Consider the following 57,671-nt stretch of genomic DNA (forward strand, 5'->3'; position numbering starts at 1 on the left):
CAATCCAGGTATTGGGGCTGTCTTGAGTAGCCCAAAAACGGAATGGCTTATGTTGCTGATGCGCCTTTTCGATAACAGTGCTAAGCTTTGCAAGGTCCGGAGCTGTTGGATTTCCTTTTCCATTCCAGGGCGTATAGTTTTTGATGTCATCGCTGATCATGGCCACCCGCTTCAGCTGATCCTCCGTATAAGTGGTATACGGACGGCCATCAAAAGAAATGTAATCCGGATAATTCTTAAAGTCGGCTGGTACAGGAACATCACCACTAATGACAATCCTGATCGCTTTTGAATTTTTACTGCTGTTGAATACATCCTGATAACCTTCCAGGTCTTTGATCAACTGACTAAGCACCTTTGCGTAATCTTTTTTTATGTCGACCACCAATTGCAACCTGCCCGTAGAATCGGCGTAAGGCCTGTTTCCATTCTGACGGTAAAAGCCAGCCAGCGGCTCCAGGTATAGCTTTTTCAAGGTGATGCCTGCTTTTATTTCTGAAGGATCATGCGCCACGTATAATGCGCCGTCTTTTAAAAAAACATCCGCTTCAATCGAGCCCATTCCCGCATAGTAGGCCGTCAGCAAGGGAATATTCTGGTGATAGTCGTTATGACTATGACCAGAATTAACATTTAAAGGCCGTTGTGCCTTTGTTTCCCCTACCCATAAAGCGGCGACAAACAACGCACAACGAATCATATTTTTCATTTCAATTCTCATTACCAGCCTGGATTTTGAGTGATCACTCCACCACTATTGTCAATTTCTCTTTGTGGAACTGCCCATACATCATGAACCTCCGGGTTGAATGCTCTGGAAGCCCAGATTTCTTTTCCCTGCGAGTCATGTAATGGCAAAGCATAGGTTGCCTTTGCATCTCCCCATCTTACTAAATCACGATGACGATCGGCCCACTCTCCTGCCAGTTCATTGCGACGTTCACGTTTCAGGTCTGTCATGCTCATTCCGCTTTTGCTCAGTAATCCTGCACGAACCCTGATTCTGTTTAACTCAGTATCGCCTGCTCCTGCACCATTTAACTGGATTGCCGCTTCTGCCTTGATGAGCAACACTTCTGCAAAACGCATCAATGGCACATTAAGATCCGTAGTACCGTTATCCCCATTAGGGTTCACATGCGTAGGGATAGGATTTGCATAAGAGAAGGGCTCCATGTATTTCTTAAACTGGTAATCTGAAGTTGCTCCTCCATCTTTGGTAAAGCTGCGTTCCTGTCCGAAAAACATAAACTTGTCTCCTGGCTTCAGTATCGTTGCTTCACGACGTTTATCGCCAGTTTCGTAAGAATCATATAGTTCTTTGGTTGGCAGGTAATATCCCCAGCCGTTGTATAATGTCCAGCCTTTATTGGTCAGCATTACTCCCGGCAACTTACTTCCCCAACCGGTACCACCTCCATCTGGTGTACATACTACAGACCAGATGTATTCCTTAGACCAATTATTCGATGCTTTGAAAACATCTGAAAAGCCCGTTAAAACCAAATCATGTTTACCCGAGTTGATCACCATATCTGCATATTTAACCGCATTGGCATAGTCTTTTTTATAAAGATAGACTTTTGACAAATAAGCCCATGCAGCTGTTTTATGTGCTTTTCCATAATCTTCGGGTTTCATATCAGTAAAGAAAGGCAATTGATCCGCTGCTTTCAGAAACAGTTGAATGATGGCCTCATAATTTTCATTTACATTTTTTGCTCTTGGAACTGCTTTCGAAGGATCACTATCCGGGCTTACGATAGGAACACCGGCTTTTTCATTTCCATAATTTGCAGCCAGCTGAAAGTATACCAATCCGGCATTAAAATAGGCATCGCCAATCATTGCCTTTTTCACTTGCTCGTCCATCGGAATTCCAGGTACATTTTTAATGATGTCGTTGGCACGTTTGATAATGGCATAACGCATAGACCACTGGCTTTCCGTGTATCCACCTCCTAAATAAGTTTTATTGAAATTTTTAATGTTATCCGCCTCAGGCTTATTTCTTCCGGTCACCATATCATCGCTGGCATTGATAAACCAAAACATTCCCCTGCCATAGAAATTCTCATCATTATATTTTTCATACAATCCGTTCTGAGCTTTTGCGGCATCTTCTTTCGTCTTCCAAAAGTTTTGCGCCGATGGAGCTCCTTCAGGAATGATATCGAGTTGTTTGGTACATGAACTTAAAAAGGCCAGGGCTGCGATGGCGATATATTTTATATTTTGTTTCATTTTTGTTGTTTTTAAAAATTATAAACTCAGACTAAGACCTAAGAGGAAGCTCCTTGCCTGTGGGTATCTGCCCACATCTAATCCATTATTATCCATTCCGATTTCAGGATCGAAACCAGAGTAATTGGTAATCGTGAACAAGTTGTTTGAAGTTGCATACACACGCAGGCCAGCTATTTTCATTTTACTGGTCAATGATTTAGGTAAGCTATATCCCAATGTCAGGTTTCGCAGACGCAGGTAAGACCCGTTTTCTATATAAAAATCTGAAGCATTAAAGTTTCCATTGGCATCAGAGGTGGAAATGATCGGAACTTTTCCATTTGGATTCTCCGGAGACCAGGCATCTAATATGCCAGTCAGCTTATTGTAAGAAGGACCACTTGCACTATAAGTTGTTCTTTTTACGGCATTAAAAAGCTTATTTCCGTATACCCCCTGAGCAAAAATGTTCAGGTCGAAGTTTTTATAAGTCGCATTGAAACTCAAGCCGTAACTAAAATCCGGATAGGCACTGCCGGCGAAGTAACGGTCTTTGGCATCAATAGATCCGTTGTTGTCCAGATCGGCAAATTTAAAATCACCCGCTTTAGCCTTAGGCTGTATTTTCTCTCCTTTTTCGTTGGTATATTGATCTACTTCTGCCTGGCTTTTAAAGATCCCCTGAGTTTTCAGCACATAATAACTGTACAATGGCTGTCCTGCTTTGATGATCAAAGGGGTCAGCTCATTTCTGAAATTTGTACCTACCGGAATGATTTCCTGACCAGCGGCTAAACTGATGACCTTATTATTTACTTTGGTTAAAGTAAGGCCAACGGAATAGGTAAAACCACGGTCCTTATTGCTGTTGTAATTGATTCCGAGTTCAAATCCGCGATCTCTCACCAAACCGGCATTGATCGTTTGTGTATTCAAACCAGCAGTTCCCGGCAATGGTTTCTGCAGGATCATTTTATCTGTATTTTTGACAAAATAATCTGCGGTAAGGGTCAGTGTATTTTTCAAGACACCCAGATCCAGTCCGAAGTTAGTTTGCTTTGATTCTGCCCATTTCAAATCCGGGTTCTCGAGAATATTGGAAACATAACCTGCGCCTAATGCCGGAGTCCGTCCGAAGTAAGAATTGGTCCGGTCAAGCAAAGGACTCACATCCGTTAACGATAAACTGCCGAGATTACCCAATAAGCCATAACTTGCTCTCAGTTTCAATTCATTTAGCCAGGTACTTTCCGACAAAAAGTTCTCTTTGGTCAAGACCCATCCTGCAGAAGCAGAATAGTAGTTGCTAAATTTATTCTCCTTTTTTGGGATCAATGAAGAACCGTCACGACGACCAATCAGAGAGAGTAAATATTTGTCTGCATAGTTGTAATTGGCCCTTAAAAAGAAAGAAGATAAAGCAATCGCCTGAAATCTGGTGATTGCCGGCTCAAATACCGAGGCATTCACCAGGTATCTTTTTGAAGGGGCTTCATCGTCAAAACCATTTCCTTTTACATAGTAATCATTGTATTTTGCCTTCTGATAAGAGAATCCGGCGGTAAAATCAAGATGATGCTGTTCCAGATCTGTTTTATAGTTCAGGATTTGTTCGGCAAGGATATCACTTCTTCTGTTCTGTCCTACTTCCAGAGCGTTGGTTAGCACGGGTTTTCCCACTTCCGGACGCTTAGGTGTAAAAATCGTAGAGTTAAAGAAGTCTTTGGTCAGGTTAAAGTTAGATTTAAAAGACAGGCCTTTTGCCAGGTCCACTACAAGGTAGGGGTTGATCACGAAAATATTCTGTGGCATGTTGACATCCAGTCGTTTCAATTCCGCTACCGGATTAACGATATCACCGTAATCTCCCGCAAATTCTCCACCAGGTAAACCGGCAAATGAGCCATCAGGATTATATGGTGTTCCATTTGAAGGGTAATAAATGGCAGAAAGCAGCGCTCCTGTATAATCGCTTCTGGTGTTTGCGCCCTGTCCGTTTGAACTGCTAAAGGAAAGGTTTTCTCCTATTTTCAACCATGAATTGAGTTTATAGTCAGAATTAATTCTGAAATTATACCTTTCAGCAGATGTATTCAGAACGATTCCTTCCGCTTTGCGGTAATTAAAGCTCATGTAGATGCTGGATTTTTCAGTTCCTCCGGAAAGCCCAACATTATAATCCTGAGTTGTCCCTCTGCGGAAAACTTCGTCCATCCAATTGGTACGGGTTACCCTTCCGTCCGCGTATTTTGCCGGATCAAAAGCAGGAAGCAAAGTGCTATTTCCATTTTTCGCAGCTGTTTCTGCCACAAATGCTCTTTGTTCTGCATTTAAAGGAGTTAATTTTTTCCAGGCCGCCTGCGTACCGACCTTTGCATCAAAGTTGATTTGCATTGCGCCGTTTTTTCCTTTTTTAGTCGTAATCAGGACTACTCCTCCTGATGCGCGAGCTCCGTATATCGCAGCAGCACCATCTTTCAGTACCGAGATAGATTCAATATCATTGGGGTTTAGGATTGGCGCTCCGGAAGTACCTCCATTAGCGGTTAATGATCCCGGAAAGATGGTTCCATCGATTACATACAAGACGTTTTCACCGTTAATACCTCCGGAACCACGGATATTGATGCGCGGTGATGAGGTTGGATCTCCACCTTCATTGGTAACAATTACACCGGGAGCTTTTCCGGCCAGCACCTCGCCAACACTGTTTAAAGATCTTGAAGATACTTTATCCAAAGAAACGACACTCACGGCACCCGAAAGGGTCGCTTTTTTCTGTGTGCCATAACCTACGACAACGATTTCAGATAAAAGGGCTTTGTCTTCCATCAGTACCACATTAATTTCCTGGTTGTCCAGGACCTTAACTTGTTTAGTTTTAAAACCAACCATAGAGAAAGACAATACTGCATTTTCGGGAACCGGGATGCTATAACTTCCGTCGCCGGCCGTGGTCGTTGCTTTTCCACCGATCACGTTGACAGATACCCCTGGCATCGCCATTCCCGTAGAGTCTGTCACCTTTCCTTTAAGGATACGATCCGGTTTTGGCGGAGCAACCGGAATATTTCTAAGGATCACATGACCGCCCTTTTCCTGAAAGTCGAAACCCAGAATTTTAAGCAATAAAGAAACCTTTTCATTTTTAAAAGATTGTGTCGACAGGTTCTGGTTTCCGCGAACGGATTCCGGATTGTACACAAAATGAAGTCCTGTACCGGCTTCAATTTCTTTGAGAATGGAACTGGTGGCACGGTTCGCAGTAATTTTAATGCTGATCCTGCTTTTTTCCAAGGTCTGTGCCATAGTCAGGGAGGCAAAGAGCGTTCCGCAGAAAGTGCATAGAATGGAAAAAGTTAACACTGAATATTTCATGGCTTTATAAAGAGCTGGTAACCTCTTGTATGAGGATTTTTTCATATTTTTATTTGTTTTATACCCTGTATGGTGTTTTAAAATAAGTCTGGCTGTGTAATTGTCGTTAGGCGGCCGACTTCAAATTTCCCGGTGCTGATCTGATCAGTACCGGTTTATAGATCATTCTTATATTTTCATCGGAATACATTTATTTTCATTTTCTATATACATTAAAGGTTTTATGATCTTCAGCTGTCCTGAGCCGGAGATGATGGAGACTACAGATAATGTCCAGGATCTCTTCAGGGCTTTGTTTGGTGTTAAAGGTGGCGTTGCACTTCAGTTTTTTAATGGAAGGGCTGTTTAAAGAAATGCGAATGCTGTAAGCATATTCCAGTTGGCGGGCTACCTCTTGCAACGTGGTATTCTCAAATCTAAGGTTCACATATGTTTTTACAGGAGTATAGCTGATCTCTGCACGCTGATCAATTTTATCGTAGGCAATCTGCTGTCCCTTGATCAGCGTTCCGAATACCTGGCTGGAATTTCCAACAGCCACTTTTCCACTGACCACGGCAACAGAAATGCGGCGGCTTTTGTGATAAGATTTAATACTGAAAGAAGTTCCAAGTACTTTCGTATACAGGTCTTCCCTGGTTTTCACCATAAAAGGCCGATCTTCTTCATGAGCGATGTTGAAGAACGCCTCCCCTTCAGAAAGTGAAACCGTTCTATCTCTGGACTTAAATTTTGCAGGGTACAGCAAACGGGAAGAAGGTTCCAGGATAATTTCGGAACCCTCTGCAAAAACAATTTTCTTCTTTTCTCCGGCCCTGGTTGTCAGTGAAAGCAATTGCTCATTGACCACCTGCTTTTTGTTGAGTAACCAGCCAGCGAGGCACGCAGAAGAAATCAACAGCACCGTGGCAGCTACTTTTCGCATTTGATACCAGGCAGGAAAGCGAAGCGTTTTTATCTCCTCTTTTTCCATTTCCCCGCGGAGTTTCCGCAACATATTTTCCGCAATTGCTTGTTTTCTCTCCTTTTCCAGAGGAGGAAGCGCGTCCCGGGAGGACGTCGCATACCAGCTTTCTACCTGCGCTATTTCCGCAGGACTGGCTTCCTTATCGATATATTTTCTCAGCAGCTCTCGTGCCTGTTCTTCCTTTGTCATCTAACTACATGTCAAAGCAAAAGAAGAATGGTACTAACCAAAGTTGTTAAGCTTAGGTTAAGTTTGTATGAATACGATACAAATGATTAAAAACAGTAAATAAGAAAGTCTTTTTCTCATCACTTTAAGCGCCGCACTAAGCTGATTTTTAACGGTTTGAGCAGAAAGACCCAGCTCATCGGAAATTTCTACAATACTTTTTTCCTGTTTTCTGCTCATGGAAAAAATCATCCTCATTTTTTCAGGCAGATCCAGCATGGCTTCCTCTACTTCCTGATGAAGGTCTTTGAGCATCAGCCTGTTTTCCGCGGAATGTTCCAGATCATCCCGGAGCAGGAGCGACAGATCTTCTTGATGTTTTTCTTTAATTGCTGAGGAACGGAAATAATTGATCACGCGATATTTTACTGCTCCTTCAAAGTAAGCACGCAAGGTCCCTGTCAGCTGGATTTTCTCCCTGTTCTCCCATAAAGAGATGAAAATCTCCTGGGTAATGTCCTGGGCAACCTCTTCATCACGGAGTCTTTTATAGGCACTATCGAGCACATCTTCCCAATAGAGACTGTAAATATCTTCCATTGCCTTGTGGTTCCCCTTCTTTAGAAAAGAGATCAGTTGGCTGCCGGAAATCAATTGATTTGTTTCGATCGGATTTTTTTGACAAATCTACTCCTGCTATATTCCCTTAATATTAAGAAATCCTTTATTTAACACTTCCTCCTGACGGGAATATAGCTGCTTGCAAAATCCCTTGTTTTAACCACGATTTTTACGCGTTGCTAACCCGCCTTTAACACGCTTCTGACCGAGTTAGCACCGAGTATAGACCGAGCTTAGACCGAGGTCAGAGCCTGTATAGCTGGGAGCAGGTATTTCGCTGTTCCGAAGCTGAATTTTACACCGTCCAGATGACATCCAGACGCTATCCAGACCGTTGTTCCGGCACAAGATTTTCAAGCCTAATCTGCCTATGGTTATACATGCTGTTGCATTAATTTTAAATTGACTATACAGCTTATCCCATCCTGAAAAGATTTACAGTTACCTAAAAAATCGTTTGATTTTGTGATATTCCTATTGAGGTTTTGCAGGAAGTTTTGGTCTTGATCCAGGAATACCCATGCTAAAAAAGCGTATAAAAAGAAAACGGAGTCCCTCTTCTAGCGATTTGGTTCTCCGTTTCCACCTTTTCATTGCCGTAGCACCGAAAAAGCATCAAACTTTCCATATTTTAACCTTCTTTGGTCCTCTTAGTATGTTTCAACTTTGATCCCTCCGAACTTCTCCTTTTCACATTCTTCCGTAGAATCATGGATAGGTTTTAATGTCTGTCCCGAATTTAGTGAATATACCCTTACTTAACAGTTCTGGCATTTTAAGTATCATTTCCTCTGTCTCCTTTGAATCTGATCTTTTACTAATTCTTTGAAATCTCCAGAACTTTTTGCCCTGAGGCTATTGTTCTTTTTGGAGTGTTTCTTTCAGACGGTCAAATTACTTCCGTTTTGATAGATCTAATTTACAAATTATAACTATCTAATGCAAAGATAAATGCATTTTATTTTTAACATGTTACCAACAGGTTTTCAACAGCTTTTGCACAGGGTTATCCACATTAACGGAGGTGATTTGAAGCACTATCGATATAATTGGCGTCTTTATCGGCTCCCGCCGTTATTTGCTTCAATACCTCATCCCCTAAATCTGAAAAAACTTCCTTCATATATTCCCTTTTTGTCAGCAGTTTTCCATAATATAGATCGGCTGCCAGTGGCTCCCGCGCAGTAATTTTGTGTTTCAGCAGAACACGTTCATATTTTTCTCCCTGAAGCCAGATCAGCACATTTCCTTTATTCGCCACTCCAATAAGAAAATTGAGCCCCATCACATCATTCCCTGTTTTATAAATAGATTGCCTGATCCCCGCCTTTTCACTGCGCTTAAAAATAGAATCGATCAATTGAGCAGGAAGGTCAATGGTATCTTTGTAAAAACGCTGCTCTCTGTAAGAAACATAGTTCAGCACAAGTTTCACCGGCAACTGTTCCCGTTCCCTCGTTTCCGGAAAATCACCCCAGCCCCAACGCTGTGCTTTATCGTTCACGCCTTCGGTTTTCACATTCCCATCGCTCCCATCCGAAAGTATAAAACCAGCCTCAAGAACATGTATTGGATACGTTGTTGGTGCAGTTACCGAAGCACTGTAGTAATAACGGGATCCGCCCCCATAGCGCCAAAGTTTTATTGCCGTAGCCAGTATCAATAAAACCAGAATGATCAGGTATACTTTATTTAAAAGGTTAAGTTTTTTCATATTAGTTCTTAAAAGCACCAGCCAAAGCGACCAAATACATGAAACCCGCTATAATGAGCAAACTCAGCACCAGGAAAATGATAAAAATCACCCTGGCAGTCCGGCTCTCCCTGCCCCGGTAAACAAAAAGGTAGGGAACCAATAAGATCGTCACGATTGGTGCAATAAGAACGATTTGCAGGATGGCCCCATCTTCATTCACCGGGGTACTCCGCATAAAGGCCACCGACATGATCACAATTCCGCAAATCAGGCCCAGGCTCCAATCCTTCTGAAAGGATTTATTTTCAGCTGTTTTCGCTTCTTCTACCATTTTGCTTCTATTGCAGCGATCTTTGCGAGGCGTTTCACATGCCGTTCCTCATTGGAGAACTCCGCTTTCAAAAAAGCAAAAACAATGTCTTTAGCCAGCGCTATGCCAATTACCCTTTCCCCGATGCATAAAATATTCACATCGTCGTGCTCCACCGATTGATGTGCCGAATAGGTATCATGACAAACACCTGCACGGATCCCTCTGAATTTATTGGCGGCAATACTCACCCCCACTGAACTTCCGCAGATCAGTATCCCCCGCTCTCCCTGTTTATTGATCAGGGCCTGCGCCACATCAGCAGCGTGATCCGGATAATCACTTGGCAATTCGGTCTGGGTGCCGAGGTCAATAACTTCGTAGCCCTGCTCTTTTAAAGCAGCGACGATAATGGTTTTATAGCGGAAGCCCGCATGATCTGAACCTACAATAACTTTCATGATGATTTCTATTCTTTATCCTTATTAAGCTTGTTTAAATATTATTCCTAATGTACAAAATTAGCGCAGCCCCAGTTCATGGATGACAAATTTCATTCCTTTTTCGGGTTGATCTGTAGCGTTTCGCGCTGGTGTCCCGTTTTACCGTCAGTAACATTCAAAACCCCCAAGCCCCATCAATATGAAAATTTTTACACAAAACAAGCGCAAAAACCTGTACACATTAGCGGCGGTATCTTTATTTAGCATAGGAACATTGTTATCATCCTGCTCCACAAAAGAAACACCGGTTCCGGAATCCGCTTCTTTAATGGTCGTAAATACCTCTCCAAGCCCTGCCACTTTCAATGCATACATTAACGGAGGTAAAATAACCTCCTCAGGCGCTTTAGCTTTCGGCGGCTCCCTTGCCTATTTGAGGCTCAATACCGGAGAAAATACCATCAAATTTACCACCGCGAGCAGCACGGAAAGCCTGATCACTAAAAAGATCACTTTAGAGAATAAAAAGATCTATTCACTTTTCCTTATTGAGAAAGACGCAAAGCTGGATTTTCTGGTTATCAATGATGAGGTCGCAGCTGCACCTACGACTAAAGCTTTGATTCGCTTCATTAACCTTTCTCCTGATGCACCGGCATTGGACCTGACGATAAAAGATGGCGCTGCACTGATTACAGATAAAACTTATAAAGCCAGTAGCAGTTTCATTGAAATAGAACCTAAGAAATATATTTTCCAGATCAAAGACAAGACCGCGGCGCCTTTGCAAGCAGAGTTAGCGGAGACAGAAATCAAGGCAGGTGGCGTTTATACGTTGCTAAGCATCGGCCTGGTGAATCCTACCGGATTAGATCCTAAAATTACCGCAAAGCTGATTGCCAACAAATGAGCATTAGCGAATAAAAAACGGGCCTTCCATTTTAATGGAGGCCCGTTTTAGGTTTATGTGTGTGCGTGTTAATCTCTGCCTTTTCCACGGCCTTTATCATGACCGTTGTTGTGCTTGTCTTTTCCTTTATTGTCTTTACCGTAGTATTTTTTTGCTTGTCCGGGAGGTATTCCATGAGGATGCCCCTTTACCACATAATACCTGGAATCATTACTGTATTTGATCACCTTTTGTGTGCGGACTTTTTTGTACTTGGCATACCTTACCCGATCCGAATTAAAGTTATCATAGGAATTGACGACCACTTTATAACCGTTATACAAGTTATAACTGCGATATCTTGAAGGCAATGACGCCGAAAAGATCCATCGTCCATTGTCCATGTAAATAAATTGCTGTCTGGGCACGGAATAATAGCTTTCAATATCAGGCAGATAATAATAATCTACATGATCGTAGCCTACCGGCCCCCATAAAGGCTGTGAACCAATATTTACGTTAACGCTGATTTGTGCTGCTGCAGGCCGTGAAATCATTCCGATTATCCCCAACAGACCTATTACGATTAATTTTTTCATGGTTGATTTTTTTTATACTTAAATATACCCAATAATTAGCGGTTAATCTCTACCCCTACCGTGGCCTCTGCCATGATCTCTGTCACCGCCTCTGCCATGGTCTCTGTCGCCACGTCCATGACCTCTATCATCATCTCTGTCTCTTCCATGACCTCTGTCGTCATCTCTATCGCGTCCTCTCCAGTTTCCATTTCCCCTGTCATCTCTGTCTCTTCCATAAGATCCTCCATGCGGATGCCCTTTAACTACATAATACCTGGAATCACGGCTATATCTGATCACCTGCTGACTTCTTACATTTCTATACCTTGAATAACTAATCCGGTCGCGATCGAAATTACGGTAAGGATCTCTGGAATTTACCACCACTTTATACCCGTTATAAAGGTCATACCCCCTATACCTTGAAGGTAGGGAAGAAGAATAAATCCACCTGCTATTGTCCAGATAAATGAACTGACGTCTGGGTACATTATAATAGCATTCGATATCAGGCAAATAATAATTGTCTACATAATCGTATCCTACCGGTCCCCATAAAGGCTGCGAGCCAATATTTAAGCTGATGCTAACTTGTGCTGCGGCACGGTATGGCATCCATCCTATTACACCGAGCAGTCCTAATACTATTAACTTTTTCATAACCCTGTTATTTAATGTTTCATTTGTGTGTTGTTGAATCAAATCTCCATACCGAAGATGAAATCAACATGAAATTTTGGAATTATTTAATTTAATTTTCTTTTTCATCTTAATTTCATGTTCAGCCCTCATCTTCGTATCATTCAATTAGAGTGGCGCAGATAATAAAACACACAAATGTTTTAAGTGAGGGAGCGTTAGTTTGCCTCGGAAGAGGCAAACTTTCCATATATTTACATGATGAGCAATACTATTTTCTTCCGTTCATTTATCGCAGCCATACTTTTCATCTGGCTTCCCCCTGGCACATTTGCCAGAGACACGACCACTACATCCCTGATTTCCAATCACAATTTATACCAGGACAAAAGGGATAAAAAACAGGAACGTGGCAAAGAAAATAAGAAACCTGATGTGAAAGAAGTACCTCAATCCAGACGACAGGAGAAACCAGGAGAGGTAAAACCTGAGAAAAGAGAAGCACCATCAAAAGAAAATAAACGAAGAAACGATTAAGCCAGCGGTATGAAAGTTCTGATTGTTGAAGATGAAAAAACCCTGGCCTATGAAATGGAAGATTTCCTGAAAAAGGCCTTCTATATCTGTGACCTTGCCCATAACATTAAAGACGGTCTGGAAAAGATAGAACTGAACAGCTATGATTTCATTCTGCTTGATCTCGGATTGCCTGATGGGGATGGGCTCAGCTTGCTTCCCAAAGCAAAAAAATACAATCCGGATGCCGCCTATATTATCCTTACCGCCCGGGGAAACCTGGAAGACCGCATTGCAGGGCTCGATTTGGGTGCAGATGATTACCTGCCCAAACCCTTTTCTCTATTAGAACTTCAATCCAGAATGCAGGCCATTGCCCGCCGTAAGTTCAATGTCAAAGAAGAATTATTAGTCCTTGGCGATTTCAACGTAGACCTTCAGAAAAGATTAATCCTTTTTCAGGACAATCAGATTGAATTGTCAAGAAAAGAGTTCGATTTGCTGAGTTACCTTTTCCTCCACAATAACCGGGTATTGACGAGAATGCAACTCAGTGAACACATCTGGGGAACTTTTGCAGATGACGACTACGATTCCAATTATATTGATGCACACATTAAGAACATCAGAAAGAAATTAAATGTATGGGCGCCAACAGACTTCCTGGAGACTGTACGGGGTGTTGGCTACAGAATAAAGAAGTAAATGAAATTATCATCGAAATTAATCCTGTTCATCACCAGCTCCAAACTGGCAGTGGTGTTACTCTTTATCGTATCTCTTCCTTTTCTGGTTGACAGCATTGTTTCCGAGTATACCAATTATTCCCTGCGCCGCCAACAGGCAAAAGTGATCAATGTGGTCCATAAAAATGGAATCGATCATTATCTGCAGGGCGATGACAGCTATGGCAGCTATACCATGCTTAAAGAAGAATATATTGCGCTGGAGCCTGCCGCAGCGAAAACCCTGATTGACACCATAAAAACAGCACAGCGGATCGTAGAAAGGGATACCCTCAGTTACCGGATCCTGATGCATACCTTTAGCTTCGAAAATAAAAATTACCTGCTGGAGATTGGAAAAACAACCGCCAGCATCAACCAATATAACAAGCCCCTGCAAAGGATCGCTTTATATGTACTCATGGGCCTCATCGCCCTGACGCTGCTTTTCGACCTTATCTTTACCCGTGTACTCATCAGGCCTTTGGGCAAAATCATTAAAAGTAAACTGATCAACAGAAAATTTCCTTTTAAAGATTACTCCCCGCCTGTCCCCACTTCTACGCAGGACTTCAAATACCTCGATGAATCTTTAATCCTGTTAATGGACCAGATCAATGAAGCTTTTGAAAAAGAACGTGAATTTACGGCGAATGCTTCCCATGAACTCATGACGCCCATCAGCATCCTCCAGAATAAGATGGAAAACCTTTTGGGAGATGAGCAGCTTCCGGAAAGTGTCGTGCTGCGCATTGTAGAAATGATGAAAACGCTCAGCAGGCTGAAGAAAATCTCCAACTCCCTGTTGCTGATCTCCAGAATTGAGAATCAACAGTTCGTGAAATCTGCCAGTATACAACCTTCCAAAATCATCCATGAAGTGATGGAAGAGATCAGTCATAGGTTAACAGAGAAGGAGCTGAAAATCAGCATCAGCTTAAAAGAAGACCGCCTGCTTAAAAATGTAAACCAGGATCTTTTGTTTCAACTGTTCTATAACCTGATCAATAACGCCATCAAGTACAATGTAAATCAGGGCAGTATCCTGATTACAGATGAATTCCGGGAAGGAAAAAACTATACGATCACCATTCAGGATACGGGTATTGGCATTGCAGCCGAAGATCTTGATTTCATCTTTGACCGGTTCAGAAAGGCCAACCTGACAGAAAATGTGGGTTATGGACTTGGATTGTCCATCGTAAAAAGTATTACCTTATACCACGGGATTGAAATTCTGGTAAAATCTAAAGTTGATGAAGGCACAACCTTCAGTCTGATCTTCCCTCCTTCGTCCTAAAAAAGCACAGTTGTATTTCCGGATACCGGTCCTTGCTGATATTTCTTTTCCAGTTTTTCTGGTCCTGCCTTTTCCTGGAATTAAAAATCAAAATCAATAAACCTATATCATCTATCAAAAAAAACCTCCTCTAAAAGCCGGTAAACAGATATCCTGAAGTAAACTACAAAAATAGTTTGCAAACTATAAAAATAGTAGTATCTTTAATTAACGTTAGATATTAAGTGCAAAAAATGAGAGAACTTACAAAAGCAGAAGAACAGGTGATGTTGATTTTATGGGAAATAAAAGAAGGGTTGACAAAGGATGTCATTGAAAAGATGGCTCCTCCAAAACCTGCCTATAATACCGTCTCCACCGTAATCCGTGTCCTGGAAGGAAAGGGATTTATTGACCATAAAGCAGTTGGAAATACACACATTTATTTCCCGCTGATTACGGAAGCTCAATACAAACACTTTGCTTTTGACAAGGTCATGAACAATTACTTTGAAAACTCTTACCAGAGCCTGGTGTCCTTTTTGGTCAAAGAGAAAAACATGGACCTCGAGGAACTGGACGAATTGATTCAACTGGCGGAAAAACTTAAAAACAAGAAATGATGAATTGGTTATATTATCTGCTGGAAGCTAATTTATACCTGGCCTTATTTTATGGCTGTTATCATTTGCTATTCCACAAAGAAACGTTTTACAGCATAAACCGGTATTTTCTGATCGGTGCGACCCTGCTGGCCTTCGCTTTACCCCTACTGCAAATTGGCTACCTGAATCGCTTTTTTCAACCTGAATATGATTCCCTGCCAACCGGGGCAATCAACTCCATTGCAGATGAGGGCAGCGATCTGATTAAACTTGGCATCAGTAGTCTCTACTGGCTTGTTGCGATATTTTTCTCTTTAAAATTACTGAGAGACCTCTACCAGATTATTGCGCTTTCCAGAACAACAAAAAGACATCACGATGGCCAGGTCATTCACATTGAGCTGGAGAAAGGCAAATCTGCATTCTCTTTTTTTAACCTCTTGTTTATCCCCGCAAATGTAGCCGGCAAAGAAACCATTCTAAAACATGAAATGGTGCATATCCGCCAAAGACATAGCCTGGACATCTTATTTTTTGAAATTATTCAAATTCTGAACTGGTTTAATCCGGTGAGTTACCTGATCAAGAAAGACATCAAACTCTTACATGAATATATTGCCGATGAACTGACCACAAATGAAGAGATCCAAAAGCACGATTATGCACTTTTTCTGATCCGGAATTCCTTTGGTGCAGAAACGAAACAACTGAGCAATCAAATTTTCAATCCATCCATACTTAAACAGAGAATCAACATGTTAAACAAAGAAAAATCAACAGGGCGAGCGAGGTTCAAGCTGTTGCTGACACTACCACTCGTTGGGGGAATGCTTTGCACATCCACAATGGCATTTACTAAAGATTATGCGTTACTGGATTTTTATCCGAACACGATCAGCAGTATTAATTCCAAGGACAATAGTCAGGACACCATTAAAAAAAAGCCGGCAAAAAAGAGCCAGCTCAGCCCGGCGGAAATACGGGAAAATAACACTAAATTTCCTCCTCCAATAGTAAAACCTGACCGCCCGGCTCCCAGAGCAAAACATACAAGTAAGGTCAAATTTCCTCCTCCGATAGTAAAACCCGACCGTCCGCTTTCACCAGTAAAGCAGTCAAAGGCAGTACCACCACCGCCGCCGGTTGATCCCAAAGTTGTACCAGTTGGTTCAGCCCCCCCACCGCCGCCAGTTGAACCTGCGAATGCTGTAGACGGCCCACCGCCGCCACCACCACTTGAACCAGATACAAAGCTCCGTTCTATAGAGCTAAAGGGGAAGATCAAGGGGAAGCTTGTTACAAAAATAACGTCGGGAGAAATTAAACCAATTGAAGTCAGAAGACTGAAAGGCATAAACACTCAAAAGAAAGCAACTACGAATTTAGAAACAAAAAATACAGTAAACCCTTCTAAACCATAAACACCAATACGTCATCATGAATATTTTCAAGATGACGTATTGGTGTAATTGGAATTTTGCTGCTCCTTAAATATCTATTCTTAAAAAATCACCGGTCTTACTAAATTTCAATTCCATTCCGGTCGACAACTGAACTTCCTGATCATTCAGATCCAATTCCCATTCTGTAATAAATTCCGCTGGATAATTCGCCTTTACATACGCTAATACTTTTACAGGAATTACACTATCAGGCAACTGCTTCAAGCTTTTGATACTTTCCACCTCTCCCTTTGTATTGAATTCCAGTTTCACGCCATTGTTAAGGATCACTTCATATTCATGGCTCATTCCTTCTTTATCCTTGATCACCTGAGCAATCGAAGCGCCATTAAAATGTGTATTCACATAGGCCTTGGCTTCTGCAGAAAGCGCTGTTTCCGGAATCACGACATCATCATCTTTATCACAGCTGGACAAGGTTACCGTAAGGGCCAACGCAAGGCTCAGGGTGGTTAATGTTCTTTTAAATGTGTTCATATTATTGTTGTTTTGGGGGGATTATAAAATTCTGTTGCTGATTTTTCCTTGTGCATCAAAAACTACTTTTTTCTCTTCAGAAAGAGTTTTCAATTCCACCTTGTAAAAAAATTGTTTTTCTTCTTCGTACTTATCTACGTCGTCAATTCTAAATCCTTTGAAATTCTTTTTGATGCTGTTGGCAACTACCGAAGGCAATTCCCGGCTACGAAGCTCTTTTTTATATTTTACGATTGCTCCTTTATGATTTAACCACACTTCATGGTCTCTTCTGCCGATATCGAAATCTGCATTGAACAAATCTCCTTTTTTCTCCCAGTCTACTTTCACTGCTTGTGGAAATGCTTTGCTAAAAGAATTAAGTACTACGGAAGGCACTTCTTTTACAGGAATGTCCTGTGCATAAGTAAGGCCCGAAAAAAGCAGACCGGCTGCTAATATAATGCTCTGTTTCATGGTCATGTTTTTTATATACCACAAAGAAAGAGGTCAAATCTGAAAAGAAACTGGAAAGGAATACCCGAATGAATAAAAAACCAGTTATCTGAAATTTAATTTTAGATGATGCTGATCTGTATAGGAATATTGAATACCGAAACCATAGAGGTCTATGATCGCTTTCACTATGGCAAGTCCAAGACCGGTACTGCTTTGCGCCTGACTGTCTTTTTTAAAGCGCTTAAAGACCTTTTCCGGATCCAGCGCAACAGAACGGCCGGTATTGCTGATGACTAAACCATTAGGGCCAATCGATACGTTAACCGTCCCTCCTGCAATATTATGAGTGATGGCATTTTTAAGTAAATTAGAAATTAATATCGCCGCCAGGTCTTTGTTCATTGCAACTTCCAGCGGGCCTTCTTCCTTCAAATGAACCTGAACAGATTTTAGCGCTGCAAAGTCTTCGTACTCTGAAATCAATGTTTTTGTCAGCGTGGTGATGGAGAGCAGGGCCACTTCTCCATATTGTTTATTTTCAATTTTCGAGAGTAGCAACAGAGATTTATTCAATCTGGTAAGCCTTTGCAAAGTGCCGATTACCTGTCCGATGGCCTCCAGATGCTGATCCGAAAGGTCTTCATTTTCTGCCAGCAGTTCCAGCCTGTTCAGGCTGATGGCCAGAGGTGTTTGTAATTCATGTGCCGCATTTTCTATAAACTGCTTCTGACTTCCGTAAGTGCCGACAGATTGTGCAACCAAACTCTCTACTGCTGCATTCAGCTCTTTAAATTCTTTCACTTCGGTCCTGCCAGTTTCTATTCCCTGGTCTTTATCCAGCCGGAACGCTTTCAATCTTTTGAGCAACAGATAAAATGGGGTCCATATTCTTCGAAGCAGGAGGTGATTGATCACAAAGAAGCTGACTAATATAGCCGTATAGAGCCAGATCAGACTATACAACAGGCTTCTCACGAGGTCGTCCTCCTCCACTGTAGAAGATACCACCTTCATTTCGTAATACTTATTGTCCTTGTTAAACACGGTGGTCAGCATCCGAAAAGGCTCCATATCTTCCTCATTAAGGGTGTACATGAGCGTGTCCTGATACTTATCTTTAAATTTCAGTCCTGATTTTTCGGTCACCTCTTTGATCTCATAATTGTGCTCAGAAAATCCCGATCGCTGAATGATTCCGCTGTCTTTCTCCACCCGCTGTATGACCAGCATTTTATTATTTTCGAGTCCGTCATCAAGGCTGTCCTGCACTTCATCAATCATATTGAAATAAAAGAGGACCGCCCAGATGCTGATCACCAGCAATAAAGCTATAGAAAGGTATTTAAGTGTGTAATTCAGCAGGTTCATGCGACCACCAGTTTATAACCGATTCCATATACGGCCTGAACCTCTATGCCAGCCAGTTTTTCTTTAAGTTTCTTACGGAGGTTCTTAATTTGGGAATAGATAAACTCATAGTCATCTGCTCCGTCCATATAATCACCCCAAACCTGTTCTGCCAATGCGGTTTTATTGACCAGGCGGTTTTTATTTACAGCGAGGTAGCTTAGAATGTCGAATTCTTTACGGTTCAGTACCAGTTCATCCCCGTCGATCCAGACCTGGCGTTCATCAAGGTCAATTTTAACATTCGCATGTTCAATGGTATTTTTACCGTTCAGTGATTTTCTTCTCAGCACAGATTTGATGCGTGCATTGAGCTCCGCAATATGAAAAGGTTTCACGAGATAATCATCCGCGCCCATCTCCAGGCCTTTGATCTTATCTTCCAGGGAATCTTTCGCAGAAATGATAATCACGTTATCAGATTTGTTCATTTGTTTTAGCTCGGCCAACAGATCCAGACCAGTTCCATCTGGCAACATAATGTCGAGCAGGATACAATCGTATTCATAGGAAACGATCTTTTCTAAAGCAAGGACATAACTGCCGGCAGTTTCTACCAGATAGTTTTCTTTTTCCAGTGACTGGCGGATTACTTCCAGCAGATCGATCTCATCTTCTACAACCAATAGCTTCATGAATACAAAATTGGGTAACAAAACCGGAAAGATCCGGGATTAACTATAGCTGGCATTTGCAAGCTTCCTTCTTGAGAAGGAATCGATCATGATCAGCAGCATGCCCAACATAATGGAAAGGTCCGCAGCATTGAAAACACCGGTTTGAAAAACAACAAAGTCTATGTGAAGAAAATCCGTTACAGAGCCATAAATAATGCGGTCATATAGGTTTCCTGCCCCGCCACCGATGACACAGCAAATCCCAAAAGTCAGTAAGGGCGACAGGTTTTTTCGGGTCATCACAAAATAAACGCCCATCAGCAGGACGGCTAAAGGCAGCAATAAAAGCAGGACGAACTTAATGCCGGAATGAAGCGAATCGCCGACGCTTAAAAAAGCACCTGAATTTTCTACATTGGTCAGGGTAATCTTATCGCTGATGATCTTGATATTTGCATTGGACTGCACATGTTCTCTTACGATAGATTTTGTAATCTGATCACAACCGATATTGAACATAACAATCACCAGGATCAAAACTTTCCCCGCCAAACCGCTCCACTTCATTTTTTTCATTGTCTTTCGTATTGTCTGTTAATAAGGACTCAACTGATAAATGCCATAATAATTTCCCATTGGCAGCTCAGCTGATAAATATAGGAATTGTAATTTTGAATTCAAATGATACAAGTAATGCTTTAGAATCAGATATTAGCATTTATTAACCTATAAAACATCCCAGATGAAACAAATTTTCTTTTCATTTCTTATCACTGCATTTTCACTAAGCGCATTTTCACAGGGACTCCCTGCCGGCTCGGTTATTCCTAAAGCTACTTTTTACAAGGCAGATGGGACCAGCTTTACGACAGATCAGATTCCTAAGGGGAAGAAATCCCTGATCATGTTTTTTGATGCGACTTGCGGTCATTGTCAGACTGTGGCGACCGACCTTTCAAAAAGCAGCAAGGAATTGTCTGGCGCGAACCTGTATCTCGTTTCACAGGATGTTTTTCGATCCATCAATTATTTCATGGATACCTATGCAAAACCCCTAAAATCAATGAAGAATGTAACGAACCTTCAAGACAAGGACTATGTTTTCATTCCGTTGTTTCATCCGAAACAATACCCTTCATTATACCTTTTTGGCGCAGACAAGAAATTGATCCTTTTCACCGGAAATGAAAAAGATGTGCCTAAGCTCCTTAAATTGGTTAAATAAGGTTCTTAAACACATCTTTTAATTGTTGGTATTACCGGGTATTATTTTTTATAAGTAATACCCATATTGTAAAACAAGAATGCCCAGCGATCGGCAATCTCTTCTATCGCCTTATCTGTAGGTTTACCGGCGCCATGTCCGGCATTGGTCTGAATGCTGATCAGAACCGGGGCATCACCTGCCTGGTCTTTCTGTAAATTTGCTGCAAATTTGAAGGAATGCGCCGGAACAACACGATCGTCATGATCTGCGGTAGTTACCAATGTTGCAGGGTATTTAGTTCCAGCCTTCAGCGCATGTACAGGCGAGTATTTATACAAATAATCGAACATCTCTTTAGAATCTTCAGAAGTTCCGTAATCATAACTCCAACCTGCTCCGGCGGTAAATTTATGGTAACGCAACATATCCATGACCCCTACTGCCGGAAAGGCTACTTTAAAAAGATCCGGACGCTGCGCCAATGTCGCACCAACCAATAATCCGCCATTCGAACCGCCCATACTGGCCAGGTAATCTTTCGACGTGTATTTATTCGCAATCAGGTATTCTCCCGCAGCGATGAAATCATCAAATACATTTTGTTTTTGCATTTTTGTTCCTGCAAGGTGCCATTTTTCGCCATACTCACCACCACCACGAAGGTTAGCTACCGCATAAATGCCCCCCTGGTCCATCAGAATGATATTTGCTGTACTGAATGAGGGTGTCAGACTAACATCAAAACCTCCATATCCGTACAATACCGTTGGATTCTTCCCATTCAGGACAATCCCTTTCTTATAAGTAATGATCATCGGAACCTTCGTTCCATCCTTAGAAGCATAAAAAACCTGCTTAGACTCATAGTTTGCGGGATCAAAATCTACGCCTGATTTTTTATAAACTTCAGACTTACCGCTGGCTATGGTATACTTAAAAATAGTAGAGGGATAGACATAGGAAGTAAAAGTATAATACAACTCTTTATCCTTTTCTTTACTGCCAAATCCACCTGCAGATCCAATTCCGGGTAATTTAATCTCATGTTCCAGTTTACCGTTCCTGTCGTATTGCAATACCATAGATACCGCATCCCTGATGTAATTGGCAAATAGCTTACCTCCTCCGCTGGAAGGGCTCAGTACATTCTCCGTTTCTTTGATCAGATCTTTCCAGTTTTCAACTCCGGGACTACCCGCATCAACAGTTACCACACGCCCGTTAGGCGCATTAAGATTGGTATAGATGAACAACTTACTTCCAACATTATCAATGATGTTATGGTTCTTATCGAAATTATTCACCACAGGAACAATCGCACCATCTTTTGTTTTCAGGTCTTTGAGGTAAAGCTCATTTCCGGAAGTTGAATTTGCGGCAGAAATGACGAGATAGCGTTCATCTTCCGTTAATCCTGCACCAATATAACGTCTTGGAGTTTTGTCCCCTCCAAAAATCAGCTGATCCTCTTTTTGCGCTGTTCCCAGTTTGTGGTAAAATAATTTATGGTATTGCGTCAAACCGGAAAGCTGGCTTCCTTCTGCCGGCTTATCATAGCTGCTATAATAAAAACCATCGTTTCCCTGCCAGGAGATCCCTGAGAATTTAACATCGGTTAAGGTTTCTCCTACGACCGTTTTATCTGCCGATTTCATGACGATGACTTTCGTCCAGTCGGAACCACCTTCAGACAACTGATAGGCCAGCATACTTCCATCTTTTGAAAAGTTTATTCCGGCAAGCGAAGTGGTCGCATCTTTAGAAAAAGTATTTGGGTCCAGGAAAATCTCCGGCTCCCCTCCTTCTTTCTGGCGGTACAATACACTTTGGTTCTGCAGTCCGGTATTTTTATAATAATAAGTATAGCCGCCTTCTTTGAATGGCTGAGAGTACTTCTCATAATTCATCAAATGTTTCAAACGTTCTTTAATGTCGTTGCGGTAAGGAATTTGCGACATGTATCTCTGGGTCACCACATTCTGTGCTTCTACCCATTGTTTGGTATCGGCAGAACGGTCATCCTCCAACCACCGGTAAGGATCGTCTACATTCGTTCCAAAATAGCTGTCTTTTACGTTTTCTTTTTTCGTTTCCGGATAATTCATAGTCTTCTTTTCTGTATTACTGAGCTGTGCCTCCGCAAAAACCGGAAGCATAGTTGCCAGAAATATCAATGCGTTTTTTGAGTTTTTCATCAGTATATAATTGTTTTTTTAATGGGTATGAAGCGATCATGCGCCTATTCATTACTGTTTGTAAGCGGTATGCTTATGATGGTTTCATCAGTATATAATTGTTTTTTATTGATTGATGAGCATCAAGCCCGGTTCATAATATCGCCTTAACCGCAAGATCATGCTCCGCGTTCAGCTGTTCCCTTGAAATCCGAATTTAAGTAATACTTTCTCAATCTTCAATTTCTAAACTTAAAATTACACGGAAATAGAAATCTTAATAAATAATTCCGATTATCAGTTTCCTTGCATTATTATTGCACAGAGAGGATAAGAAACGATTTCAATTTTTAATGGCGCACAGAATATACTTATACAACTTAAACCAGGGACTTCTTCCGGAAAAGGTCGCAGCTACCATAGAAAGCCCGGACTTTTTAACAAACATCCTGGCAGGAATAGGTGGCAATACAGAAAACAATCTGCTGATGACAGAGTGGAACTATGAGTTCCCTATTTTTCTACATCCTTTATTTGCACATGAGCCCATAATTTCAACACCTGTATTCAATGGGACGGATGGTGGAATCTATTCACCGGCCGCTTTGGGAATTCAGCGCATCAAAGCATTTTATGAGTTCATAGACCAACATAAAGCACAACTCATTGACGATGAAAAGGCCTTTGATCTGGCAAAAAAACGCATCTTTAAATTTCTTGAAGAAAAGGTTATACATGATTTTTTTCATCTTGATGCCTGGGATGTCTTTAATATGGATGAGGTCCCGCATAAAATACAGGCCATCAAACTTCTGAATGACATCAATACCACCAATGCCATCCTAAAAGAAGCGATGGCACAGGACGATCCTTCCTTACTGGACAACTGTCCTGAATTTAACCAGGGGCCACTTCAATTTCAAAGCTTCAAACCCTACCTGAACCACTCCGGCTATGATTATGGCTGGGAAGTGATCAGTTCTGGTGTTTATGATGACGACGAAGAGGAAGAGAACGATCACCCTAACCAGGTTTTTTATACAGAAAATGGTTGTAAAGGGATCAAAAACGATACAGGGGAAATCCTGATCCCGGCAAAGTACGATGAAGTTTATTATTTCCCGGAGGGAGAAGAACTCGCTGTCGTTCAAAAGAACGGCAAATATGGTTATGTCAACCGTCAGGGAGAAGAGCTCCTGCCTTTACAGTTTGATGATGCTTACGATCTGAGCAAAGGCATCTCCACCGTAAAATTAAATGACAAATATGGATTCTTCCAGCCTTTTAAAAACCTGGATGTCGCCTTTCTCTATGATGACATCACAGACCTCAGCCTGGAACCTTATTATTTTAACGTATGCAGGGAGGACAGCTGGGCAGTGGTCAACGCAGACAACGATATCTTACTCCCTTTCGAATACCTGAAAGAACTCGATTGTCACCAATATGACGGCTATAACCTATATTCAGGAATACTGAAATCCGGTAAACAGAAATGTTTCTTCCTTCAGGATCTTCAAAAAATAGGAACAAATAAAGTCACAGATGTACAATGGGCCGGTTTTGAAAAAGAACAGCATTTTTTCGTTCCGACAGAAATCGTACCTGCAGGAAATAAAAACAAACTAAAACTCCGGTCTTTGATCAGACAAGATGGCGAAACCATCCTACCCGCTGAATATGAAGAGATCAATTATTGTAGCGGAAGCCAGGTGTACATCCTGAAACAGAAAGGGAAATTCGGACTTTTTCGTATTGCAGAAGGTACCTTGCTCCCCTGTATCTACAACCGTATAGATGAGCTCAATGAAGCTTGTTTCCGTATATTTCAATCCGGAAAAGTCGGCCTTTTTGATGCGATTGATGGAAGAAACACATTCATCAGTCCGCAATTTGATTCCATGCGGGACTATATCCGCAGAGATAAAGATGGCAGCTGGGAGATTCTGGGCTTTCTTGAAAGCAGTGTATTTCTGGTCTATAGCGATCAAACGATGAGGGCCGTAGACCATGAAATCGCCGCCAGACAGCTCTCCGCAGGTTACCATCCGGAAAGTCTGGCTGAGGAACAAAGAAAAATCCTGGCTGATCTGGCAGGAACAAATGCGCCGGCACTTGACCTTTACCACAAGGGATCAAAAGCCCTAAATGAGGGAGATATCGACAAGGCTTTAAAATACCATCTGCTTGCAGCTGAAAAAGGGGATGCTGACTCCATGAACGACCTGGGCTTTATTTACAGCAGCAATGGCCCTCATTACGATGCCAACAAAGCTTATTTTTGGTATCGAAGCGGACAAAAAGCAGGCTCTGTAGATGCAATGAATGGATTTGCCATCTGTCACCTCAATGGAATAGGTGTAAAACAAAATATTGACCAGGCCATCCGCTGGTACGAAAGAGCTGCAGAATATGGAAATGGCAGGGCACATGCAAATCTTGCCGACCTTTACCTGGATGGCATATGGGTTGAGCAAAATCTGGACAAAGCATTAAAACATTATCAACAGGCGGAGCAGCTTAATTTTCCCAGTTACGGCCGGCATGCCTATGTACTTTTTCTAAAAGAAGACTATGAGCCAGCGATCAGTTACTATAAAGCAAGTGCAAAAGAAGGTGATGGGCAATCTGCTTATAACCTCGCCACCATGTACGAACTGGGCCAGGGCTGCAGGCCGGATAGCCGTAAAGCGTTAGCCTTTTATCATCAGGCACTGGAACTTGGTCAGACCGACACTTATCTGGAGCTGATCAGACTGTACCGCTACGACAACGAAGTAAAAGACGAAGGAAAAGCGCTGGAGATGGTCACTTTAGCCAGAGCCGCAGGAATTAATCCCCCGGATGAGGATCCTCCAAAAAAGCGTGGATGGTTCAGTTAATTCCTAAAGAATCCAGGTAATCATTAACAATGGGAATATCCGCAGCTGCCCAATCGCAACCCCGCAATGCGGATGTTTCCATCCAGCTATAGGAAGCATGCTCTTTTAATACCACATCACCGGCAATAATCCGGCAGACAAAGGGAATCAGCCGGATAGAAAATTCCGGATATATGTGTTGATGGGCTGCTCTTCCGGACAAAATCTGAATATCGACATTCAGTTCTTCTTTTATTTCCCTGATCAGACAATCCTCAGCACTTTCTCCCAGCTCGATCTTTCCACCCGGGAATTCCATCTTCAGCGGCAATAACATGCGGGTACTCCGCTGAGCAACCAATACTTTTCCTGCTTCATCTATAATAATTGCACAACAAACATCAATCATAGCCGAAGATAATTTTTTATCCCTATATTCACTTCATATTACTTCTTAATACATATCTAAACAGGATTTCTAAAAATCCGGCCTTGTAGACAGGAAAGCTACTGAGTCAGTCAAAAAACTGGCAGTAAATTACTATACCCTTTTTTTTCCTGTCTTAAATGTTCAACAATTAATCGTATGTCATCAATTTTGTCATTAAGAACAATATGAATGTTCCTATAAAAGTCGCCCTGATCGGCGCAACCGGTAAGGTAGGAAAACCCCTGCTTAAACAATTATTAGACCAGGGATATCAGGTAAAATCCCTGATCAGAAAACCACAGTCTTATTCCATTACACACCCTTCCATGGAAATTGTGGCTGGAGATATTAAAGACCTGGAAACTGTCACCGAACTCGTTAAAGGTTGTGATGCAGTGATCAGTGTGATCGGGCAACTCAAAGATGAGCCCCTGATTTCGAGCCTTGCCGCATCAAACCTGATCCATGCAATGAACAAGGAGCAGATCAGCCGTTACATCTTCTTAACCGGATTAACCCTGGATATGCCGGGAGATCAAAAAAGTGCAGCCAACCAGCAAGGCTCAGCATGGATGAAACAAACCTTCCCCGTCGTAGTCGCCGACAAAGAAAAAGCTGTTGAACTGTTACAGCAGAGTAATATCGACTGGACGATTGTCAGGCTTCCCTGGATCGAAGAAACGGAAGAAAAGAAGCAGTTAGTGGTTGATCTTCAGGATTGCCTGGGAGAGAAAGTAAGTACCGCCGGACTTGCGGCCTTCCTGATTGAACAGCTCAGTGATCCCAGGTTTATCAGAAAAGCGCCTTTTGTAGCGAGTATCTAAAACAAAAGGAGTCTGTTGAAAAACAGGCTCCTTTTTACATCAGGTGTATTTTTTAACTCATCACAATTTCACCCCGGTGATGGGTAACCTCTCCTACGGTGTGCTGGATCATTTCATACCTCGACATGTGAAAGTCGCCATGCCCGGGAATGTCAAATGTGACTTTTTCTTTTAAGGTCTCTTCTGATAATTCAGAGACATAATCGAGCAGGTTTTTAGATTGAATGACCAGGTCTTTCAGCAAGGCATCAATGGCACCTTCAAATACCTTTTCTTCGGGAGAACGGTCTTCCCGGCATTGTATTTTTTCCATCCATTGTGCTTCTGCAGATAAGAGCTTCGATAATTTTTGATTGATATGGGGTAGTTCAGGAGAAACAGCTGCAGTTCCTTCATTTTTTTCTGTCAGCCGGCTTACCAGCTCATTATTTGCCCATAAATTATAGGCGCACAAGTCTTTAGTCAGGGTTTGCAAATTCACTTTCATTTCTTTAAATGTTTATGAATCAAATTTCAGCACCGACACTGACAACCCTATGGCAGCCCGAAAAATTATAATATTATCTTTGTAAAAAAGACAGATATGCAGATTACTTTCAGAACCATCCAGGCTGGCGATAATGAACAACTTGCTAAAATCATCCGTACTTCTTTAGAAGATTTTAATGTCCCTAAAATAGGAACAGCACATTCTGATCCAACAACAGATGATTTATTTAAGCTATTCCAAACCACAGGAAGTTTTTATTTTGTGGCTGAGGAAAATGGTCAGCTTCTTGGAGGGAGCGGCATATATCCTACAGCAGGATTGCCGGAAGGTTGTGCTGAGCTGGTAAAGCTATACTTATCAAAAGATGCGCGGGGGAAAGGAATAGGCAAACAACTTTTAGAAAAGTGTTTTGAATCGGCCAGACAGCTGGGCTATCATCAGCTGTATCTGGAAACCTTGCCGCAGTTGGCACAAGCGGTGAGTATGTATGAAAAGGCCGGATTCAAAGCTTTGGATGCTGCGCTGGGAAACTCCGGCCATTTTGCCTGTAATATCTGGATGCTTAAAACGCTGGATTAGTCCAAAGAAACGAACAACTCCGACTGTGTCAGCCAGACGCCGTTAATTTTTCGCCACATGGCGGAGTAATTTCCTCTGAAAGTCTCGGTCTTATAACTCCAGCTGCCACTTTCCCAGGCCAGAATCCCACTGTCGCCGATCACAATTGAGCTAGGTAAGCGTTCAAATGAAGGTGATTTTTTCGAAAACATGTCTTTCCATACTTTCAGCAATTTTGCTTTCCCGGAATACTGACCTCCTTCGCCGGAGATCACGACAATGTCTTCCATCCAGTATTTGGCTACTCCAGCCACGTCCTGATTAGAAATCGCCATATTTGAATCCATCCTTGACAGACGGATTGCTTCTTCTTCTTGTCTTTTAAAAAATGAGGTATTGTTCAGTGAATTCATATTAAATCAGGTACCGGGTTCAATTACTGGTCGCTAATATGAGAAAAAAACTTAGAATTACGCTCCAATAATGTTCTCCAGAAAATCATCAGTAAAGCCATCAATCCAAAACACATCCCCACCCAGGGACTCTGCTTTACCCCCATATCTGCAATCACCCAACCACTTAACATCGTTCCAACAGACACGCCGAGGTTCCCAAAAGAAGTAGACAGGCTGTTGGCAAATTCCAGCGCATGAGGTGCAGCGGAAATCAGGTAAGCAGAGGCGTTAAGAAAGGTTGGTGCGTATAGAAAGCCCCAAATGGCAATCACCATAATGGTACTCCAGCCATTCCCACCGGAATACTCCAGCATAAAAGGAACAAGTACGGTTCCGGCAAGAAAGAAAGCAGTAGTTCCCGGAATACTGATACTCAGCATCTTTCCCGCCAGCCAGTTTGAGAAAACACCCGTTATACCGAATAAGAACAACATATAACTAATCATTTTCGTATCCATTCCTTTTACCTTTCCGAGGTAATCAGCAAAATAACTGTAAGTAGAAAACCAGGCGGCTACCATCAGAAAATTCATCGTTGCACTGATCAGAAAAGCTGGATTTTTCAGGATTTTCAATTGAGTTCCGTACGACTTCTTTTCCCTGACCGGCATCGGGGGCATTCCTTTAAAAATGGCAAGGAGTGCCAGCCCCGTGACCACAGCCTGGACAACAAATGAGGCCTGCCAGTTAAAAATACTCGCCATATAAGTGGCAAAAGGCACCGTCGTTACCATCGCAATTGCGATCCCTCCCAATACTATTCCCATCAATTGATGTGCTTTCTTCTGATCTGCATGCGCAAGGGCCGCTGCGATGGCAGTAGAGATAAAAACCGGTTGTAAAAAGGCCGGCAACAACCGTACAAGAATCAACAACCAGAAAGGTGGCGCCAGGGACGAGACCACACCAGTCAGCAAAAAAATGGCAATGCTGAGCATCATGATCTTTTTACGGTCAAATCCGGAGGACAAGAGTGTCATAAATGGTCCCGTTAACGCAATAACCAATGCAAATGCACTCAGCAGTATTCCTGCTTTGTCGATGCTGATCTGATAATGCTCCGCTACCTGAGGTAAAATCCCTATAACACCAAATTCTGTACTGATAATACCAATTAATCCGAGGCATCCTATATATGCAATTTTCTTCATCTGTCTGTAATATGAGCAGCAAAAGTAAAAGCTAAGCCTTAGATTTGTCCGCCGTACCACCCATTGTGCGGAACTAACAAAAAAGTAAGTATGGCCGAAAGAAAGGAAAACTCTACCAATAGTGTGAACAGGAAATGTATTGTCGAAAGCAATGACCTCAGTTATGCAATAGACATGGTGGGTGGCCGCTGGAAGTTGCTTATTCTGGTCAATCTGGAAAAGAAAAAGTTAAGGTTCAACGAGATCCGGAAGGCGATGTCCAGCATTACTGAGCGGATGCTGACCCTACAATTGAGAGAACTGGAAGCTGATGGTTTGATCAGCAGAACTGTATATGCAGAGGTTCCTCCAAGGGTAGAATATGAATTAACAGAAATCAGCACAGAACTCATCCCAATATGGAAAAAGCTCTGTGCCTGGGGAGCAAGGCATAGAAAGGCGAGAGCCTAATTATTAACCCTGTTTTTTTCTGCTTCTGCGCCCGTCTGGTTGTGTTTCCGCAAATCAGAGAAGGTCTTACCGAAGCGATAGCTGAAACTCAGCAATATTGTCCTGGAGTCCGAACGGTTCCGCCAGCCTGCTGTGGTCAGCGCGAGGTTATTGATTTCTCCATTAACGATTCTGGTATAAAAGATATCACTGGCATTCAGTTTCAATGTGGTACTCGGAGATAATTTCTTTTGGACACCTGCATTGATCGCATAAAGTTTGCCGATGGTAAACTGAGCATCATTGATCTTTGTCCGGTACATTCCTCCAAGCTCGGTGCTCCAGCTCTGATTCAGCTTAAATTGAAAAGTATTGGTCGAAAAGAAAAAGGTCCCTTTGCTATTTAATACGCCATTGTAGAAATCGCTGCTCTTTGAATTTAAATTGGTCAGCTCTCCATAAAACTGCCAGTTCAACCATGAAGTAAGGTCAAGCCCGGCATTCACACTAACGCTCTTCACAATCTTGCGGCCAATATTACCCGGTCTGCTATAATAAAGTCCGTTTTTAATTTCGATCGTTTCATTCACCTCATCCTTGGTATCGCTGTAGCTAAAGGTTGTGGTGATCTTATTTTTAAAAGTATGAGAAAGCTCGATGCTATGGGTAAATGAAGGATTCAGGAAGGGATTTCCCAAATAATAGGTAAACTTATCCAGGGGCGAAATAAAGGGATTTAACTGTTGAAAGTAAGGACGGTCTACCCTTCTGCCATAGTTTAAACCGATCTGGTTATTGCCTGCAGTATCCAGTTTATACGAAAGATATACGGTCGGGAACAGGTTGGTATAACTCCTGTTGAAAGCCGAGTCAGGCTTTAGCGGATTGCCCATCTGATGCCCGTCTGAATTGGTATGTTCCAGTCGCAACCCCATTTGAAAAGACCATTTTCCAGCTTCTTTATTCATATTCAGATAGCCGGAATTGATGTTTTCCTTGTAAATAAAGTGATTGCTCTTTTCATAGTCGGGCTTCGTCACCTGATTAATCGTATAGCTGTACTCCCCCACATTGTTGGTTTTGGTATAACTCGTCTTGGCACCCAATTCCATTTTCCAGTTGTTTTTAAAAGGCTTGCTATAATCTGCCTTCAGGGTATAGATTTTAATATTAGAAGGTAGCTTTCCCATTAGGATATCTTCCGATTTTAAACTTTGATCCGGTAAATAAGAGGAATTGCTGATCACCTGATTGTTCTTTGAATTGTACACCAGATAATCGGCATCAACAGTCAGTTGTTGTCCTTTTTTATCAAACTGATGGCGGTAATTCATGTTAACTCCCAGATTTTTAAATATCTCCTTCTCCTTAGTCAGCGCTTTCACAATAGAATCCAGTCCGCGTTGTGCATTTAAAAGATTGCTGACATTGTTAGTCGTTTCTGGTGAGGTTCTGTGCATTCCAGTCAGCACCACACCCCAGGTTGTTTTCTCCGTCTGGTAATAGTCCATCCCCACTTTACCATTAAGGCCTGTCCCCTTTCTGGTGATATAACTGTTTTGCTCAAAATAAGATTTCGTGCTTCCATCTTCGTTTTTATACTTGCGAAAGAGATCCAGATCTGTAAAATTATTCTGAAAGGTATTGCTCAGACTCGTAAAGAAATTCAGTTTGTTATGGCGGTAGTTCAGGTTAAAACTATTGTTGCTCCTGGCGAGTTCCCCCTGGGTATAAGCCAGGTTCAATCCTCCGTTAAATCCTCTGGAATTGGTCTTTTTTGTTTTGATATTGATCACTCCGGCTTTTCCCGCAGCATCATACCTGGCTGGGGGATTGGTCATCAGTTCGATCTGATCCAATGAAGCCGAAGGCAGGGAACGCAGATAACTTTCCAGGTCGGCCCCGGATAAATAAGTTGGCTTATCGTCAATAAATATCGTGACGCCCTGTTTTCCTTTCAGACTAATCACGCCATTCTGATCCACAGATACACCGGGAGATTTTTCGAGTACATCCATTGCTGTCGTTCCTGAATTGGCAATCAATGCGTCAACGTTGACTACCGTTCTGTCGATCTTTCGTTCTACAAAGGCCTTCTGCCCTACAATAGAAACTTCCTTCAGGTTTTTTGTTGTCGCCATCAGGCTGATATCAGGAATCAATAGTCCAGGGTTCAAGGCAGTAATGTGCAGCACTTCCGTTTGGTAATTCTGATAACCCATCGCAGAAATTTTTATGCGGTAATCGCCTTCCTTCAATTGCTCAAAAGCAAATTTCCCGTCCTGTTCAGTAAAACTGCTCTTCAGCAATGTACTATCCTGAACCCTGAATAAGGCGACTGTAGCCAGGTCAAAAGCTTGTTTTTGTTCGTTTAGTATTTTACCGGAGATCTGCCCTTTGCCTGTACTTTTAGGTGTTACGGAAGACTGAGCAAAGGCAAAATTTGAGGCAATGGCTGCCCATGTGACTAAGATAGTCACGATATATAGTTTCATTAATTTAGGTTTAGGGGCGTTAAGAGATCCGGTTAAAGTATCTGATTATTTAATTTCATAGTTGTAGGCCAGGATCCAGTCGGGACGCTTCAGGTATTTCTTTGCGTATTTTTTATGGGTGCTCTCCGGTAAGGTTTTTCCATTCACCTCAAATTTGTTCTTATCGATTCTAAAAGAAAGCTTTTCATTTTTCCAGATCAGGCCATCTTTGGTTAAATCATTGGCGATATAGGTAGAAGTATTGTCGTCAAATTCTCCTTTATTCAGATAATCAGCCGTAATTCCCGTCTTTAGGGTTACTTTCCTCTTTTCAGGATTGTCGTCACTCTCTCTGACGATAGTTCTGGTCGTCTGTCTGCTCGAGTTTTTTACTTTCCCTTCTGATTTCAAATCTTCTTCCACTCTTAACCGATCCCTTTCTGCAGCTGCTTTATCTCTTTCTGAAGCGGCCTTATCTCTTTCCAAAGCCAACTTATCCCTTTCCGCAGCCCATGCATCCTGGCTTTTCGCTGAGCGGTCTTTCTTTTGTGCCTGCAGGTCCCGTAAAGCAGCCTGTTTACTGAGCAAGATCGCTTGTTGATCGCGCAAAGCAGCCTGCTGGTCAACTAGAATGGCTTCCTTATCACGTAAAGCGGCTTGCTGATCACGTAACGAAGCCTCCCTGTCTTCGAGCATTTCCTGCTCAAGGCCAGGGCGATTTTCAACAGGAACAAGCCCCTTATCGGTTTTACCCAAATGCTGTTCTGATTTGCTTAACGAATTTTTCTGAATGGTTGAATTTAGCTGTTTCTTCTTAACCCGTAGTGTATCTTGCAAGGCAACATTATTTTTCGGCTCCTTTGCGGCACGTTGTGGTCCCGAAAATGCAGCGCTTAAGGTAACTGCAGCAACCAGCCCTACGGCAAGCACTCCTTTTTCAATCTTATTCAAACTGGGACTATCATTAGAAACCATTCTTTTCACCCGCTGCACCAGCTGATCGTCCTTTCCTGAGATCGCCATGGCATACTCCGGATTTCCCGGTTGAAACTCCTGACAGGAAATCAATGCGCTAATGTAATTGACCTTATCATGAGTGCTGGAAATCGTCATGTCATCGCAGCAGCTTTCTCTTTCTTCCCGGATCAGCTTACTGATCCACAATACTGCGGGATTAAAGAAGAAAACAATCTCCATCAGGCTTTGTAAAATATTAACCAGGTAATCTCTTCTTTTGATATGTGCCAGCTCATGGCAAATGATCGCCTCCACTTCTTTTTCTGATAAACCATTGATCAGCCCTATTGGGACCAGGATTAATGGCTTAAGATGTCCAACTACCATAGGCACCTTTACAATCCCTGACTGAACAATCTGTACCATCTGGGTAATTCCAAACTGAAGGGCCAGGGCCTTCACCCTGTTTTCCCAATATACCCCTGCTGGGCTTACCTGCGTATTTCTGATTCTTTTAATGCTGTAAAGTCCTGCGAAAAGCTGAACGCTTCTGGCGCAGATCACCAGGAACCAGACCAGCACGATGGTAGAAGCATAACCGCTAAAATACCGGACTGCCTTTTGAAGCAGGTCTACCGGTTCCGCTCCGGTTAGGGCAACCTCTCCCTGAATTTGCTGATCATGAACAACAGGAGCAACAACCGCCAGGGTTTCAAAATTAGTCTGAGTTGATTTCTGCCATTCGTAAACAAAGGACAAACTACTGCTGACCGCAAATAATATCAAACCCGAAATCAGCAGGTTATAACGCAGTTTAGCACTGGACCTGCTGGTAAACATCAGGATCAATGCAGTAATTAAAGCAAGTGCAAGCCCTTGCCAAAGAGAGTGTAATAAGGTTTTAAAAATGATCGTTTCCATTCCTGTGGTTCTTTAAGGATGAATTATTTTTGTTCCAATTGATTCAATAGTGCTTTAATCGTTTCCAGATCTTCTTTGGAAGTTTTTTTATTGCCCATCAGCTGCATCATCAACCTGCTGGCAGAACCATTATACATGGTATCAATAAACTTCTCTAATAAAAAATCTTTAGTCGTTTGCTCTTTCTCCGCAACATGATAGATGTGCTTCATCTGACTTTCATCCCGGGTGAGGATTCCTTTATCTGTCATGATCTGCATCAGCTTCAGCGTGGAGGTATAATTTACCTCACGGTTTTCATTTAACTTATCATTCACCAGGCGAACCGTTAGCGGGCCCTGCTCCCACAATACCTGTAAGATTTCCAGCTCGGATTTCGTCGGTTCTATTTGCCTGTTATTTTCAGTGGTCTGCGCTTTCATAATCCAAAGGTAGGAAACTTTTCGTACGAAACAACACTTAGGTTATTTATTTTTATTTATTTCTTTCCAAATATGCTTTAGCACACCTATCACGTTGATTAATAAAGATTAACAAAAGCGATATTCACAAATAAAATTACCTTCAAAAAATACAATATCATTATTATATCAAAATTATTACTAAAAACATAATGTAATTTATAGCTACCTTTCGTTATAATTATTAACGTTTTTTATGAAGGATAATGGCTTTATGATAGATTCCGATGGAATTTGCCTATTCATCACCCTCACGCTCAGAACCTCTTTAGCCGGGAGGCTGGTCCTTATTTTTTTAAATATAGTATGTGCAGGTATTATTATCCTGGCAACAACAGAAAAAATTACGGCAATGGCCCTGGCCTTTACCCTGATGTTTTTGTTCCTGATCAGGTATTCGCTGTGGAACTTTTACGGGAAAGAATACCTGACGATCAATACAAAGTCCATCCGTTATCAGCACGATTACGGATTCTTTAAGACGACTCCCCAGACCAATAAGATTGGAACAAGCCTGATGGTTCAGGCCCAACAAATTTACCAGACGGGGAAGTCGAAACAAGTCCGCCTGGTTTTCATATCACATGATGAGAATGACTTTCCGGAGGAAGTATATCATGTTGCCATCCCCATTACACAAAAAAATGCCAATGCGGTGGTCAGGGGGATCAACCTCCTTTATCTGGACAAAGTAACTGACAACTATTCTCTACCGCCCATACACATGAACTAACCTTTACGGGCCAGAATCGCGCGATAAGCGCCATCCCAAAGTCCGATTCGCTTTCTCAAAGAGACCATGCTCATCTCTTCGGCGGCTTTCCAGTTGGCCTCATTATCGCCACAAAGGTCGGCAGTCATTTCTAAAGCCAAATGACTATGATGATCGCCATCTACCTCAATATGCCTGTCCAGATAGTACTTAAACAGAGAGATCTGATCAGGGAATTTTTTATTCAGGTCGTTCACAATAGATAAAAACATATTCGGAATCAGGTCTTCTCTACCAAAGGTAAAGGTGCTTGCCTGTACATGATGTTGCCCGCCGTTGATGACACTAAAGGTGAAATCAACAAAGTCGATGGCCTCCTGAGGAGTTCCGGCCGCCTGATAAGCTGCCTTCAAATCTGCCCCGCTTTTTAAAGCGCTGATAAATCTGCCAATCTCCTGAGTATCTGCCCCACATTGTTCCATCGCGTCCAGGTACATCTCAAAATGACTCTTCTTATTTCCATGCGCGTCTACATCTGATTCCTCACCGGCCACAATCTCATTGATCAATGACCTGATGTTGCCAGATCCTACCGGAAACCAGGGCAGACTCGTACAGGTCAGGTTGATTTGCAGGGCCTTTAATAAAGACATGAAGTCCCACACTGCATAGATATGGTATTCCATAAAGATCCGGAGGTCTTCCAGGTCGTTGATCACGGAATATACTTTATGGTTAATGATCTCCTGTCTTAACGGCTCAATATCGTGTTGAATTTGTTCAAGGGTACTGCTTATTCTGTTCTCCATTATCATAAAAAATGCAAATGTAAACATTCAGTATGATTGAATATTGCTATCTTCCTCTAACTTATTTAAATATGACAATACTTATCATTACCGGCATCGCACTGTTACTCCTGACTGGTAGTATCTTAACTTACAATCAGCTCGTTAAAAAGAGAAACCTAATGAAGGAGGCCTGGAGTGGAATTGATGTTTATCTTAAAAAAAGATACGACCTCATCCCCAATCTGATTGAAACGGTTAAAAGTTATGCCACGCATGAGCAGCAGCTGATGGAAAACATTACCCGCTTGCGCAGCAATGCCATACAATCCAGCAATACTCCCGAAAAGATTCTTGCCGAAAACGGGCTTACACAATCCATCGGACAATTGATGATCCTCGCAGAAAACTATCCCGATTTAAAAGCAAACACGAATTTCCAACAACTTCAGTCGCAATTGGAAACCATAGAATCAGAGATAGAAATGTCCAGAAGGTATTATAACGGAACGGTGAGAGAGAACAACATCCTCATTGAATCCTTTCCATCTAATCTCCTTGCCACTGCCTTTAACTTTCAGCAAGGCAGTTTCTTCGAAATACAAAACCCTGTAGAAAGGGAAAATCAAAAAGCATCCTTTTAAGATAACATCATCATGATCCACAAGTTTTTGCGATACTTCAGCTACCTGCTCTTCCTTATCCTTCTTCAGTTCCCTCAACAGCTATTTGCTCAAACAGAAAGAATTCTGTCTTTTCATTCCGACATTAAGATTGACAGCTCAGGATTGGTCCGGATCACCGAGCTGATCAAGGTAAATGCCAACGCTGATCAGATTAAAAGAGGCCTGGTAAGAACCCTGCCCTTATACCGGAAAGATATTTACAGCACCAGGAAAAAGATGGACTTTTTAATAGAACGTGTGCTGAAAGATGGCGTTGAAGAACCCTTTTTTACGAAAGAAGCCGATGGCATGAGGTCCATTTATATCGGACGCGAAAGCGTAATGCTTGAACCCGGCATTTATGAATACCAGATCGTTTACAGTACCAGAGGCCAGGTTGGATTTTTTAAGGATTACGACGAGTTGTATTGGAATGTAACAGGAAATGACTGGGCCTTCCCTATTGACGCTGCTTCTGCCAGCATCCATTTTCCAGGGGCCGCCAAAGGAGGAAATACCGTTTGCTATACTGGTATTGCAGGATCTAAAGCCCATGATTGTAATTCTTTTAGCGATAGTGATGGTAGTGTTACCTTTAAAACCAATCAACCGCTTAACCCTGGCGAAGGATTCACTATTGCCGCAGCCTTTACTTCCGGCATCATCAAAAAGCCATCATTTACCGAGCGGCTGTTTACAGAATATAAAGAAATAGCGATTACCGCCTTACTTTTAATCGCGCTTGGGGGATATCTCTTCTTCAGCTGGCAACGCTACGGAGTAGATCCGGAAAGTCCGACCGTAATCCCGAGCTTTAATGTTCCTGGAGATTTCTCTCCGGCAATGCTCCGCTACTTCAATAAAAGAAAATCAGATCAAAAAGGTTTTGCCACTTCCATCGTCAATATGGCCGTTAAGAAAGTGATCAAAATCACAAAAGAGGAAGACGACTATGTATTAGAACGTGCTTCTGATGATGTCAGTGTACTCAGTCCGGAAGAACAACAGATTTACAAACACCTGCTGGGGATCAGATCAAAAATTTCCATTGACCAATCCAATAACGACGACATATCCACCGCAAGAAGGGCCTATGAGACCAACGTAAAAGTAAAGCTTGACTTTGAGAAATACTTTGTTAAACATAGCAAACACCTGATCAAAGGCATCCTCGCTACAGTGGCTGCATTTGCCTTGTTTATGTATTTTGTGGGTGGAGGTTATCCCCTGGTCCTTCTTTTCTTTGCTCCCTTTCTGGGCGCGGGATTATTTTGCATTTATATCGGAATCAAAGGCCTGCGTTCCACCTATGGAATCTCTCTTTTCTTAGTTTTATTCGGGCTTGGATTTGCAGGTGCACCAGGCTGGATGCTTTTTCAGTTTATAGGAAATATGGAGCCTACCAGCGCAGTTTTTATCATCCTTGCGACCCTCTTATTCCTCTCTTTTATTTACCTGATTAAAGCGCCAACGGTTTATGGAGCAGCAATGCTCAGTGAAATCGCTGGTTTTAAAATGTATCTGGAAACGGCAGAACAGCACCGGCTGAACCTGTTGAACCCACCGGAGCTCAGCCCTCAGCTTTTTGAGAAATTCCTGCCCTATGCCATGGCTCTGGATGTAGAAAATGAATGGGGAGCTAAGTTTGAACAGATTTTTGATGGAACAGATTACCAGCCGGAATGGTATGACGGAAACAGCTTCCCTTACCGTACCTTCGGTTCAGGATTCGCAAAACCGCTGAGCCGCGCCTTTGAAAACGCGACGCCATCGATCAGTTCCTCTTCTTCCGGCTCTGGTTCTTCCTCCGGATCTTCCGGAAGTTCCAGCTGGAGTTCAGGCAGCAGCAGTAGCAGCAGTGGATCTTCCGGAGGTGGCGGAGGCGGAGGTGGTGGCGGAGGCTGGTAATCCTTTTAAGATTAATTCATAACTTGCACTTAAATTGCTCATAAATGCATTGTAATTAATAGCCAATCTGCCGGGACGAGGAAATCTTTTACAATGCACTAAGGCTTAATTTAATAAAATAATGACAGGGTTAAATCAGTTGCTTTTCTTTTTTAGTGCCTTAGGCGCTTTTAATGGTTTCTTACTTTCCTTATATTTTGCCATACATGCTAAAAAGAAAGTTTTTACAAATTATTATTTATCCCTGCTGCTCCTTGTTTTAAGCATCAGAATTATTAAGTCCGTATTTTTCTATTTCAATCCGGACTTATCCAGTATTTTTATCCAGATTGGGCTTTCCGCCTGTGTTCTGATTGGCCCATTTCTTTTTTTATACCTGAAATCATACGCAGAAGATGAAAAACAAAATTGGGCAAGGCATGTAATCCCTTATGTGGCAATAATAACGATTTTAGGGTTCTTTTATCCATATCTTGAATATCGTTCCATTTGGACCCAATGGATCATAAAAGCTATATACTCCCAATGGGGCGCTTACCTAATTTTGTCGCTAAAATACCTTCGGCCAATTATTCAAAAATTCAAGGGGAAAGAAAGCCTGGCAAAAATTGACATCTGGTTACTCAGCATCTATCTCGGCGTTACATTGATATGGTTGGCCTATACCACCTCAGCTTATACCTCCTATATGGCCGGGGCTCTGTCATTTACCTTTATTTTATATATCATTATCTTGCTTTTAATTTTTAGAAACAGCAGGGAAGCTGCTTTTTTTCAAGAAAAAGAGAAATATAAAAACAAAGAAATTGACAAAAAAACGCTGGATATCATTGCGCAAAAACTATCCATAATAACGGAAAAAGAACTATTTCTTAATCCAAATTTCACACTTGAAGAAGCGGCAAAAGAGCTTAAAGTGACCAAACATATCTTGTCTCAATATGTAAACGAAACATTGGGTAAATCTTTCTCAAATCTCATTAAAGAACATAGAATTGAAAAAGCAAAAAAGCTATTGGAAACAGAAAAAAACTATACCATCGAAAGTTTAGGCTATGATAGTGGCTTTAACTCAAAATCGACTTTCTTTACCGCATTTAAAGAAATAACAGGTTTAACCCCCGCAGCATATCAGAAATCATGCGCCAAATAAGTTCGATATTATAGAATCAGACTTCTACTTTATAAATTAAGGCCGCTAAGACAACCCTGGCCCGGACATTTGTACTCATTACTAATTTTAAAAAATTAAAAATGAGAAAAGTGTTTTTATCCATCGGACTTAGTCTTTTGTTATTTAATGTAAATGCCCTGGTAAATGATACGGCGGGCGGTTTGCAGCGCATCCAAAAAACGTTAGATCTCTACATTGAAGACCAGGCCATGGGCAACTCGGTCAGGGTAGGGCAATTCTTTCATGTCTCCTGGCAACTGAAAATTTTTAGGGGCAACCAATTTAGAATTGTGCCTAAATCACAGTACCTCCCCCCCTGTAAAAAATGGAATGCAAAACCCGGCAACTGCTCGACCTCTGCTGTGTTTATTGGTATTTCAAGCGATATCGCCATTGCGAAAGTAGAAATCAGTGCTTCAATCTCCTGAGAACAAATCAAAAGAATCAACGAATATCATCTTCTTCAACTTCAAACCTGATCATTTCCAATTATATGAATAAAACAATAGCCGCATTACTTGTTTTTATTAGCTTATCCCCGGTAGGAAGCTATGCGCAGAAAAAAATCCTGTTCGTCACGTCCAATCAGGATTTTTATGGAAATACAAAAATAACGACGTCCAACCACTTTGAAGAACTCGTCGTCCCCTACGATACCTTTATAAAAGCAGGGTACACTGTCGATTTCATTAGCCCAAAGGGTGGAGCAGTTCCCATTGGTTATATTAACGCGTCAGACAGCCTTCAAAAAAAGTATTTGTATGACGGCTGGTTTATGGACAAATTGGGGCATACAAAGAAACCGACTGAAATTATTGCAGATAACTATATCGCCATTTTTTATGGTGGCGGAGGTGCTGCAATGTTTGGGGTAGCAGAAAACACCGCTATTCAAAAAATTGCAAGGGACATTTACAACAAAAATGGTGTGGTTTCATCAATATGCCATGGAACAGCAGGCTTGGCTTTTTTAAAAGATGAGGCCGGAAATTCACTCTATAAAGGAAGAAAAATTACCGGCTATCCGGACAAATTTGAAAACAGAGATATGGAATATTACAAAGCATTTCCGTTTTCAATAGACCATGCGATTAAAAACAATGATGGAAATTTTGTTCACTCCGACAAAGGCCGGGATGCCTTCTATATTGTTGACGGCAGGTTTGTCACCGGACAAGACCCGACATCTGCTTCCAAAATGGCAAATGAGATCGTTAAAATTCTAAATACCAACTTTAAAGATGGGAATAAGATGGCAGTAAAAAGCGATTTAACTCAAATCACAGAAGTCCTTTCTGACTACATAGAAGGTACGGCAAATGGACAACCCGAACGACTACGCAAAGCCTTTCATCAGAATTTCAATTTGTACACGGTTGCAAAAGACACTTTGTGGATACGTTCAGGAGAACAATATATTGCGAACATAAAGGATGGCCAAAAGTTAAACAGAATAGGACGTATTGTTTCAATTGATATTGAAAAAGATGCTGCAATGGCAAAAGTAGAAATTGTAGTTCCCAATTCGAGAACTTTTACAGACTATTTTCTATTGCTTAAATACCAGAGTACCTGGAAAATTGTACACAAAAGTTACAGCTGGCAGGAATTGCCCAAAGCAGAAAAAAAATAAAAGCACAACTTGCCTCCCCTAACTGATATTAAAACTGCCAGGAAAATTCGTAAAACCTTTGAAAAATAACCATTTAGAAAAGCATTCCTGATGCCTGCCTGTTCAGGTCATACCGGATTTAATGCGCCCATTCTTCCGGAAGTTCCAGCTCATTTTCTGGCGATATCAGCTGATGGATCTTCCGGAGGTGGCGACCGTCCCTGGTAAAAACGCCGCCTATTTTCCTGCGGCAACGATTACGATATCGCGCTGCACAGCTGTACCTAAATTACTTTGGGTATTGTCTTTTTCTTCGATGATTTCCAGGATATGAAAACCTGCCTCTTCCAGTAGTTCACAGAGCATCTTAGCGGTATAAAGTTGAAATTCCCATTTTGTAAAAGGCAGTTGCTCCATGAATTCTTTAGCGGCAAATGCGATGCAGAAACGGCCACCAGGCTTCAATACTTTGTAAATCTCTGCTGCATAAGCCTTGGGATCTTTCCAGAAATAAAGGGTATTCACGGTAAAGATCTTTTGAAAAGTATCCGCTGGAAAATCAAGATGTTCTCCATCAGACAGCTCAAAAGCAACTGATCCAGAGTTCGGCAGGGCATCATTGATTCTGGTCGCTTCCTCAAGCATCGTAATGGAAATATCCGTCCCAATATAGTGTAAACCTGTTGCACTTTCCATCAACAGCGCAATATGGCTGCCATTTCCCTGCCCGATCTCCAGCACCTTTTCATCCGCAGTAAGCTGCAAAGATGCAATCGTTCTGGCAATCATATTTTCATTCGAAAGTGCCATCCGTTCACCCGTCTTTATCCCGGCCTCACCTTTTGGCAGGCTCAGCTGACTGGCCACTTCCTTTAGTTCTTCTTCAGTCCATTCTTTTTTCATTAGCGCTATGTTTTTTTGATGAGCCTATATTTCTTATTGTTTATAAACGGTATTCCGATAAGAATGTAAATCTCTATAAAATAATATTTACCACCTTGTGATTTTAGAAAATTTACATTCAGAACAAAAAGACAAGCTATAGCCATGACCTACAATACCTTACAAAAAAGATTCAGCCCATAGCAGAGTTGATGCCGGGCAAGGGAAGAAAATTTTCCTGCTTAATCATGACGATAAGCTAAAGTATTCCGATATTGCGGCTTTATTGGGCATCTCTGTAAATACAGTAAAGACACAGATTAAACCTGCCTGCCAGTTTATCAGACAATACAACAATACGAATTAACAACAATGATATTTGCACTAGTCGCTATTAACACCCTAATCTTTATCTTCCTTTCTTTCTTGCACATTTATTGGGTTTTTGGAGGAACCTGGGCCTTAAAAAATGCATTACCGGTAAGAGTTAGCGGGGAACAGGCCATGAAGCCGGGTAAGTTTGGAACCCTGATCGTTGCATTGGGACTTGCCTTATTTGCTTTCATTACCCTGGCAAACATTGGCATCGCAGATTCACTAATAGACAGAAGGTATATTCATATTGCCACTTATGTCATTTCCGGAATATTCTGCCTTCGTGCTATCGGAGATTTCAAATACATCGGGCTGATGAAAAGTATCAAGGGAACCAATTTCGCAAAAGAAGACACCAGGACTTATGTTCCGCTCTGCCTTGTGCTTTCCTTATTTAGCTTATCGATTCCACTCATGACCTGCGGACAATAAGCAGGCTTACCACCAGAATCCCTGTACTTTTACCGCGGCATCAAAATCTGGCAAGCTCCGGATTTTTTGTTTCAGCCCTACTACCATAGGTACATTTCCGGCAATATATATGGCATTGCTTCCCCATTGCTGCTCTTTTAGCCAGTTATGCAGGTTATCAATGTTATTGCTCAGCTTTGGAGGAATCGCTTCAAGCAAAGTATCAAAATAACTGGTAAATTCTGCGCGGTGATTCTCTTCTTTGATCACCAATGCCCCGGCTACATTTCCTTTTCCCACCAATTGCTCTAAAGCGAGGAAATGCCCTACACAGGAGCTATCGCCAAGACATAGGATCTGCTTACCATCTACAGGTTTTGCATTGGTCCCTCCTATTCCGAGGTAACAGATCTGATCACCTTTACGCAATTGAGCAACCCATTTACTGCCATCTCCATCATGGGAAGCATCAATATAAAGTGTACAGGTTTGCGTTTCTGCATCCCAGCTTGCAGGGGTATAGTCCCGGTACACGTACTCTGCTACCTTCGTTTTCATATGTTGTACGGAAGTCCATTTATCCATATCTACTCCCGGAAGGTGCAGGTCTACCTCATAAAAAGTAGAAGGATTCCAGCTTCTGACTTCCAGAACAATCCCCTTTTTACCCAATTGTCGTTCGATTAATTGCAGCGCTTTCTTTTTCAGCATATTCATACCCGTATCATTTTATAATCCATTACAAAACAACAGCAAAAAGAAAGCAACAACAATGCAGGATCAAGGGTAACTATTGGACGATTAGCGGTAACTCTTTCTAAACTTCCCTGCAGAACCTCCGGCAACCTTGGTAAACAACCTCGAAAAATAGGTATGATCGGCAAAGCCCAGAGAGAAAGCTATCTCTTTCAGGCTAAGGTCGGTATGGTACAACAACCGTTTTGCTTCCAATATAATTTCATGATGAATCCAGTAGCTCACCGGAAATCCGGTATTGGACTTTACCACTTCGTTGAGGTAAGTGAGGGAGATATTCAGTTTAGCCGCATATTCAGCAGGCCCTTTTACGGTTTTAAAATCCTGGAGCAACAACGTTCTGAACTGCCGGGTTAACTGTACCGGCCTTGTATTTAAAGCTTCACTTTTGGGCTTACTCAGCAGGTAAGCTTCAGTGGTCATCCCAATATAGGAAGAAAGCAGGGAATGAACGATCTGTTTACTCAATGGCTGATTCATATCCAGGAATCTTTCATGAACCAGCTGAATACACTGCTTAAATTTAGCCTCCGCAACCGGGTCCAGCATCAGCGCCTCCTGCTCCAAAATCACATGTTCCAGAATCTGACGGTATTCATCCGCAACCAGCAGTGTTTCCACCGCAAGAAACCAACCAGAGGAACGTTCTGTGTTCAGGATATGGTGTACCTGCCCGGGAATAATATATAATAACGCAGAACCCTTCACATCAATGGTCTTAAAATCGAGCATCACCTGCGTATCCCCTTCTTCCTGAAAAATGAAAATATAATGATCATCCCGATGTGCCCCAAGCAGGGTTGCCCGGTTCTTGTCGATACTTTGGAAATAAAGCATTTCCAGACCTATGCCATTGCGTTCGGCCATTTTATGTACAGGAATATGTTGTTTCATTTGTATGCTGTTAAATTCAAATATTCTGAGAAAAGACGATTAAGGAAGCAAAGAAGCAATGATCTGGATTCCCCGTTCCAGTTCTGCTTCGTCCAGGGCCGCATAGCCCAGACGTAAGGCATTTAAAGGTTTCCCATTGAAAGAAAACCTTTCCGTGGAAATCACCTGAACACCATGTTCCAGCAGGAGCTCTGAAAAAGCAATGGTATCAACCGGCTGTTTAAACCTTAACCAGAAGGCCAGTCCACCTTCAGGAAGTTGATAATCTGCTTTTTCCTTCAGGTACTGATCCAGGTATTTACTCATCAGGGACCTTCTATCGCGATAGATGCCCAATGCCCGTTTCGCATGTTTATTGACAATCCCTTCCTCCATTAATTCTGCCACTGCATTTTCCATTACCGGATCTCCCTGACGGTCGATGGTCATCCTTAATGCCGCGAGGGAATCAATAAATGAGGCAGGACCAGCCACATAGCCCACCCTTACCGCCGGAGCGATGAGTTTACTCAGGGAGCTGATATAGATCACATTTTCTGCCTGGTCATAACTCGCAAGCGGCAGTAAACTTCTCAGCCCAAAGTGGTAATCATGGTCATAATCGTCTTCTACAATGGCAAATCCATATTGATTGGAAAGTGCTAACAATTGTAACCTCCGGTCGGCCTTCATACTTACTGTAGTCGGAAACTGATGATGTGGAGTTACATAAACCGCCTTCAGCTGACCTTTCCTGCACAGTTGCTCCAGTTCCGCAATGCGAATGCCCTGTTCATCAATCTCCACAGCCTCAATGCTGGCTCCCGCATGTTTAAATGCTTCAAAAGCAGGCCGGTATCCAGGTGTTTCCATCGCCACTACATCACCGGGTTTGATCAGAATCTGGGCGGTAAGATACAGCGCCATCTGGCTGCCCCGGGTAATGCAGATCTGCCCGATACCGAAACTCAAACCACGGTCCATGGTCAGCATGGTAGAAATGGCCGTCCGCAGCCGCTCTTCCCCTCTTTCATTGGCATATCCCAACATTCTCCACCTTGCTTTTTGCTGAAAGATCCGCTTATATGCACGTGCGAGTTCATCCAGGGGGGCCAGTTTCACATCAGGTAATCCATCATTAAAAACGATTAAAGGAACAGCTGAATTTACGCTTGCCGGCATTCCGGAGCCAAATGCGGTAAAGGAAAAATTCTTTACCGAAGAGATGCTCTCTTCATTTCTTTGCCTGCGCCGTTCTTTTTGCTTTGGCAGTTTTTCTGAGACAAAGGTTCCCTTTTTATAAGCTGTTTCCAACCAGCCCTCTGCCATCAGTTCTTCATAAGCCAGCACCACGGTTTTACGGTTTACGCCAATGTCGGCAGCCAGAATTCTGCTGCCCGGCAAAGACATTCCCGGTTTTAGCCGCCCTTTTTTGATCTCTCCGATAATCCCGTCGGCAATCTGCTGGAATACAGACTTATGACTCCCTAATTCGATGTTCAGTATGGTTTTCCAAGGTCTCAGCATCTGGCCCATTAGTTTTAGTAAAAACTGGATGATTTTAGTAAGCCAAAAATACACAAAATTTGTCCTGTCAAAAGGAATTGACATTTAATAATTTTTCACCCGATTAAAATTCAATATCATGAAAACAACAGCAGAAAAAACAGCACAACTCTCTTCAAAAGATTTCCACCAAACCTTTGCCCGTCCAAACTATGTAAGACCTGAGAAGTTCATACACCAAAATGTAGAACAGGCAGGGGTTCATAACCAGTTCTCTACAGAAAGAAAACACCCCGTATTTTTTGTAGACCTTCCCACCAGAAATGTAAGCATGACCATCGGCGGACTTTTACCGGGACAGCTGACCAACAAACACCGCCATACTTATGAAACCGTCTTATTTGTCATAGAAGGTAAAGGATATACCGAAATAGAAGGTGAAAAAATAGAATGGCAGGCAGGAGATGCGGTATATATTCCGGTATGGGCATGGCACCGCCATCAAAACCTGAGTGATACCGAACCGGCAAAATACATCGCCTGTGAAAATGCTCCTCAGTTACAACACCTGGGTGTCGCATTAAGAGAAGAAGAAGGCAGAGACATTTAATTCAAACTCCAATGCACATGAATAACCCTACATTTAAAGGCATTATTGCCTACCCCATTACCCCCTTTAATACGCAGGAACAGGTAGATCTTCCCCTATTCAAAAAACTCGTAGAGCGTTTGGTTACTTCCGGCTCCCATGGCATTGCGCCTCTTGGCAGCACAGGGGTGATGCCCTACCTCAACGACGAGGAAAAGGAAGCCATCACTGAAGCTACCATCCAACAGGTAGCTGGAAGACTTCCTATAGTTACCGGAGTATCAAACCTCACGACAGAAAGGACGATTTACCATGCTAAATTTGCAGAGAAAGCAGGAAGCACCGCAGTAATGATCATTCCGATGAGTTACTGGAAGCTAACAGATAACGAGATTTTCAGTCATTATGAAGCAGTTGCGAAATCCATCTCTATTCCAATTATGGCCTATAACAACCCGGCTACAGGTGGAGTGGACATGTCCCCGACCCTGCTGAAAAAGTTACTGGAAATTCCGAATGTCACGATGATCAAGGAAAGCTCCGGAGATTTGCAACGGATGCATACCCTCCGCAGAGATTTAGGAGAAGATGTGGCTTTCTTTAATGGCTCTAATCCGCTTGCCCTGGGTGCTTTTGCTGCAGGAGCCCTCGGTTGGTGCACCGCAGCGGCAAACCTGATTCCTGAGTTGAATACCGGTTTGTATGATGCCATTCAGAAGAACGACTTACATACTGCTCAAAACGTCTTTTATAAACAGCTTAATTTGTTAAAATATATGCTGACAAAGGGTCTTCCAAGAGCAATTAAATCAGGTCTGGAAATCCTTGGCGAAGATGGTGGCGAGCTGAGAGGCCCGCTAAAACCACTTAATAGTCAGGAGGTAACGGAATTAGCTACCTTACTTAATACATTAAAAGCATAACGCCAACGATTCTTAACCCGGATAGTCCTACCTGGGTTAAGAATTTCGATCAGGGGGAATACTGCCCTCATTTTCCATTAAAATCAGCTACAGAAAAGCAATACCGGGAAACTGGAATTTGTAATCGAAAAACCGGAATTCTCAAATCAGCTTAAGCGGGATCATCTTTTTTGCTTACATGATCTGCAAGCTCATAACCACCCGATTCTCCTTTATCGTCCAGAAACAGCAATACAATCAGGGAAATGATTGGAATCAGAAAGGAAATAAAAAACCAGAAAAAGAAGTTTCTACCCATGCTTTTCGCAAGAATCCCAGCCACTGTCTGTGGAATCAACAACACACATATTAAGAGTAATTCGGGCATATTTGAAACACATTATTACAAGAAATTACGTGTTTCAAATATAACAATTAGCCGCTAAAAGGTACAACTAATGATCATAACTGATTACCCTTGTCATTTTCCATGCACCGTTTTTCAGTTCCCAGACCTGAACAAACTTAAAAATACCGATCTCTTCTTTGCCATTCTCCACATGGGTAAACTGATGAACCCCTACTTCTATCGCTCCAAAATCCTTAAGCGGATACACCTCGATACTCCCGACCAGGGTTCTTTTTAGCGGAGAAGCAGCGTTGCTGGCAAACATTTTTTTAAAGCTTTCCATCGTTTGCTGGTAATTGGTCACCTTCCCGCCATCGTTGTAAAACTCTACGTTCTCTGCAAAAACATGGCTCAATGTTTTCAAATCCCGGGCATTAAAGGCATCAAAACAAACACTGTCCATATGTGCAATTGTCCGGTACAGTTCAGCATCTTTCATCACATAAGCTTTTCCCTGAGCTTTCAGACCGGAACTAAAAATAAGACTGAGCAATATAGTTGTTGCTATAAAAAAAGGAATGGAGGTTCTTTTCATGGTTTGTTGGTTTAGGGTTGTTTCATTTCTATATCAATAATTTTCTGGCCTTTCTCTTTCAGGTATTCCCGGATAATGCCCACATAGGTCTTTGTGCCATTGTCTGAATTCGTAAAAATGATCAGCGCATCTTTTGATTTTGGCAATGCGATGGCAATCGTTCTTGCTCCGGGATCAGATCCTCCATGAGAGAGTCCATAAGCTCCCGCCCCAAGCTGTTCATAGATCACCCAGCCCAAAGCCATCAGATTGTCGGCTTTGATCTTTACCTGAGGAACCATCATTTGATCAAAGGTTTTGAGCGATAATAATTTGCCATTCATCAAAGCCGTTAAGAAAGCAGCGTAGTCTTTTATCGTGATCGTCATCAGATCTGCTGCATTCGCATGTTTATTCCGGTTGATCTCCAGTATCTTCCCATTTTCATCGTGAGGAACTGCAAATCTGGACTCATCAACACCGGTATTCCAGGTAAAATGGCTATCGGACATACCTAATGGTTTAAAAATCAAGTCCTCAACCAGCTTTTCATAAGATTGTTTAAACTTACTTTCTAAAGCACGTCGCAGGTACTCCATGCCTTCTCCGGAATATTGATATTTGGTACCCGGTTCAAATTCAAAGGCCAGTTTTCCTGATTTAAGATTGCTGCGCCAGTTAGGAAAACCAGTCTGATGACTCAGGATGTGTCTCGTGCTGAGCTTTCTACTTCTTGGATCATCCTTTACATCGGGGTCAGTCCAATACTTATAAAGTGGTTCATCCAGATCCCATTTCCCCTGTTCCACCAGTTTTAAAGTCAGCACTGCCGTAACCGTCTTCGTAATGGAGGCTACATTATAAATCGAATTGTACGGCGCCGGAACACCCTTCTTAAGTTCGCCATAAACATTGATCTCTTTCAATACGCCATCTCTGATCATCCCGATCGCCACACTGGGAATTTTATTCGCTTTCATCCAGGAGGCAATAGCGGCACTATTCTCTTTAATTGGAATATCAGCCGTATCTTTTTCACTTTGACCTAAGGCCAGCGTGCAACACAGTAAGCTCATCAGCAGACCGGACAACATTAATTTAAGTAAGTTCATCATTATTCTGCTTTAAGACATTTAACAGGATCTGCAGCCGCTGCTTTTATAGATTGGATCGCTACTGTAAGCCAGGAGATCAATAATGCGAGAAGACCGGCAGCAACAAAATACCAGATTTGTAATTCTATTCTGTAGGCAAAGGTATTTAACCAATACTTCGTCATGATATAACTTACAGGAAGCGCAATCAGGATTGCCCCGATGACCGGTTTCGTGAAATCTTTTGATAAAATGACCACAAGGCTCAGTTCCGAGGCACCCAATACCTTTCTGATGCCGATCTCTTTGAGCCTTCTCTCCGCGGTAAAGGTAGCCAGTCCGAATAACCCCAGACAAGAGATGAGCACTGCCAATGCAGAAAAATAGCGGGACAGTATAGCCACCCTTTGCTCCGATACATATTGTGCCTGGAAATCCTGATCCAGGAATCTATAGTCCAGTACAAAACCTGGATTAAAGTTTTTGTAGAGTTGCTGGAGATCTGCCACCGTCTGCTTTTCAGCTCCCGATTTGATCTTGATCATGACCCTGGTTAATTCATTCGCTTCAAACCTGAAGAACATCGGTTTCACTTCCTTATGCAGGGACTCAAAATTAAAGTCCTTTACCACACCAATAATCTGATAATCTTTACCCCAGAGGCCAAAGATTTTACCGACCGGATTTTTCAGTCCCATTACTTTTATCCCCGCTTCATTAATCAGCACTTTAGCGCTATCTGATCCATATTGATCTGAAAAACTACGGCCATCAGCCATTGTCATCCCCAGTGTTTCAATTAAACCACTTCCTATTCTTCCTTTTTGAAACTTCACCTGTTCTTTTGGATTACGGCCTTCCCACTGGAAATCACCTGTAGTAGCACTCAGGTCGCCCAGAAAATTCCGGTCCATTCCTCCCGCATGCAATACACCGGGAATCTTTTTAACTTCCGACAAAAAGGAATTTATATTTCCTTTTACCCGCCCTTCCGTTTCAAAATACAATACATTGTCCTTTTTAAACCCGGGACTTTTGGTTTGTACAAATTCGATTTGTTTATAGACCACAAAAACCGATACAATCAGGATCACAGAAAGCGTAAACTGAAAGACCACCAGGCCTCTTCTGGTCCACAATTCGCTCAGGGTATTGCCCAATTTCCCCTTTAAAGCAGCTGCCGGATTAAATCCGGAAAGATATAGCGCGGGATAACTGCCGGATAGCAAACCTGTAAATAAGGCGATCCCCAAAAAGGTCAGTACCATGTCGAGGCTAAAATTTAAAGCCAGGTGTTTATCCGTAATCGCATTAAACTGAGGAAGAAAAAGTTCTACACCCAATAAGGCCAGGAATAAAGCCAGAAAGGTCAGCAGCACCGATTCCGACATATACTGCAGAATCAGCGATTTTCTGCTTGCGCCCATCACTTTCTTAATGCCCACTTCTTTCATCCTTCTCGAAGCTTTAGCCGTAGATAAGTTCATGAAATTGATACAGGCAATCACGAGGATGAAAACGGCAATTAAAGAGAACAATTGCACATAATCAATTCTTCCCCCCGTCATTACCCCATTTTCATATTTACCGTACAGGTAACCATCAGCATAGGGTCTGATAAATAGCTTCCGGAAATTTTGCCCCTTTCCAACCATGTAATCTTTAATTTTTTTCGAAAACTCGTCAGGATCTGTACCGTCTTTCAGCACGACAAAGGTATTGGGTCCGTGATTACCCCATTTTACATAGTTGGAATTCGCCATCAGGACCTCCAGCGGGACCAGGTAATCAAAATGATCTGAAGAATGATCAGGCACATTTTTGAAGACACCGGAGATCAATGCATGATTTTCTCCTTTTAACTCTGAATTTGCCCAAAGAATTTCCCTGCCAACCACATCTGTAGTCTGAAATAACTTCTTTGCCAGCTCTTCCGAAATGACAATGTTATTTTTTTCCCTCAGTACCTGGTCGATATTTCCTGCGATCAGCGGGTAGGAAAAGGCTTTCAAAAAATCCGGGCTGACGAATTTACCTGCCGCCTTTATCCCTCTGCCATTCGCTATATATACCTTACTGGCTTCCAGCCAATAAGTGGGCGTAGTGGTTACCGCCATCGTTACTTCAGGCATTTCCTTCGCCAATGACTCGGCAAGTAAACCTGAAGTCCCATCGCCGGTATTGATTCCGTCTTCCGTCGTTTCATTTTCCATCACCTGGAAAAGCCTGCCGCTGTTGGCGTGAAACTTATCCATCGCCAATTCATCTGCGACCCAAAGGTAAATCATCAGGGCGCAGCAAAGGCCTGCTGAAAGCCCAAACAAATTGATTAAGAATGAACTCTTATATCTTTTGAAATTCCGGTAAATCAATAACAGGTGATGTTGAAACATAATGATCCTTATTTTTATTCCTCCAATGCCAATCACATGCCACAGCTAAAAACCTGCATCACGGTCATAGAAAAGCACTTTTCAAATAGAGGTGTTCACATTCGGACAGTATTGCTGTACAAATTCGGACATGATCGCTCCTGCTAAATCGTTATCTTATTTTACTTTGATTTTCTTTTACCTGATTAAAAGCATTGGAGCCTCCTCTTGGAATGGACAAGGAAGTCCAGCTTTCAGAGCATAACATTTTACCTATAAATACAATTTGTCCGATATGGTAAGGATAATGGGCCAGTTGTCTGTTCAATGCTTCAGTTACGGAGTGTTTTTCATGACGGATCAAAATTTCTCTGGCAAGGTCTGTTTCTTTTAGATCATAGACCACTGTTAGAAAACATTTCCAGCCTGCATCCCAGCAGCGCAAAAGTTCAGCTCTTGATTGCAGGTCGTTATCAAATTCTGATTCCCGGTTTCTGTTTTCTTTCTCTCCGTCTGTGGTAAAGAAATCTGTCCACCTGGAGATCATATTTCCGGAAAGGTGTTTCACAATGGTCGCAATGCTGTTGCTTTGAGGGTCGTACTGCCAAAACAGCTGTTCATCAGAAAGCTGGGCAAAGGTTTTCTCTCCCAATGCTTTATAATATTCCAGCTGATGTTTCACACTTTCCAGATAACTTTTAGTCATCTGATAAAATTAGAAAATTATTTAGCCAAAACCATCGTTTTGTTTCTGCTGATCAACATCCAGGCAAAAAGTGCCCCTGTTAAGGCCATCACCGTCCCTACCCATACCGGGGAGGTATAATCATAACCTGCAGCAAGCGGCAGTCCACCGAGAAAGGCGCCCAATGCATTTCCGATATTGAAACTCGCCTGACTTACCGAAGCGGCAATCATTTCAGAACCTTTAGCCGTATTGATCATCAGCATTTGAATCGGTGCAGCCAACGCAAACGCAACGGCACCGGTGATAAAGGTCATCACCAGAGAAAGCACCTGATTGCCGGAAATATAGTGGACGATAAACAAAGTGATGGCCATTGCAATCAATAGAGAAACCGAAGCTTTTGCCGGAGAGAAACGGTCCGCCAGTTTACCTCCGATAAAGTTCCCGACCAGCATTCCCAAACCTGCAAGCACAAGGATATAAGTAATGGAATCCGGAGAGAAACCGGAAACATCGGTCAGCAATGGGGCAATATAACTGTACCAGGAGAATAAACCTCCGGTTCCGATAGCGATCATCAGGATGATCAGCCAGGCCTCAGGAAGCTTGAAAAAAGCAAGTTCTTTTTTTAAATCCCTGTCTTTTGTTGCAGAAAGGTTCGGCATCCAAAGCTTAAGACTTAACAAAGTGATCAGGCCTACAATGACGATGATTACAAAGGTATACCTCCAGGAATAGTGATGTCCGATATAAGTTCCCAGGGGAACGCCAATTACATTGGCGATCGTTAAACCGGCAAACATGAGTGATACGGCTTGTGCTTCTTTTCCTTTTCCGGCAATGCGGCTCGCTACAACAGAACCTACACCAAAGAAGGCACCATGTGGAAGACCGGCCAGAAAACGCGCGGCAAGCATGGTGGTATAATCCGGAGAGAAAGCGGAAAGGGCATTAAACGCGGTAAACATCACCATCAATGCGAGAAGAATCTTTTTAGGAGGATAGCTTCCGGCAATGGCAACCAGCACCGGAGCGCCTACCACTACCCCTAAAGCATAAGAAGAAATCAGGTGTCCTGCCTGAGGGATGGTAATGTTCAGATCTTTGGCAATATCGGGCAACAAACCCATCATTACAAATTCTGTGATGCCAATCCCAAGTCCGCCAAGGGTTAAAGTGAGTAAACTTTTCTTCATATCCAGCTAAAGTTAGTGTAAAAAATACACCTCGCAAATTTAGCTAAATTAAACAGAGATATTCGTCGTACTTAGGTCATATCGAACCTTAGCAACAACTGGTTTTTTCTTCTTTTTTCTTTTTTTCCACCAGATGACAAATCCGGTAACCGGCAGACTTGCAGAGATTAAACTGGCAATGCAAGCGATAATTTTACCAAACCAGCCAAAGAGCTGTCCGGTATGCAGGTTGTAATTTGTAGCCTCATAGAAATCGGCGTTATTAAAATCCTTGTATAACTTTGAACGCAGCAATTGTCCGCTGGTTTCATCGAAAAAGAAAGAATTCTGATTTCTTGCCCAGCGATAAGGATACATTGTTCTCAATCGAATTTCTCCATTTTTTCTAACCGATATCGAAGAAGAAGTTACTCCCGGATACTGAAGCAATATAGACTGATACATTTGATTATAGCGAACAGCAAGTGGCCCATGATTTTCCTTTTGTGGAACATCTTTCTCTTTCCTGCCTTCGCTTAATTTGCTGCCGGTGAAAAAGCTGACTCCGGTTTTCACCTCTTTAAAAGCAAAATACAATCCAGATAAAGAAACCACGATTAAAATTCCCGAAGCATAAAAGCCGAGCACATTGTGAAGGTCATAATTAACTCTTTTAAAAGAGCCCTTCCACTTGATAGAGAGCGACTGCCTTAACAAACGCATTTGATTTGGGAACCACAGCACGAGCCCCGTCAGCAACATGAACACGAAAATTACCACAGACCAGCGTTGAATAAACTTCCCGGTTTCTCCCAAAAGCAGGGTCATGTGAATATCTAAAACCACGCTCAGCCAATCCGCCCCTCCTTTATTCACCAACTGACCATCATAGGGATTAAAATAATAAACCCTTTTCTTCTTAGTGCTGACTGCAACTGTTGCATTAGGCTCAGACTCTGTGATGCGGATCAGGGTAATCTTTTCCTTGGGCGCAAGCTGTTCAAAGTTCCGGATGACCTGATCAAGTCCAACAAAAGGCTTTTGCTCAACCAGAACATATTTGTATTCCTTTTGCGTCGCGTCTCTGATCTCTTCTTCGAAAACATACAGACATCCCGTTACGCTGATAATAAACACCACCAGCCCGGTACCTAAACCGAGCCAGAGGTGTATTTGCCTTACCGCATTTTTAAATTGCTTCATTGTTTTTATTAAAAAGCATAACCCACAGCAAGGTTAAATCTTCGTCCGTTACCTCTGGCATAATTAAGACCAGAGCCATAGAACTGAGATATGCTCGGATAATAGGTTTTATTTAAAACGTTTTCGATTCCAAGATTCAGGCGTAATGCCTCGTTCACCTTGTATGCTGCCGCGAAATTAAATAAATCATATGATTTTACGGGACCTTCACCAATCAGGTAAACACCCGTCTTTTCATTGCGTTTAAAACGGTCTCTGTTTCCAACACGCATCCAGTTCAGGTCTACACTCAGGTTTTTCAATCCAGAATACCTGATGTAAGCAGTAGTTTTAGAAGGAGGAATCCTCGTGCTGTTCAGGTAAACATCCGTTGATCCGTCGAATTTACCATCGTCATCTACATCTCCTTTGCCTTCTACCTTCGCATAATTACCACCAATCAGCAAGCCTTCTATTATTGGATAATCAGCCTGAATTTCAAAGCCGTACACCCTTTCCGGAATTCGTTGAGAAATGTATCTCCCATCCACTTCAAGCAGGTTTGCCCCTAATTTTGAGGTACTGATATAATAGGCAGCGCTGAAGTTTAGTTTCTCTATGGTACTGCTGAAACCGGCTTCATAATTGTTGACAATAATTGGTTTTGTTTCCAGCTGGGCTAAAGTATTACTTGTCGCCACCCTAAGTACCCTTCCTACTTCAAATACAGAAAAAGACTGGGCATAACTTACAAATGGGTTAAACACTTTCCAGGCAGAATACCTTGCTCCGGCATTAAATACAAAAGCATTGTAATTTAAGGTTCCACCTTTTACCGCTACATTTCCATTTCCTTTAGCATCGAGAAGTGTCCTGAAATCACCCACCTTGATGTTCATGTTTTCTGACCTTAATCCTGCTTTAATCGTCAGATCGGTCAGGATATTAGCGGTTGCCTGAACATAAGGAGCAACATTCAGCATGTTCATTTTTGGCACCCATGTCCTGCCATCTACCAGGTTTTGAGCGGTCTTGTCATTCAACAGATCCAGACCATAATTTACCTGCATCAGCACCTGTGGAGAGAGCGAGAATGGCGTATTTAAATTTAAACGTGCTCCTTTTTTTGTCGACAACAAGGCCGACTGTCCACCTCCTGCAAAGGAAGCACTATTGGAATAAATGGTATAAAAATCCTGATAATATACATTAGCGGTAAGGTCTGTGTTCCCTACTATTTGCTTGCTGGTATATTGAAGGTTTGCATTGTGATTGAAACGGGTTCCTTCATCTACTCCCGGTCTGTCGCCCCGCACACCGATGGCTGGGGACACCTGGTAAACTCCGGCTTTATTCACATAACGGGAATCCTGTCTGGAGCTAAAATAGTTGTACATCAGGTCCAAACGTTGTTTTTCAGAAATGTCGTAGCCGAGTTTTACAAAACCATTGTAAGATTTTGTTTCTCCGAGACCATACTCAGGCGAGATGACCAGTCCTTCGGCATCGCGGGATACCCCTGTTTTCTCGTACATGCCACTTACCAGATAATCGAACTTTTTCAGTTTACCATAGAACTGCTGCGTTGCACGGTAGCCAATGGTACTGTCGCCTTTTGTATTACCGGTAAGCCCGATTTGTGAATATCCACCAAATGTTTTTCCGGCATTGCCTTTTTTAGTGATGTAATTGATCAATCCACCTTCTGCACCATTTCCATAAATGGCAGTTGCGCCTTTGATCACTTCTACCCGTTCAATCACAGAAGGGTCAATGCTTCGGATGTCTCTTCCTCCTGCCCTTAACGGCGTAGATTGAGGAATTCCATCGATCAGAACCAATACATTTCTACCGCGCAGGGTTTGTCCGGAATTTCCGGTTTGATTGGTAGCCATACCCAATCCCGGAACGCTGTACGATAGAATATTTGCCAGGTTAGGACTGATGATAGACTGTGTGCTGATGTCTTTTGCTGTTAGTATCGTTACTGAAGAAGGCGTCTGCGACAATGATTCTGCCCTTCTGCTGGCAGAAACGATCACCTCCGACAAGTCTGCATGCTGTTCTTTTAGGATAACCTGAAGATCTGTAGTCCCTGCTGCTGAGACAGACACTTCTTTTTGTTGTTTTTCATATCCGGTTATAGAGATTGTCAACGTATAATTTCCAGCTGGAATTCCGCCAAATATAAACTTGCCATTCTTATCTGAGCTCGTTTTCAGACCCAGTTTTTTGATGCTGATATTA

At 42.3% G+C, this 57,671-nt stretch carries 57 protein-coding genes (2 of these 57 running past the window's edge); 21 read left to right on the forward strand and 36 right to left on the reverse strand.

The window, feature by feature from the left end; genetic code table 11:
- From BLQ87_RS20585 to rpiB, 8 genes are all read right to left on the reverse strand, one after another.
- Positions 1-709 carry the start of an alkaline phosphatase gene (locus BLQ87_RS20585; protein ID WP_074610830.1) on the reverse strand. It extends 1,157 nt beyond the left edge of the window, so the window shows 709 of its 1,866 coding nt (coding positions 1-709); it begins with the start codon at positions 707-709; its stop codon lies off the left edge, out of view.
- An 11-nt stretch (positions 710-720) separates the two neighbouring features.
- A complete protein-coding gene (locus tag BLQ87_RS20590) occupies positions 721-2,244 on the reverse strand; it encodes a RagB/SusD family nutrient uptake outer membrane protein (RefSeq protein WP_074610516.1) in 1,524 nt (507 codons plus the stop codon).
- 18 nt (positions 2,245-2,262) lie between these two features.
- Positions 2,263-5,649 carry a SusC/RagA family TonB-linked outer membrane protein gene (locus tag BLQ87_RS20595; RefSeq protein ID WP_245723896.1) on the reverse strand — a complete coding sequence of 1,129 codons (3,387 nt, stop codon included), beginning with the start codon at positions 5,647-5,649 and terminating at the stop codon, positions 2,263-2,265.
- A gap of 151 nt (positions 5,650-5,800) precedes the next feature.
- Entirely contained in the window at positions 5,801-6,760 is a 960-nt protein-coding gene (locus BLQ87_RS20600) for a FecR family protein (RefSeq protein WP_074610517.1), read from the reverse strand.
- Between the two features lie 57 nt (positions 6,761-6,817).
- Positions 6,818-7,393, reverse strand: coding sequence for an RNA polymerase sigma factor (locus tag BLQ87_RS20605; protein ID WP_074610520.1), 576 nt, complete (start codon positions 7,391-7,393; stop codon positions 6,818-6,820).
- Between the two features lie 982 nt (positions 7,394-8,375).
- Positions 8,376-9,074 carry a DUF2931 family protein gene (locus BLQ87_RS20610; RefSeq protein ID WP_074610522.1) on the reverse strand — a complete coding sequence of 233 codons (699 nt, stop codon included), beginning with the start codon at positions 9,072-9,074 and terminating at the stop codon, positions 8,376-8,378.
- 1 nt (position 9,075) lies between these two features.
- Positions 9,076-9,387, reverse strand: a complete 312-nt coding sequence (locus BLQ87_RS20615; protein ID WP_074610524.1) for a hypothetical protein — start codon at positions 9,385-9,387, stop codon at positions 9,076-9,078.
- Entirely contained in the window at positions 9,381-9,827 is a 447-nt protein-coding gene (gene rpiB, locus BLQ87_RS20620; RefSeq protein ID WP_074610526.1) for a ribose 5-phosphate isomerase B, read from the reverse strand. Before rpiB ends, BLQ87_RS20615 begins: the two co-directional genes overlap by 7 nt.
- 181 nt (positions 9,828-10,008) lie before the next feature.
- Between rpiB and BLQ87_RS20625 the strand changes: the two genes are divergently transcribed.
- Positions 10,009-10,719 (forward strand): DUF4397 domain-containing protein, encoded by a 711-nt coding sequence (locus tag BLQ87_RS20625; protein WP_074610528.1) that lies wholly within the window; start codon positions 10,009-10,011, stop codon positions 10,717-10,719.
- Positions 10,720-10,787: 68 nt separating this feature from the next.
- On the opposite strand, the gene BLQ87_RS20630 is transcribed toward BLQ87_RS20625, so the two are convergent.
- Entirely contained in the window at positions 10,788-11,297 is a 510-nt protein-coding gene (locus BLQ87_RS20630; protein ID WP_074610529.1) for a hypothetical protein, read from the reverse strand.
- A gap of 42 nt (positions 11,298-11,339) precedes the next feature.
- On the reverse strand, positions 11,340-11,939 hold the full coding sequence (locus BLQ87_RS20635) for a hypothetical protein (protein WP_216857830.1): 600 nt from the start codon (positions 11,937-11,939) through the stop codon (positions 11,340-11,342).
- A 237-nt stretch (positions 11,940-12,176) separates the two neighbouring features.
- On the opposite strand from BLQ87_RS20635, the gene BLQ87_RS20640 reads away from it, so the two are divergent.
- From BLQ87_RS20640 to BLQ87_RS20660, 5 genes are all read left to right on the forward strand, one after another.
- Positions 12,177-12,455, forward strand: coding sequence for a hypothetical protein (locus tag BLQ87_RS20640; RefSeq protein ID WP_074610531.1), 279 nt, complete (start codon positions 12,177-12,179; stop codon positions 12,453-12,455).
- A gap of 9 nt (positions 12,456-12,464) precedes the next feature.
- Positions 12,465-13,139: a response regulator transcription factor gene (locus tag BLQ87_RS20645; protein ID WP_074610533.1), complete on the forward strand. Its 675-nt coding sequence runs from the start codon at positions 12,465-12,467 to the stop codon at positions 13,137-13,139.
- Entirely contained in the window at positions 13,140-14,459 is a 1,320-nt protein-coding gene (locus tag BLQ87_RS20650) for a sensor histidine kinase (RefSeq protein ID WP_074610535.1), read from the forward strand.
- A gap of 233 nt (positions 14,460-14,692) precedes the next feature.
- Positions 14,693-15,061: a BlaI/MecI/CopY family transcriptional regulator gene (locus BLQ87_RS20655; RefSeq protein WP_074610536.1), complete on the forward strand. Its 369-nt coding sequence runs from the start codon at positions 14,693-14,695 to the stop codon at positions 15,059-15,061.
- On the forward strand, positions 15,058-16,464 hold the full coding sequence (locus tag BLQ87_RS20660) for a M56 family metallopeptidase (protein ID WP_074610538.1): 1,407 nt from the start codon (positions 15,058-15,060) through the stop codon (positions 16,462-16,464). The genes BLQ87_RS20655 and BLQ87_RS20660 overlap by 4 nt, the downstream gene beginning before the upstream one ends.
- 66 nt (positions 16,465-16,530) lie before the next feature.
- On the opposite strand, the gene BLQ87_RS20665 is transcribed toward BLQ87_RS20660, so the two are convergent.
- The 5 genes from BLQ87_RS20665 to lspA form a co-directional block, all read right to left on the reverse strand.
- Positions 16,531-16,983, reverse strand: a complete 453-nt coding sequence (locus BLQ87_RS20665; protein WP_074610540.1) for a PepSY-like domain-containing protein — start codon at positions 16,981-16,983, stop codon at positions 16,531-16,533.
- Positions 16,984-17,004: 21 nt separating this feature from the next.
- A complete protein-coding gene (locus tag BLQ87_RS20670; protein WP_074610838.1) occupies positions 17,005-17,439 on the reverse strand; it encodes a PepSY-like domain-containing protein in 435 nt (144 codons plus the stop codon).
- Positions 17,440-17,523: 84 nt separating this feature from the next.
- Complete coding sequence (locus tag BLQ87_RS20675) at positions 17,524-18,789, reverse strand: sensor histidine kinase (protein ID WP_074610542.1); 1,266 nt, start codon at positions 18,787-18,789, stop codon at positions 17,524-17,526.
- The gene (locus BLQ87_RS20680) at positions 18,786-19,463 is read right to left on the reverse strand and encodes a response regulator transcription factor (RefSeq protein WP_074610543.1); all 678 of its coding nucleotides are present in this window, start codon (positions 19,461-19,463) and stop codon (positions 18,786-18,788) included. The genes BLQ87_RS20675 and BLQ87_RS20680 overlap by 4 nt, the downstream gene beginning before the upstream one ends.
- Positions 19,464-19,502: 39 nt before the next feature.
- Positions 19,503-20,021 (reverse strand): signal peptidase II, encoded by a 519-nt coding sequence (gene lspA / locus BLQ87_RS20685; protein ID WP_245723897.1) that lies wholly within the window; start codon positions 20,019-20,021, stop codon positions 19,503-19,505.
- Between the two features lie 166 nt (positions 20,022-20,187).
- Between lspA and BLQ87_RS20690 the strand changes: the two genes are divergently transcribed.
- A complete protein-coding gene (locus BLQ87_RS20690) occupies positions 20,188-20,670 on the forward strand; it encodes a TlpA family protein disulfide reductase (protein WP_074610545.1) in 483 nt (160 codons plus the stop codon).
- Between the two features lie 41 nt (positions 20,671-20,711).
- Here BLQ87_RS20690 and BLQ87_RS20695 read toward each other — a convergent pair whose 3' ends face one another.
- The gene (locus BLQ87_RS20695) at positions 20,712-22,847 is read right to left on the reverse strand and encodes a prolyl oligopeptidase family serine peptidase (RefSeq protein WP_074610547.1); all 2,136 of its coding nucleotides are present in this window, start codon (positions 22,845-22,847) and stop codon (positions 20,712-20,714) included.
- A 332-nt stretch (positions 22,848-23,179) separates the two neighbouring features.
- On the opposite strand from BLQ87_RS20695, the gene BLQ87_RS20700 reads away from it, so the two are divergent.
- Positions 23,180-25,708 carry an SEL1-like repeat protein gene (locus BLQ87_RS20700; RefSeq protein WP_074610548.1) on the forward strand — a complete coding sequence of 843 codons (2,529 nt, stop codon included), beginning with the start codon at positions 23,180-23,182 and terminating at the stop codon, positions 25,706-25,708.
- On the opposite strand, the gene BLQ87_RS20705 is transcribed toward BLQ87_RS20700, so the two are convergent.
- Positions 25,701-26,096: a (deoxy)nucleoside triphosphate pyrophosphohydrolase gene (locus BLQ87_RS20705; protein ID WP_074610550.1), complete on the reverse strand. Its 396-nt coding sequence runs from the start codon at positions 26,094-26,096 to the stop codon at positions 25,701-25,703. The genes BLQ87_RS20700 and BLQ87_RS20705 overlap by 8 nt on opposite strands.
- A gap of 206 nt (positions 26,097-26,302) precedes the next feature.
- Here BLQ87_RS20705 and BLQ87_RS20710 point away from each other — a divergent pair, with 206 nt between their 5' ends.
- Positions 26,303-26,941, forward strand: a complete 639-nt coding sequence (locus BLQ87_RS20710; protein ID WP_074610552.1) for an NAD(P)-dependent oxidoreductase — start codon at positions 26,303-26,305, stop codon at positions 26,939-26,941.
- A gap of 52 nt (positions 26,942-26,993) precedes the next feature.
- On the opposite strand, the gene BLQ87_RS20715 is transcribed toward BLQ87_RS20710, so the two are convergent.
- Entirely contained in the window at positions 26,994-27,428 is a 435-nt protein-coding gene (locus BLQ87_RS20715) for a DinB family protein (protein ID WP_074610553.1), read from the reverse strand.
- A 96-nt stretch (positions 27,429-27,524) separates the two neighbouring features.
- Here BLQ87_RS20715 and BLQ87_RS20720 point away from each other — a divergent pair, with 96 nt between their 5' ends.
- Complete coding sequence (locus tag BLQ87_RS20720) at positions 27,525-28,010, forward strand: GNAT family N-acetyltransferase (RefSeq protein ID WP_074610555.1); 486 nt, start codon at positions 27,525-27,527, stop codon at positions 28,008-28,010.
- Here the strand turns inward: BLQ87_RS20720 and BLQ87_RS20725 are convergent.
- Positions 28,007-28,402 carry a YybH family protein gene (locus BLQ87_RS20725; protein ID WP_074610556.1) on the reverse strand — a complete coding sequence of 132 codons (396 nt, stop codon included), beginning with the start codon at positions 28,400-28,402 and terminating at the stop codon, positions 28,007-28,009. The two genes, BLQ87_RS20720 and BLQ87_RS20725, sit on opposite strands and share 4 nt — an antisense overlap.
- Positions 28,403-28,425: 23 nt before the next feature.
- Positions 28,426-29,595 carry an MFS transporter gene (locus tag BLQ87_RS20730; RefSeq protein ID WP_074610558.1) on the reverse strand — a complete coding sequence of 390 codons (1,170 nt, stop codon included), beginning with the start codon at positions 29,593-29,595 and terminating at the stop codon, positions 28,426-28,428.
- Positions 29,596-29,685: 90 nt separating this feature from the next.
- Between BLQ87_RS20730 and BLQ87_RS20735 the strand changes: the two genes are divergently transcribed.
- A complete protein-coding gene (locus BLQ87_RS20735; RefSeq protein WP_074610559.1) occupies positions 29,686-30,045 on the forward strand; it encodes a winged helix-turn-helix transcriptional regulator in 360 nt (119 codons plus the stop codon).
- On the opposite strand, the gene BLQ87_RS20740 is transcribed toward BLQ87_RS20735, so the two are convergent.
- The 3 genes from BLQ87_RS20740 to BLQ87_RS20750 are packed head-to-tail and all read right to left on the reverse strand — an operon-like array spanning position 30,042 to position 34,798.
- Positions 30,042-32,519 (reverse strand): TonB-dependent receptor, encoded by a 2,478-nt coding sequence (locus tag BLQ87_RS20740; RefSeq protein ID WP_074610561.1) that lies wholly within the window; start codon positions 32,517-32,519, stop codon positions 30,042-30,044. The two genes, BLQ87_RS20735 and BLQ87_RS20740, sit on opposite strands and share 4 nt — an antisense overlap.
- A 45-nt stretch (positions 32,520-32,564) precedes the next feature.
- A complete protein-coding gene (locus tag BLQ87_RS20745) occupies positions 32,565-34,376 on the reverse strand; it encodes a M56 family metallopeptidase (protein ID WP_074610563.1) in 1,812 nt (603 codons plus the stop codon).
- A 23-nt stretch (positions 34,377-34,399) separates the two neighbouring features.
- Positions 34,400-34,798 carry a BlaI/MecI/CopY family transcriptional regulator gene (locus BLQ87_RS20750; protein ID WP_074610564.1) on the reverse strand — a complete coding sequence of 133 codons (399 nt, stop codon included), beginning with the start codon at positions 34,796-34,798 and terminating at the stop codon, positions 34,400-34,402.
- A 235-nt stretch (positions 34,799-35,033) separates the two neighbouring features.
- Between BLQ87_RS20750 and BLQ87_RS20755 the strand changes: the two genes are divergently transcribed.
- A complete protein-coding gene (locus tag BLQ87_RS20755) occupies positions 35,034-35,570 on the forward strand; it encodes a hypothetical protein (RefSeq protein ID WP_074610565.1) in 537 nt (178 codons plus the stop codon).
- Here BLQ87_RS20755 and BLQ87_RS20760 read toward each other — a convergent pair.
- Positions 35,567-36,358, reverse strand: coding sequence for a DUF3050 domain-containing protein (locus BLQ87_RS20760; protein ID WP_245723898.1), 792 nt, complete (start codon positions 36,356-36,358; stop codon positions 35,567-35,569). The two genes, BLQ87_RS20755 and BLQ87_RS20760, sit on opposite strands and share 4 nt — an antisense overlap.
- 71 nt (positions 36,359-36,429) lie before the next feature.
- On the opposite strand from BLQ87_RS20760, the gene BLQ87_RS20765 reads away from it, so the two are divergent.
- The 5 genes from BLQ87_RS20765 (at position 36,430) to BLQ87_RS33220 (ending at position 41,717) form a co-directional block, all read left to right on the forward strand.
- A complete protein-coding gene (locus BLQ87_RS20765) occupies positions 36,430-36,981 on the forward strand; it encodes a LemA family protein (RefSeq protein WP_074610567.1) in 552 nt (183 codons plus the stop codon).
- 12 nt (positions 36,982-36,993) lie between these two features.
- The gene (locus tag BLQ87_RS20770) at positions 36,994-38,910 is read left to right on the forward strand and encodes a DUF2207 domain-containing protein (RefSeq protein ID WP_074610568.1); all 1,917 of its coding nucleotides are present in this window, start codon (positions 36,994-36,996) and stop codon (positions 38,908-38,910) included.
- A 688-nt stretch (positions 38,911-39,598) separates the two neighbouring features.
- Positions 39,599-40,063 (forward strand): helix-turn-helix domain-containing protein, encoded by a 465-nt coding sequence (locus tag BLQ87_RS33850; RefSeq protein WP_172664922.1) that lies wholly within the window; start codon positions 39,599-39,601, stop codon positions 40,061-40,063.
- 101 nt (positions 40,064-40,164) lie between these two features.
- Positions 40,165-40,512, forward strand: coding sequence for a nuclear transport factor 2 family protein (locus BLQ87_RS33575; protein WP_074610572.1), 348 nt, complete (start codon positions 40,165-40,167; stop codon positions 40,510-40,512).
- Between the two features lie 65 nt (positions 40,513-40,577).
- Entirely contained in the window at positions 40,578-41,717 is a 1,140-nt protein-coding gene (locus tag BLQ87_RS33220; protein ID WP_172664921.1) for a nuclear transport factor 2 family protein, read from the forward strand.
- A gap of 216 nt (positions 41,718-41,933) precedes the next feature.
- Here the strand turns inward: BLQ87_RS33220 and BLQ87_RS20795 are convergent, their stop codons facing one another.
- Positions 41,934-42,599 carry a class I SAM-dependent methyltransferase gene (locus tag BLQ87_RS20795; RefSeq protein ID WP_074610574.1) on the reverse strand — a complete coding sequence of 222 codons (666 nt, stop codon included), beginning with the start codon at positions 42,597-42,599 and terminating at the stop codon, positions 41,934-41,936.
- Between the two features lie 217 nt (positions 42,600-42,816).
- Here BLQ87_RS20795 and BLQ87_RS34275 point away from each other — a divergent pair, with 217 nt between their 5' ends.
- Both BLQ87_RS34275 and BLQ87_RS20805 read left to right on the forward strand, forming a co-directional pair.
- Positions 42,817-42,945: a sigma-70 region 4 domain-containing protein gene (locus BLQ87_RS34275; RefSeq protein WP_216857838.1), complete on the forward strand. Its 129-nt coding sequence runs from the start codon at positions 42,817-42,819 to the stop codon at positions 42,943-42,945.
- A 5-nt stretch (positions 42,946-42,950) separates the two neighbouring features.
- Positions 42,951-43,385 (forward strand): DUF3995 domain-containing protein, encoded by a 435-nt coding sequence (locus BLQ87_RS20805; RefSeq protein ID WP_074610576.1) that lies wholly within the window; start codon positions 42,951-42,953, stop codon positions 43,383-43,385.
- 6 nt (positions 43,386-43,391) lie between these two features.
- Here the strand turns inward: BLQ87_RS20805 and BLQ87_RS20810 are convergent, their stop codons facing one another.
- The 3 genes from BLQ87_RS20810 to pdxR form a co-directional block, all read right to left on the reverse strand.
- Positions 43,392-44,081, reverse strand: a complete 690-nt coding sequence (locus BLQ87_RS20810; protein WP_074610578.1) for an SIP domain-containing protein — start codon at positions 44,079-44,081, stop codon at positions 43,392-43,394.
- An 84-nt stretch (positions 44,082-44,165) separates the two neighbouring features.
- The gene (locus tag BLQ87_RS20815) at positions 44,166-45,014 is read right to left on the reverse strand and encodes an AraC family transcriptional regulator (protein ID WP_083361977.1); all 849 of its coding nucleotides are present in this window, start codon (positions 45,012-45,014) and stop codon (positions 44,166-44,168) included.
- Between the two features lie 39 nt (positions 45,015-45,053).
- Positions 45,054-46,520 carry a MocR-like pyridoxine biosynthesis transcription factor PdxR gene (gene pdxR, locus BLQ87_RS20820; protein WP_074610852.1) on the reverse strand — a complete coding sequence of 489 codons (1,467 nt, stop codon included), beginning with the start codon at positions 46,518-46,520 and terminating at the stop codon, positions 45,054-45,056.
- 118 nt (positions 46,521-46,638) lie between these two features.
- Between pdxR and BLQ87_RS20825 the strand changes: the two genes are divergently transcribed.
- Entirely contained in the window at positions 46,639-47,109 is a 471-nt protein-coding gene (locus tag BLQ87_RS20825) for a cupin domain-containing protein (RefSeq protein WP_074610580.1), read from the forward strand.
- A gap of 17 nt (positions 47,110-47,126) precedes the next feature.
- Positions 47,127-48,011 (forward strand): dihydrodipicolinate synthase family protein, encoded by an 885-nt coding sequence (locus BLQ87_RS20830; protein WP_074610582.1) that lies wholly within the window; start codon positions 47,127-47,129, stop codon positions 48,009-48,011.
- 151 nt (positions 48,012-48,162) lie between these two features.
- On the opposite strand, the gene BLQ87_RS20835 is transcribed toward BLQ87_RS20830, so the two are convergent.
- The 8 genes from BLQ87_RS20835 to BLQ87_RS20870 all read right to left on the reverse strand — a co-directional run.
- Positions 48,163-48,378 (reverse strand): hypothetical protein, encoded by a 216-nt coding sequence (locus BLQ87_RS20835; RefSeq protein WP_074610584.1) that lies wholly within the window; start codon positions 48,376-48,378, stop codon positions 48,163-48,165.
- A gap of 67 nt (positions 48,379-48,445) precedes the next feature.
- A complete protein-coding gene (locus tag BLQ87_RS20840; protein ID WP_074610585.1) occupies positions 48,446-48,934 on the reverse strand; it encodes a nuclear transport factor 2 family protein in 489 nt (162 codons plus the stop codon).
- Between the two features lie 11 nt (positions 48,935-48,945).
- On the reverse strand, positions 48,946-50,028 hold the full coding sequence (locus BLQ87_RS20845; RefSeq protein ID WP_074610587.1) for a serine hydrolase domain-containing protein: 1,083 nt from the start codon (positions 50,026-50,028) through the stop codon (positions 48,946-48,948).
- Positions 50,028-52,400 carry an ABC transporter permease gene (locus BLQ87_RS20850; RefSeq protein ID WP_074610589.1) on the reverse strand — a complete coding sequence of 791 codons (2,373 nt, stop codon included), beginning with the start codon at positions 52,398-52,400 and terminating at the stop codon, positions 50,028-50,030. The genes BLQ87_RS20845 and BLQ87_RS20850 overlap by 1 nt, the downstream gene beginning before the upstream one ends.
- Before the next feature lie 151 nt (positions 52,401-52,551).
- Positions 52,552-53,085: a DUF1572 family protein gene (locus BLQ87_RS20855; protein ID WP_074610590.1), complete on the reverse strand. Its 534-nt coding sequence runs from the start codon at positions 53,083-53,085 to the stop codon at positions 52,552-52,554.
- A 17-nt stretch (positions 53,086-53,102) separates the two neighbouring features.
- Entirely contained in the window at positions 53,103-54,263 is a 1,161-nt protein-coding gene (locus BLQ87_RS20860; protein ID WP_074610592.1) for an MFS transporter, read from the reverse strand.
- 48 nt (positions 54,264-54,311) lie between these two features.
- Positions 54,312-55,445 carry a PepSY-associated TM helix domain-containing protein gene (locus BLQ87_RS20865; RefSeq protein WP_074610593.1) on the reverse strand — a complete coding sequence of 378 codons (1,134 nt, stop codon included), beginning with the start codon at positions 55,443-55,445 and terminating at the stop codon, positions 54,312-54,314.
- 8 nt (positions 55,446-55,453) lie between these two features.
- Positions 55,454-57,671, reverse strand: partial view of a TonB-dependent receptor gene (locus BLQ87_RS20870; protein ID WP_074610595.1) — the 3' portion only. 134 nt of this gene lie beyond the right edge of the window; 2,218 of the gene's 2,352 nt are visible here — the last part of the coding sequence; its start codon lies beyond the right edge, outside the window — the gene reads right to left on this strand; its stop codon occupies positions 55,454-55,456.

It is taken from the genome of Pedobacter steynii, from assembly GCF_900103665.1.
In the GTDB taxonomy this organism is placed as follows: domain Bacteria; phylum Bacteroidota; class Bacteroidia; order Sphingobacteriales; family Sphingobacteriaceae; genus Pedobacter; species Pedobacter steynii.

Excerpts from the sequence above, each read along its gene's own strand:
- BLQ87_RS20635 (WP_216857830.1), bottom strand. The coding sequence starts at position 11,939 with ATGAAAAAGTTAATAGTATTAGGACTGCTCGGTGTAATAGGATGGATG.
- BLQ87_RS20670 (WP_074610838.1), bottom strand. The coding sequence starts at position 17,439 with ATGAAACAGAGCATTATATTAGCAGCCGGTCTGCTTTTTTCGGGCCTT.
- BLQ87_RS20615 (WP_074610524.1), bottom strand. The coding sequence starts at position 9,387 with ATGGTAGAAGAAGCGAAAACAGCTGAAAATAAATCCTTTCAGAAGGAT.
- BLQ87_RS20755 (WP_074610565.1), top strand. The coding sequence starts at position 35,034 with ATGAAGGATAATGGCTTTATGATAGATTCCGATGGAATTTGCCTATTC.
- BLQ87_RS20740 (WP_074610561.1), bottom strand. The coding sequence starts at position 32,519 with ATGAAACTATATATCGTGACTATCTTAGTCACATGGGCAGCCATTGCC.
- BLQ87_RS33575 (WP_074610572.1), top strand. The coding sequence starts at position 40,165 with ATGAGAAAAGTGTTTTTATCCATCGGACTTAGTCTTTTGTTATTTAAT.
- BLQ87_RS20855 (WP_074610590.1), bottom strand. The coding sequence starts at position 53,085 with ATGACTAAAAGTTATCTGGAAAGTGTGAAACATCAGCTGGAATATTAT.
- BLQ87_RS20730 (WP_074610558.1), bottom strand. The coding sequence starts at position 29,595 with ATGAAGAAAATTGCATATATAGGATGCCTCGGATTAATTGGTATTATC.
- lspA (WP_245723897.1), bottom strand. The coding sequence starts at position 20,021 with ATGAAAAAAATGAAGTGGAGCGGTTTGGCGGGGAAAGTTTTGATCCTG.
- BLQ87_RS20660 (WP_074610538.1), top strand. The coding sequence starts at position 15,058 with ATGATGAATTGGTTATATTATCTGCTGGAAGCTAATTTATACCTGGCC.
- BLQ87_RS20590 (WP_074610516.1), bottom strand. The coding sequence starts at position 2,244 with ATGAAACAAAATATAAAATATATCGCCATCGCAGCCCTGGCCTTTTTA.
- BLQ87_RS20695 (WP_074610547.1), bottom strand. The coding sequence starts at position 22,847 with ATGAAAAACTCAAAAAACGCATTGATATTTCTGGCAACTATGCTTCCG.
- BLQ87_RS20665 (WP_074610540.1), bottom strand. The coding sequence starts at position 16,983 with ATGAACACATTTAAAAGAACATTAACCACCCTGAGCCTTGCGTTGGCC.
- BLQ87_RS20850 (WP_074610589.1), bottom strand. The coding sequence starts at position 52,400 with ATGTTTCAACATCACCTGTTATTGATTTACCGGAATTTCAAAAGATAT.
- BLQ87_RS20830 (WP_074610582.1), top strand. The coding sequence starts at position 47,127 with ATGAATAACCCTACATTTAAAGGCATTATTGCCTACCCCATTACCCCC.
- BLQ87_RS20795 (WP_074610574.1), bottom strand. The coding sequence starts at position 42,599 with ATGAAAAAAGAATGGACTGAAGAAGAACTAAAGGAAGTGGCCAGTCAG.
- BLQ87_RS20825 (WP_074610580.1), top strand. The coding sequence starts at position 46,639 with ATGAAAACAACAGCAGAAAAAACAGCACAACTCTCTTCAAAAGATTTC.
- BLQ87_RS20840 (WP_074610585.1), bottom strand. The coding sequence starts at position 48,934 with ATGAAAAGAACCTCCATTCCTTTTTTTATAGCAACAACTATATTGCTC.
- BLQ87_RS20645 (WP_074610533.1), top strand. The coding sequence starts at position 12,465 with ATGAAAGTTCTGATTGTTGAAGATGAAAAAACCCTGGCCTATGAAATG.
- BLQ87_RS20845 (WP_074610587.1), bottom strand. The coding sequence starts at position 50,028 with ATGATGAACTTACTTAAATTAATGTTGTCCGGTCTGCTGATGAGCTTA.
- BLQ87_RS20815 (WP_083361977.1), bottom strand. The coding sequence starts at position 45,014 with ATGAAACAACATATTCCTGTACATAAAATGGCCGAACGCAATGGCATA.
- BLQ87_RS20835 (WP_074610584.1), bottom strand. The coding sequence starts at position 48,378 with ATGCCCGAATTACTCTTAATATGTGTGTTGTTGATTCCACAGACAGTG.
- BLQ87_RS20720 (WP_074610555.1), top strand. The coding sequence starts at position 27,525 with ATGCAGATTACTTTCAGAACCATCCAGGCTGGCGATAATGAACAACTT.
- BLQ87_RS20595 (WP_245723896.1), bottom strand. The coding sequence starts at position 5,649 with ATGAAAAAATCCTCATACAAGAGGTTACCAGCTCTTTATAAAGCCATG.
- BLQ87_RS20625 (WP_074610528.1), top strand. The coding sequence starts at position 10,009 with ATGAAAATTTTTACACAAAACAAGCGCAAAAACCTGTACACATTAGCG.
- BLQ87_RS20725 (WP_074610556.1), bottom strand. The coding sequence starts at position 28,402 with ATGAATTCACTGAACAATACCTCATTTTTTAAAAGACAAGAAGAAGAA.
- pdxR (WP_074610852.1), bottom strand. The coding sequence starts at position 46,520 with ATGCTGAGACCTTGGAAAACCATACTGAACATCGAATTAGGGAGTCAT.
- BLQ87_RS20860 (WP_074610592.1), bottom strand. The coding sequence starts at position 54,263 with ATGAAGAAAAGTTTACTCACTTTAACCCTTGGCGGACTTGGGATTGGC.
- BLQ87_RS20610 (WP_074610522.1), bottom strand. The coding sequence starts at position 9,074 with ATGAAAAAACTTAACCTTTTAAATAAAGTATACCTGATCATTCTGGTT.
- BLQ87_RS20735 (WP_074610559.1), top strand. The coding sequence starts at position 29,686 with ATGGCCGAAAGAAAGGAAAACTCTACCAATAGTGTGAACAGGAAATGT.
- BLQ87_RS20715 (WP_074610553.1), bottom strand. The coding sequence starts at position 27,428 with ATGAAAGTGAATTTGCAAACCCTGACTAAAGACTTGTGCGCCTATAAT.
- BLQ87_RS20745 (WP_074610563.1), bottom strand. The coding sequence starts at position 34,376 with ATGGAAACGATCATTTTTAAAACCTTATTACACTCTCTTTGGCAAGGG.
- BLQ87_RS20770 (WP_074610568.1), top strand. The coding sequence starts at position 36,994 with ATGATCCACAAGTTTTTGCGATACTTCAGCTACCTGCTCTTCCTTATC.
- BLQ87_RS20640 (WP_074610531.1), top strand. The coding sequence starts at position 12,177 with ATGATGAGCAATACTATTTTCTTCCGTTCATTTATCGCAGCCATACTT.
- BLQ87_RS20675 (WP_074610542.1), bottom strand. The coding sequence starts at position 18,789 with ATGAACCTGCTGAATTACACACTTAAATACCTTTCTATAGCTTTATTG.
- BLQ87_RS20865 (WP_074610593.1), bottom strand. The coding sequence starts at position 55,445 with ATGAAGCAATTTAAAAATGCGGTAAGGCAAATACACCTCTGGCTCGGT.
- BLQ87_RS20765 (WP_074610567.1), top strand. The coding sequence starts at position 36,430 with ATGACAATACTTATCATTACCGGCATCGCACTGTTACTCCTGACTGGT.
- BLQ87_RS33220 (WP_172664921.1), top strand. The coding sequence starts at position 40,578 with ATGAATAAAACAATAGCCGCATTACTTGTTTTTATTAGCTTATCCCCG.
- rpiB (WP_074610526.1), bottom strand. The coding sequence starts at position 9,827 with ATGAAAGTTATTGTAGGTTCAGATCATGCGGGCTTCCGCTATAAAACC.
- BLQ87_RS20705 (WP_074610550.1), bottom strand. The coding sequence starts at position 26,096 with ATGATTGATGTTTGTTGTGCAATTATTATAGATGAAGCAGGAAAAGTA.
- BLQ87_RS33850 (WP_172664922.1), top strand. The coding sequence starts at position 39,599 with ATGGCCGGGGCTCTGTCATTTACCTTTATTTTATATATCATTATCTTG.
- BLQ87_RS20700 (WP_074610548.1), top strand. The coding sequence starts at position 23,180 with ATGGCGCACAGAATATACTTATACAACTTAAACCAGGGACTTCTTCCG.
- BLQ87_RS20710 (WP_074610552.1), top strand. The coding sequence starts at position 26,303 with ATGAATGTTCCTATAAAAGTCGCCCTGATCGGCGCAACCGGTAAGGTA.
- BLQ87_RS20655 (WP_074610536.1), top strand. The coding sequence starts at position 14,693 with ATGAGAGAACTTACAAAAGCAGAAGAACAGGTGATGTTGATTTTATGG.
- BLQ87_RS20680 (WP_074610543.1), bottom strand. The coding sequence starts at position 19,463 with ATGAAGCTATTGGTTGTAGAAGATGAGATCGATCTGCTGGAAGTAATC.
- BLQ87_RS20810 (WP_074610578.1), bottom strand. The coding sequence starts at position 44,081 with ATGAATATGCTGAAAAAGAAAGCGCTGCAATTAATCGAACGACAATTG.
- BLQ87_RS20750 (WP_074610564.1), bottom strand. The coding sequence starts at position 34,798 with ATGAAAGCGCAGACCACTGAAAATAACAGGCAAATAGAACCGACGAAA.
- BLQ87_RS20600 (WP_074610517.1), bottom strand. The coding sequence starts at position 6,760 with ATGACAAAGGAAGAACAGGCACGAGAGCTGCTGAGAAAATATATCGAT.
- BLQ87_RS20690 (WP_074610545.1), top strand. The coding sequence starts at position 20,188 with ATGAAACAAATTTTCTTTTCATTTCTTATCACTGCATTTTCACTAAGC.
- BLQ87_RS20630 (WP_074610529.1), bottom strand. The coding sequence starts at position 11,297 with ATGAAAAAATTAATCGTAATAGGTCTGTTGGGGATAATCGGAATGATT.
- BLQ87_RS20760 (WP_245723898.1), bottom strand. The coding sequence starts at position 36,358 with ATGGAGAACAGAATAAGCAGTACCCTTGAACAAATTCAACACGATATT.
- BLQ87_RS20650 (WP_074610535.1), top strand. The coding sequence starts at position 13,140 with ATGAAATTATCATCGAAATTAATCCTGTTCATCACCAGCTCCAAACTG.
- BLQ87_RS20805 (WP_074610576.1), top strand. The coding sequence starts at position 42,951 with ATGATATTTGCACTAGTCGCTATTAACACCCTAATCTTTATCTTCCTT.